Genomic DNA, 56,594 nt, shown 5'->3' with positions numbered 1-56,594 from the left:
GCGCCGCCGCTGTCGAACCGGTTTAGAGGACGTACCGACTAGCTGTGTCGGAAGCGGCTTCGGGATGCTACGCCTTCGCCGCTTCCGACACAGCTGCGGTGGCATCGTCAGTCGCAACGGCCGTCAACTCGCTCATCGCCGTCCCGCTGCCCTTCATGACCTCGCCAAGCGCAGCGGCCATGTCCTGCGCGAGCAGGGCCTGTGACTGCAAAAACTCCGCAAGCGCGGAACTATACTCGGGCCGTTCCCGGACTTCGGACAAAGTCCTAAGATTGCTCAACGCCTTCTTGGTCGACGAAGCGAAAACATCCGTCGACAGAGATACGGCTTCCAGAGCGATGCTCGAGAACTTCTCTTGGAACCCCGAGAGAGCGGCGAAGCCAGACGTGACAGCTTCGACGTCAAAGGGCACCGGCATGTTGGATGAAGCATTTCCGAATGGTGCTTGGGTCCCCATGCCGATCTCTTCTGGGGCGAACGACCGCTATCGCTCAGCAAGCCCCATTCCTGACCCATATGGACCGAGATGCCCCATTCCGCCCAGCGACCCAGCGTGCCCAGATCTTCGAGACCGGCGTCGTAGAGAACCTCGCCCGTGTAGCGATCAAGGTGGATGACCCGTTCATACGTGATGTCGTCCGGGTAGACGGAGGCCGTGAAGACCCCGCTCGGCGTGGTGGGCACGTTTATGGCATAGCCCGGCACGATACCCAGACGCTCGACCGTCGCGACCACGGCGTCGAGGCTCGGAGGCACTGTGTCACCCGATGTTTCGGAGGCCATAGCCTCCGAGTTGTGTCCTGCATGCGCGCCGCCCTCGGGTTCCTGCGAAGACGGGATCAGCTGCCGCTCCATGATCCAAGGGGCGCGGTCCACAACGTCCTCAGTGGGAACAGTGGATTGCGGCGTATTGGACCAGTAGCCATCCGGCATGCCGAGGCCGAGCGCATAGGCGGTTTCGTAGAACTTCGTCCCCCAGACCCCGGACCAGGGCAGGCCGGTCAGCGCGAGAAAGACGATGAAGGTGCCGGTGTAAATCCCGGTGACAGCGTGCAGGTCGCGCCACCAAGGGCGACCCCGCGTGGCCTTGATACTAAGCGTTCCCACGGACTTGCGGCCGCGCGGAAGCCAAAGGTAGATGCCGCTGGCTACCAAGAGTACCATCCAGCCCGCTGCAGCCTCGATCAACCGGTTACCGAACCAGCCTACGTATTCCAGAGAATGCAGCTTGCGCACGACATACATTGCCGGGCTGCCTGTCGGGCCGCCGTCCCAAAGTGCGCCCAGCACGTGGCCGTTGTAGGGATCGACGTAAATTGTATTACGCAGCCCGTCTTCTCCGACGATGTCGACCTCGGCGCTCCGGTCCGGGGCGGGTGCAGGAGTATAGGCCCGAAGCGTGCCGGGATAGGTGGCCAGGGCAGCCCCGGTGATCTGCGACGGCGGCAGCGCATCGGCCCGAACCTCGACGAAGCGCAGTGGCCGGTGTGTGGCGTTATTGATGAGAACGGCGGTGAGAAAGTCGACCACGGTAGCGGCGGGATGAGCCCGCTGCGGGCGGCGTAAAAGTCGTCCACCTTTACCCTTTCTGGCGACAGGGATGGCGGGAGGATTTTCACCGTGGATTTGTATCGGAAGGTTCGCCTGGCTTGTTCAGAAGGCATGAGCCAGCGCGAGGCTGCGCGTCAGTTTGGGGTTTCCCGCGACAGCGTTCGGAAGATGTTGACGTTCTCGGTTCCGCCTGGATACCGGCGGACTGCGCCGGTGAAGCGTAGCGCGAAGGTCAGATGACCGATGAGGCTCGCCTCGGGTTCATGGCGGGGCGTATAGAGGTGCCAGTCGTCGGCCTCGTAGACCTTGTGACGTGGGCCGATGGCGGAAAGTGTCCGGGGCAGGGGCGTTGCGAATGTCGTAGCCGATAATATGAGCTGAGAGCCGCGCTGCCTCTGTTCGATTTCAACCGTGATCGCACTTAGCCTTCGACAGTGAAAAGGTGAAAGAGTCATGGCTGGAAGCGCTGAGAAAACAAAAGCTTTGGTGCTGGTTCATCCCGGCAGTATGTGCGGGTCGGCCCGCATGCAGATCGGCCCAGATCGCGCCAACAAACTTAGGAAGGCCGTTCTCAAAGAGGTCTCAGAGCATTCAGGCCCACTGGTCGTCATCGATGGCTTTCTCTCCGATGAGCTATCCGGGCATGAGAATAATCTCATCATGGAGGCCCTTCAGAGGAATGCCGAGCAGGGACACTACGCTCGAAAATTTTGGGGCTGCGACGGGGGAGAGGCGCCCTTCGCAGACTGGAAATCCTTCGGGGCGCTCAAGGGAGAGAAAATCGAGTTCGAAGGGCAGGAGGCCGCGGCGGAGGCATTTGCACCAGATCTCGCCCGCACAGAAATCATAGTGTCCGGCGCCTGGGCGACCGATGACCTTAGTTCAGGCTGCGCGACCTCAGTCCTTCTCGTCCTGCGCGACCAACTCGGTGAGAACGTTTCCGTAAGGCACAGCCAGTACGCCTATTACGAACCGGTGGACACCCTCGAGGAAGAGGACGACCCGGAACCGGATTTCAGTCAAATTTTCAGAATGTAAGAGGACTACACCATGTCATTTCGCCGCCACCTCCTGGGCACGACCCGGAACTCAAAAAGGACCCACCTGCGGAACGTCGCGAATATCATTGGCCTCATTCCTGACGGCGCGGCGGACATCCCCAAGCGCGGTGCCTTGGACCTTCTCGAAATGACCCACTGGGCCATCATGGCGGATACGGCTGGAACTCCGGCCGCAAACACGGCTCAGGTAGAGCGCTGGGCTCAAAGGAGCCCGGAACGTCTTCTGAAAGATGCGAGAGAGTTCCTCACCAGAGAGGGGGACTTGGCCACATCCGCAGGTGACAAAGCACAGAAGGCGTTCGCCGAGATGGTTTTGGAAAAGCTTGAGATGATCTCGAGCAGGCGCGGAGATATCCACGAACACCTCATGGAGGCTTCGGAGGCCGTCCACAAAGGTATGCCCTACAACATCGGGTCGTCCGATGTCGCTTCGGCAGACGTCATCGTCATTCCTATGCGAGAGCTTCTTGGTCTCGACGGAAATCCTGATGCCCGGGGCCCGGCTGCAGGAGACACAGATGTTGCTCGCACCGTCTGTAAGTCGATCGCAGCGGCTCTGAAGCTGGAGCGCGAGCAGGCAGCCGAGCTGGAGGCCGTACCGGGCGTGGGACCGAGGTGAGCTGAGGTGCTTGCGGTTCGAGCTCCATTAATCCAGATTTAAGAGAGCTTCGCTATACGGGTGGGTGTTCGCGTCCATCGTGACGCGTGGATTGAAAATCGGGTTGAGCTTATTTGGGATCTCCCTTTGACGCCATCCAATGGACCCGTGGATTGGAAAATCACCTGTGGACCCGTGGAAGAAGGCGATCATGACGGCTGTCCGGCGGAAGCGCTCGGCAGCCGTTTACCGTTTGGGAACCCTGGTCTCCACATGCTGTGTGCGCACACCAGCGCGTGGATTGGAAATCGGGAGGGCATCGGCAGAGCTTTGCTATCGCCTGGGGGCCGCCGATCGCTGAGAAAGCGGCTCCCACCAAACCTGAGCAGGTGTGCGCGTGGATTGGAATACCTCGAAGATTTTGGCTTGGTGTATCGGGCACATGGCGGCCGCTTGGGAACAGGTTGCCGTTAACCTCCTTTTCAAGATACCTCATGTACAAGGTCTTGCAGCCTCAAGGCTGCGTGGATTGAAACCATGGCACGATAGTACCTCTGACGCCCACGGGATGCTTGCGACAAGCGATGCGCTCAAAGGCCAGCGTTTGTTACGATTGTAAGGATTGCGCTGCACGCTGGCGCAGTCCTTACAGAATATTAAGGATTGACCCCTCCTGCAGTCATAAGCTATCCAGCCGTAAGAAAGAATAGACGGCTTCCGTCATGGATAAAATTTGACTGCAATATACGCTCACACCCTTGAGGGTCGTCCGGTCTCCGAATGGGAGACCTATGAAGATCACGCCCGAAACGTGGCTCGCGGCGCCGACGCTCGCGCAGATCAGTTCGGTGCCGGTTGGATGGGCGAGGCATGCGGCCTTCTGCACGATCTGGGGAAGGCCAAGAAAGGCTTTCAGGACTACCTTTTGGGGGGTGAGCAGGTGCCCCATGCTGTGGACGGCGCCAAGAAAGCCTTCGAGGTCACGAACCCCAATATGGCCCAACTGATGGCCTACATCATCGCTGGGCACCACACGGGCCTCCCAAACGGCCGCGGTGAGGCGATTGAAGGCGCCTCGCCCACAGTCCCGCTCGAGGAACGACTTCTGGGGGCCGTTGATGTGGAGATCCCCAAGGGAACCGAGCCCAGCGCGCCCAGACCTCCAAAGCCCCTGACCGGTGGCCGACCCGACCACTTCGAAATCCAGTTTCTCACAAGAATGGTATTCTCCGCTCTGGTGGATGCTGACTATATGGAGACTGAAGCCTTCATGTGGAAGCGTCGGCGTGATGCGTCCCCCACGCTATCGCCACTCAGGAAAGCTCTCAACAAGACCATCGCATCGTTCGGTGAGCCGACAACCTTCGTCAACGAGGTGAGGGACCGTGTACAGAGGACTGCGGGAGAGCGGTCAAGCTGGGAGCCTGGGCTCTTTTCCATGACAGTGCCCACCGGCGGGGCGAAGACGCTCGCCTCTCTCAAGTTTGCTCTCGAGCATGCTGCGCACCATGGTCATCGTCGCGTCATCTACGTCGCTCCCTACAACGCCATCATCGAGCAGACCGCGATGGAGTTTCGCAAGGCGCTGGGCAATCCGGATGCGGTTCTGGAGCACCACTAAAGCTTTGATCCGTTCTCTCTGGACAACGAGCGTCACCAGCGCGGCGCCATTCAGGCTGCCCAAAACTGGGATCGCCCCGTGGTGGTCACAACGGCCGTCCAGCTGTTCGAAAGCCTGTTTGCCAACCGCACCTCCAAGTGTCGCAAGCTGCACAATATCGCCAACTCGGTCATCATCCTGGATGAAGCGCAGAGCCTGCCCATCCTCTTCATGCGGCCATGCCTCGCAGCAATTCAGGAACTTTGCCGCGCATATGGGTGCTCGATCGTCCTGTGCACGGCCACCCAGCCAGCTGTGCTGGATGAAGACGGCCTCGAGATCCCGGAGGCGCTCCCGCGTGAGAAGGTAAGAGAGCTCGCACCTGAGCCTCATCGGCTCCATCACGAGTTGAAGCGGGTCGACATCCACAATGCGGGCCGGATCAGCAATCAAGATCTGTGTAACCGGGTTCGTGGCCGCCAGGCCCTGGTCATCGTCAACAACAAGACCCATGCGCGGGACCTCTTCGAACAGCTTCGCGGGGAAGGCACCTACCATCTGACGACCAATATGACGGCCCTGCACCGGCGAGCGGTCCTGACGGAGGTCAAAGAGCGCCTCGACCGGCGTGCGGAAAACCCCGATTTGCCAATCACTCTGGTCTCGACCGCTCTTATCGAGGCCGGGGTCAACATTGACTTCCCTGAGGTCTGGCGCGCCGTAGCGGGGATCGACTCCATCGCCCAAGCGGCAGGTCGCTGCAACAGGAACGGCAAGATGGACCGCCCCGGGCAAGTGTTCATCTTCGAGCCCACCGAGTTCTACATGATCCCGCCCGAGATCGAGCAGAATGCCGCCGCGGCGCGCGCCATCATCCCGCGGTTCGATGATCTCCTGCACCCCGATACGATCCGGGCTTATTTTCAGAGACTCTACTCTGTCCGGCAGCAGGCTGGTGATCTGGATGGCGCCGAGATCATGGACAAGATCGGTGTCATCGCCCGGTCGCGCGATCTCAACTACCCGTTCGCCAACATCGCAGCTCTCTTCAAGCTCATCCAGGAGGTCACTCTGCCGCTGATTATCGGCGTGGGGGAGTATGGGCTCACTCAGGAGGCTGAGCGCACTCTGCGAACCTGCCCCACAGGTGGCGTGATCTCGCGCGAGATGCAGAACTTCACGATCTCCATCAACGCGAAGACACGGCAGGCACTTATTGACCGCCGACTGGCAGAGGTGGTCCGCCGAGATGAGTTCGGTGACAGCTTTGTCGTGCTGCGTGCGGAGGCTCTCTACGACCGCTCCGCTGGATTTTCTATTCCGGAGAACTTTTGATGAAGTCGATTAAGCTCAGGGTCTGGGGCGATTTCGCCTGTTTCACGCGCCCCGAAAACAAGGCCGAACGTCTCTCCTACGAGGCCCCCACGCCATCCGCGGCGCGGGGCTTGCTCGAGGCTATCCATTGGAAGCCCGCAATGCGCTGGGTGGTGGATCGCATCCATGTGCTCAAGCCGATCCAATTTCAGAGTCTTCGTAAGAGCGAGGTCTCCGACAAGCTGACACCGACTGCTGCGGAGCAGGGGTGGAGGCATTCTGACCCATCTCTCACTCAATACGATGTCTCGCACCGGAAGCATCGACAGCAGCGGGCCATGCAGGCTTTGAAGGACGTGGACTATGTCATCGGGGCCCACATAGAGCTTACCGGGAAATCAGAAGAAGATACGGTCGACAAACATCTGAACATGTTCCGTCGGCGAGCTCGGCGGGGAGCCTGTTTCCAGCGTCCGTTCTTGGGCCTGCGCGAGTTCGCCGCGGACTTCGAGCTGATCGATGACGAGATCCCGGTGTCTGCTCTCAAAGGCGAGAGAGAGCTCGGCCTCATGCTCTATGACCTCGACTACGAAGCAGGCGTCACGCCGATCTTCTATGAGGCTCTCATGTCCGACGGTGTCATAGATGTCGCCCGCGCCCGGCAGGAAGGCTTGCTGTCATGACGATGCTGACGGCCCTCAATGACCTCTATGGTCGGCTGCTCGAAAATGGCGAGGCTCCTGGGTTCGGCCTATCGATGGAATACGTCGGCTTCGCCCTGGAGATCGACATGGAAGGAAACTTCCTTCGGTTGACGGACATCCGGAGCCTCAAGAATGAGACCCCCCAACCGGTGCGCAAAGCTGTGCCCCGGGTGCAGAGGACCTCAGGTGTTCTGCCCCGGCTCGGCGCCGACACCTGTGCCTATGTCCTCGGTGTCGATGCAAAAGAGGTGAAAGTCGGCGGAAGGAAGTCGTTTGAAGCAAACCTGTCTCCGCGGGCGGCCGAGAAACACACCGCATTCATCGAACGGCACCGTGAGCTCTTTGACGGAACCAATGACCAGCATCTGCAAGCTGTCCTCCGGTTCTTCGAAGAATGGACGCCGGAGATGTTCGTTGAGCGCGAACTGAACCCTCAAGCGCTCCTGCAGACGCTCCAGATCGAGATCGGCGAGGGGAACGACAAAGTTGTCCTGCATCAGCACCCGTCCATTGTCACAGAGGCGCAAAAGGCCGGTGATGGAGAGCTCGTAAAGTGCCTTGTTACCGGTGAAGAAGGGCCCTTGGCACAGATCCACATGCCGATCAAAGGCGTTCGAGGTTCTCAAGCATCCGGCGGCTACATGGTCTCGTTCAACAAGTCCTCGTTCTGTTCGCATGACAAGAAGAACGGGGCGAACGCTCCCGTGTCTGAAAAGGCCGCCTTCGGCTACGTGACTGCCCTGAATACATTGCTCGCAGAGCGCGGTGAAAACCGCAGGAATGCGCTGGTGGGAGACACCACAGTTGCCTTTTGGGCGAAGGCGGCCGAAGGCGAGGCATCCGACGAGTGCGACTGGATCATGAGCGCGGTCATGGACCCGCCAACAGACGCCGATGAGGCTTCCAAAGTGCGGGACACCATGCGGAAACTGTCCCAGGGCAAACCTTCGGATTTCTCGCGGCTCGACCCCGATACCGAGGTGTTTCTGCTCGGCCTTGCCCCAAACGCAAGTCGCATCGTGGTTAGGTTCTGGAAGCCGGGAACAGTTTCAGAGTTTTCCGAGAACACTCTGAAATTTTGGGATGAGATGACCATTTCCCCTGAGGGGTGGAAGGGCATTCCGGCGGTCTGGTCGATCGTTCTGGAGACCGTCCCAGCCGGCAAGAATGGGACGCGCAGCCTCAGCGACGCCGATCCATTGCTGTCGGGGGAAATCCTGAAATCTGTCCTGACTGGACGAAACCTTCCCGTCTCCCTGATGAGCAAGACCCTCGAGCGCATTCGCAAAGACAAGGAGGTGAACGGCCGCCGCGCAGCCATCTGCCGAGCCGTCGTCAACCAGACCACCTACAAGGAGAAACTACCCGTGAGCCTAGATACGACAGTAACTGATGAAGCCTACCTTCTTGGCCGTCTCTTCGCCCTGCTGGAAGATATCCAGAGCAAGGCTCTGCCCGGCCTCAACTCGACTATTCGGGATCGGTACTTCGGCGCGGCCTCGGCGACACCGGCACGGATCTTCCCAATGCTCGAGCGCAACATCAGTCACCATCTGAAGCTCATCAGACGCAATGGGTCGGGACACCTCGCCCACTGGTTCGACAAGCAGGTCGGGGAGGTGAAGGGCGGCCTTGGATTAACCATGCCGCGCATTCTGGGCCTGGAAGGGCAGGGGCGCTTCACGACCGGCTACTACCACCAGAAGGCCGACAAATGGGTGCGCCAGGATGCCAAGCGCAAGGCCGAAGCAATCTCTGCAGAAACCGCCGAAAACCAATCAGAACAGGAAAAGGAGATCGCCTGATGAACAAGCCGGAAATCGATCCGATCCAGAACCGCTATGAGTTCGTCCTCTACTTCGATGTGAAGGACGGCAACCCCAATGGAGACCCGGATGCCGGCGCCATGCCGCGGCAAGACCCCGAGACTATGCACGGCCTCGTTTCCGACGTTGCCCTAAAGCGCAAGATCCGGAACTTCGTGAGTGAGAACTGTGGTGAAGACGACGGGTTCAGCATCTACCAGTCGCAGGGCACCGTTCTGAACGAAGCGCATGCTCGGGCCTACGAAGCGTTGGGTGAGAAACCCAAGCCCGCCAAACTTCCTGAAAAAGCTGACAAGGCGGCCGCGATCACCCGTTGGATGTGTGACACCTTCTTCGACATTCGGGCCTTCGGTGCCGTAATGACCAATGAGGTCAACGCCGGCTCGGTTCGTGGGCCTGTGCAGATCAACTTCGCCCGGTCGGTCGAGCCCGTCATGCCGATCAACATCGGGATCACGCGGGGGACGGTCACCAACGAAAAAGACCGCGAAAAGCAACGGACGATGGGCTCCAAGTTCATCATTCCCTACGGCCTCTATCGCGTGCACGGCTACATCAATGCCAACTGCGCCAAGAAGACCGGCTTCGACGATGATGACCTGCAGCTACTTTGGATCGCGATCCGGGACATGTTCGACTTCGACCGCGCGGCCACCCGTGGAGAGATGGCCGCGCGCCGTCTGATCGTCTTCAAGCACCAAAGCGCGTTGGGCAACGCTCAGGCTCATAAGTTGTTCGATCGCGTGACCACCCATCGCCGCAGTGGAGAGGACTTGATCGAGGTGGGTGATCCGCGCCTGGACAATCAGCCCCCTGCGCGTGCCTTCAAAGACTACGACATTCAGGTTGACCTCGACGACCTCTCTAAGGGCATCGAGGTTTTTGAACCCTTCTGACGTCCAGCTTCGACGCCTTTTAGGTCATTGTTTTCAGACTTTTCCGCACGGACTCTTAATTCTCAGAGGTGAGCCCTTGCCGTGCGGGCAGGTGTAGACATCGCTCTCGACACCACACTTCGCAACACACTCGGAGTGTGTTCATAGATCGACGTCGCGTCGAGTTCACAGTCAAGCTCTGCAAAATGTTTCACAGCTGCTCAACATCGAAGGTCCAGGCGCCCGGCGCCATGTCGTTGCGCACAAGCTGGACGATCCGCGGATCGAGCGCCTCCGGCGGGAAAAGGCCGCATTGCACGATTGCCTGCCGGGCATCGACGTTCTGTCCCAAGTAGTCGAGCACCACCCGCGAGGCTGCGGGTTTGCGCCCGCGCTTCAGCGGCCCGCCGGTCTGGACGCCGAGTAGGTAGTCGACCCCAGCGTTGTACGAGGGATACAGGATCATCTGGGTGATCGAGGAGGACAGCATCGCTTCGTTTTCCACCACGTTGATGCGCTCTCCGAGAAAGAACACCAGGCCCTCGTACTTAAAGACGTCCTGCGCACCGCCCTGCACCGAGACCTCGCGCTCGACGTTCTTCCACAGGAAATAGCCGTCCTTGCGTGTGATCTGCGCGTAGGAGCGCATGATGCGCCCGGGATTACTGAAGGAGTGGTAATATCGGAAGTAGCCGCCGCAGTAGCGGTCGAGCGGCTCGGAGAACTGGTTGAGCCGCTTCAGAGTAGGGCCGAGCGGTGTCGCCTCTACCTCGCCGCCCGGGCGTCGGCGCAGCGAGATCAGCTCGGTGAAACGCACCGGTTCCATCAGCAATTCCGCTTCGGTCACCCCGAAGAAATCGCAGATCTTCCGCATGTTGTGGCGCGACGGGCGGACGGTGCCCGAGAGGTACTTATTGAACTGCTGGCGGTTGATTCCGATCCGGCGGCAGACATGCGCGATGGACGGAAAGAGCGTGCAGGCGAAACCGAGGTTGGCTGACATTGGGTCAATGGACATGATCTGAAGCTACCTGACGCACTTTAGAAGTCAACCTGCGCCATGACGCGAAATTGTGACGCTGTCGTGCGCATGTCACGATCTGCGGCACTGATACGAAAGGACGCCGCCGCATGGACCAGCACAGCCCGCTTCAAGAGGTCATCGAGGAACGCCACGTCGAGATCGCGCTGCCGGACGGCTGCATCCTCGCGGCGCGCATCTGGCGCCCGGCGGACGGTGCGCCGGTGCCGGCGATCTTCGAGTATCTGCCCTACCGCAAGGGCGACGGCACGCTGGCCCGCGACGCGGTGCGTGCCCCCTATATCGCGGCGCGCGGCTATGCCTATGTGCGCGTCGACCTGCGCGGCACCGGCGAGTCCGAGGGGCTGATGGTCGACGAGTACACCGCGCAGGAACTGCAGGACGGCTGTGACGTGATCGCCTGGATCGCCGCACAGGACTGGTGCGACGGCGGCGTCGGCATGGTTGGCATTTCCTGGGGCGGCTTCAACGGCCTGCAGGTAGCCGCGCTGCAGCCGCCCGCGCTGAAAGCCGTGGTGTCGATCGCCTCGACCGATGACCGCTACGCTGACGACGTGCACTACATGGGCGGCACCATGGTGGTGGACCAGATCTCCTGGGCCTCGCACATGTTCGCCATCAACACGCTGCCGCCGGATCCCGACCTTGTCGGGGAAAAGTGGCGCGAGATGTGGATGCAGCGGCTCACCGGATCGGGCCTGTGGCTGAAGAATTGGGCCGAGCATCAGCGACGCGACGAGTTCTGGAAGCACGGCTCGGTCTGCGAGGACATCAGCCGCGTCCAGGTGCCGGTCTACGCTGTGTCGGGCTGGGCCGACGGGTACTGCCGCACGGTGTTCCGCCTCATGGAAAGCCTACAGGGACCGAAGAAGGGCCTCGTCGGCCCATGGTCGCACAAGTACCCGCACATCGGTGTGCCGGGGCCGGCGATCGACTGGAACGGCGAGGAGCTGCGCTGGTGGGACCAGTGGCTCAAGGGCGTCGAGACCGGCATCATGGACGAGCCGCAACTGCGCCTCTACATGCAGGACCACGCCGAGCCCGCCAGTTTCTATGCCCATCGTGACGGCCGCTGGATCGAGGAGCCGAGCTGGCCCTCGCCGAACGTGGCACGCACCTGGTTCGCGCTTGGCGCGGACGGCTCGCTCGGGCGGGACGACGCGCCGGCAGGCACCCGCGACATCCGCTCGCCGCTCGGCACCGGCATCGCGGGCGGCAAGTGGTGCTCCTACGCCAAGCCCGGGGACCAGCCGGTCGACCAGCGCCGCGACGACGCCGGCAGCTTGGTCTTCGAGACCGCGCCGCTGGCGGTCCCGCTGGAGATCGCCGGTGACACCAACCTGGAGCTCAGCTTCACCGTGGACCAGCCGGTCGCCCAGGTGGCGGCGCGCCTCGTCGACGTGGCGCCCGATGGCGCGGCGACGCGGGTCAGCTACGGGCTGCTAAACCTCACGCACCGCGACAGCCACGAGAGGCCCGAGGCGATGGTGCCGGGCGAGGTCTACACCGCCACCGTGCCGTTCAAGCACGTCGCCCAGACCTTCCGGGCCGGCCACCGTCTGCGGCTGGCGATCTCGACCAGCTACTTCCCGATCGCTTGGCCGTCGCCCGAGCCGGTGACGCTGCGCGTCGACACCGCGTCGAGCCGGCTGGTCCTGCCGCTGCGCGCCGCCACCGATGCCCCGGAGCCGCGCGATCTGGGTACGCCGAAGGGCGCCGCGCCGATGGAAAAGGACGTGCTGGCGGCCGGTCGTTCCGACTGGGTGGTCAGCGAGGACCTGGCCAAGGGTGAGACCGTGGTGCGGATCACCGACGACGACGGCCGCATCCGCATCGCCGACAACGGGCTGACCACCGGCGCCTGCGGCGTCGAGACCTATTCCTTCAGCGGCACCGACTGGCGCTCGTTCAAAGGGCATGTTGTCTGGGACCTCGATATGTCGCGCGGCGACTGGCGGATGTCGAGCCACACAGAGACCGAGATGACCGCCACCGCCACGCATTTCGTTATCAAGGCGAAGCTCGTCGCGAAGGAAGGCGAGACCGTCGCCCACGAGCAGGAGTGGTTCTGCGAAATTCCGCGTGACCTCGCGTGATCGCAACCCCAGCGCTGCACCACGCGCCGGGACATGAAATACTGCGCCGGAAATCCCGGCTGCTGGGCGGGGCGCTTGACTGGGCAATGTCCACGCCCGACACCACCAACGAAGGCCGAAGCGGCCAGCTCACAGGGAGTACCAGAATGACCGATCAGACCAATACCGCAAACCCGGGCATCGGCCGCCGCGCCTTCCTGCGCGGTGCCACCGCCACCGGGATCGCCGCCGCGACAATGCCGCTCGGTTCGCGCATCTGGGCGCAGTCCGGGAGGGTGCTGCGCGTCAGCTCCTATGCCGACATCGACGCGCTCGATCCAGGCTTCTACCAGAACGGCTACAACGTCGACGTGATGAACTGCATCTACTCCAAGCTGGTGCGCTACGTGCCCGGCCGTGAGTGGGACTGGGAGCTCGAGGCCGCCGAGGAAATCGAGCAGATCGACGACACCCACATCCGCTTCAAGCTCAAGCCCGGCATCATGTTCACCGGCGGCTACGGCGAGATGACCGCCGAAGACGTGAAGTTCTCCTTCGAGCGGGTGCTCGAGCACGACAGCCCGGTGAAGAGCGACTGGGGTCCGCTGGACCACGTCGAGGTGACCGGCACATACGAGGGCACCATCATCCTGAAGGAGCCTTTCCAGCCGCTGTGGAGTATCGCGCTGCCCTATGGCACCGGCCACATCGTCTCGAAGAAGGCGGTGATGGAGGCGACCGAGAGCGGCGGCAGCTTCGGCATGGAGCCGCCGGCCTTCTCCGGCCCCTACGTTTTGAAGGAATGGAAGCCGAACCAATATGTGCACCTGGTGCGCAATCCCGAGTGGACCGGCGAGGCGCCGGGCTTCGACGAGATCCGCATTCTGCCGATGGATGACACCAAGACCGCCGAGCGCGCCTACGAGGCCGGTGATCTCGACTACACCGAGATCACCCTGTCGTCGCTGGCGCAGTACCGCGGCAACGTTCCCGCCGACACGGTGATCGAGGAATATCCCTCGCTCTACTACGTGTGGCTGGGCATGAACGTCGACAACCCGGCGCTCGGCGACGAGAACCTGCGCAAGGCGATCCAGTACGCGATCAACGCAGAGCAGATAATCGACGCCGCCTACTTCGGCGAGGCCGCCCCAGCCACCGGGCTGATCGCGCCGGGCCTGCCGGGCCACCGCGAGACCCCCTCGGTGCCCGTCGCCGGTGATCTCGACAAAGCTCGCGAATACCTCGAGGCCGCCGGCGGCCCGCCGGCGGAGCCGCTGACCATCGATGCGCTCAATGCCACGGTCTGGAAGACCATGGCCGAGGTGATCCAGGCGCAGCTGGCGCAGATCGGCATCCAGACACAGATCAACGTGCAGGATTCCGGCTCGTTCTGGACTCTCGGTATGGAAAGCGAGGGCGAGCGCTGGAAGGACATGCAGCTGGTGCTCAACCGCTTCTCGATGCTGCCCGACCCCTATTACGCGACCAGCTGGTTCGTCACCGATCAGGTCGGCGTTTGGAACTGGGAACGCTTCTCGAGCGAAGAGTTCGACAAGCTGCACCAGCAGGCGCTGAGCGAGGCCGACGGCGAAAAACGCGCCGAGTTCTACCGCACCATGCAGAAGCTGATGGAAGACAGCGGCGCCTACAAGTTCATCACCCATGAAGGTACCCCGGTGATGTACCGCGAGGGGCTGGAGCCGGCATTGCGCCCGGACGGCCGCCCGCTGTTCATCGATTTCAAGGGCGAAGTGTAAGAAGGGAGACCGCGACCCGTGATATTCTACGCAACTCAAAGGTTCGTCCTTTCGGTCGTGATCGTCATGGTCGCGGTCTCCATCCTGACCCTGATGCTGCACGTGGTGCCGGGCGATCCCGCGGTGATGATCCTCGGCCCGCGCGCCACGCCCGAGCTGATCGAGCAGACCCGCGTCGCCATGGGGCTCGACCAGCCGCTGCCGGTGCAGATCGTCACCTTCTTCGGCAATATCCTGCGCGGTGATCTGGGGCAGGACGTGTTCACCGGCCGCGCGGTGTCGCAGATCGTTTTCGAGCAGTTGCCTTACACCCTGATCCTAATCACCGTCTCGATCCTCTGGGCGGCGGTGCTGGGCATCGCGCTGGGGTGCTACTCGGCGCTGCGTCGCAACACCTGGCTCGACACGCTGACCGGGGTGATCTCGGTCGGCACGATCTCGATCCCGGCCTTCGTCATGGCGCTCTACTCGGTGCTGGTTTTTGCCGTCTGGCTGCGCTGGCTGCCGGCCATCGGTGCCGGCGAGGGCTTCTGGGACGCGGTCACACACCTCATCCTGCCCTCCTTTGCCATCGGCGTGTCATGGGTCGGCTACGTGGCGCGGATCGTGCGCGCATCGATGCTCGAGGTGATGGGCCAGCCACATGTGCGCATGGCCCGCGCCTATGGGCTGCCCGACGGCTGGATCACCCGCTCGCACATCCTCAAGATCGCAGTGCAGCCGGCGGTGACGCTGATCGGCACCGGTGTGGCGCACCTCTTCTCGGCGGCGGTATTCGTCGAGGTGATCTTCGCACGACCCGGCATCGGCGCGCTGATAGTGCAGGCGGTGAACGAGCGCAACTATCCCATTGTGCTGGGCGCGGTGCTGGTGACCACAGGCATTATCGTGCTGGCCACGCTGATCTCTGACCTGGTGATCGCCTGGCTCGACCCGCGTCAGCGAGAGGAGCTCTAAGATGACCGACGCAACCCAGGGTCCGCTGCCTGAACCCGGCCTGCTGGCGCGCAGCCTGCGCGTGCTGTCTGGCAACCGCACCGGGGTGATCGGCTTCGTGCTGGTGGCACTGATCGTCGGCTCGGCGATCCTCGCGCCGTGGATCGTGCCCTATGACCCCACCGCCATCATGACCGGCCCACGCATGGCGCCGCCCTCGGCCGAGCACTGGCTCGGAACCGACAATATTGGTCGCGACATCTTCAGCCGGGTGATTACCGGCGGGCGGATCGCCATGCTGGTCGCCGCCGCCTCGCTGACCGCGGCGCTGAGCGTCGGGCTGCTGCTGGGATTGATCGCCGGGCTGGGACCGCGCTGGCTCGACAACCTGATGCTGCTGGTCTTCGACGCGCTGCGCTCGTTCCCGACCATCGTCTTCGGCCTGGCCGTCGTGACCATCATTGGTCCGAGCCTGTTCACGGTGATGCTGGTGGTCGCGATTACCTCAGTGCCGATCTACGCGCGCATCGTGCGCACCCAGACGCTGGCGCTGAAGAACGCCGAGTTCATCCTTGCCGAGCGTGCCATGGGCGTCGGCCTGCCGCGACTTCTGTTCGTGCACGTGCTGCCGAACGTGCTGGGCCCGCTGCTGATCCTCGCCTCGATGGATGTGCCGCTGGTCATCGCCACCGAGGCGGGGCTGAGCTTCCTCGGCATGGGGGTGCGCCCGCCGACGCCGTCCTGGGGGGTGATCCTCAACGATGGCTACAACTTCATCCGCAACTCGCCCTGGCCGGTGATTGGCGGCTCGATCCCAATCATCCTGGTCACCCTGGGCTTCACCTTCATGGGCGAGGCGCTGCGCGACATCTTCGACCCCAAGCTGAGAAAGGCCGGCTGATGGCACCCTCCGTTGCATCACATCCGACCGCAGAGGCTCTGCGGGCCGCCGACCCCCTGGTCTCGGTCGAGGGGCTGTCGGTGGATTTCGACACTCCGCGCGGCACCATCCACGCCCTGCGAGACATCTATCTAGAGGTGCCGAAGGGCAAGGTGCTCGGCCTTGTCGGCGAGAGCGGCTGCGGCAAGTCCACGCTGGCCTATTCGATGATCGGTCTACTGGCCGAGAACGCCAGGGTCGCCGGCGGTGCCATCCACATGGGCGGGCAGGACCTGGCGCAGCTGGGGCCGAAGGCGTGGCGCGACCTGCGCGGCCGGCGCATCTCGATGATCTTCCAGGACCCGATGACCTCGCTCAACCCGGTGACCACCATCGGCAAGCAGATGATCGATATCCAGTATCGCGAGCCCGGCAGCCGGGCCGAGAAGCGGGCCCGCGCGATCGAGTTCCTCGAGCAGGTGCAACTGCCCGACCCGGCGACCAAGCTCGACGTCTACCCGCATCAGCTTTCCGGCGGCATGCGCCAGCGGGTGTGCATCGCCATGGCGCTACTGACCCGGCCCGACCTGCTGATCGCCGACGAGCCGACCACGGCGCTCGACGCTACGCTGGAGATGCAGATTGTCACCTTGCTGCGCGAGTTGCAGGAGAAGTTCGGCTGCTCGGTGCTGTTCGTCTCGCACCACCTCGGCACCGTGGCCGAGCTCTGCGACGGGGTGGCGGTGATGTACGCCGGCGAGGTGGTCGAGCGGGGCGCCGTGCGCGAGGTGTTCCACACGCCGCGTCATCCCTATACGCAGGCGCTGTTCGACTGCGATCCGGCCCGGATCCGGCAGGCCACCCGGCAGTTGCCGACAATCCCCGGCACGCTGCCCGACCTGCGCCAGCCGCCCGCCGGCTGCGCCTTCCGGGCGCGCTGCACCAAGGCCTTCGCCCGCTGCGCCGCCGAGCAACCGCCGCTTTACGCCGCGGGGCAGGGGCAGGTGGCGCGCTGTCATCTCAACGATCCGGCGGAGGACGCGGCATGAGCCTTCTGAAAGTCACCGGCCTGCGTATCCGCTATGCCCGGCAGGGCCGGCTGAAAGCGGCGCTGCGCCGCGAGAGTCACGATTTCGAGGCGGTCTGCGGGGTCTCGTTCACGCTCGAGCCGGGCCAGACACTGGGGCTGGTGGGCGAGAGCGGCTCGGGCAAGTCGACCATCGCCCGGACGCTGATCGGGCTGAAGAAATCCTCCGGCGGCTCGATCCGCTTCGACGGGGCCGAGATCTCGGGGGCCTCAGGCCGCGACTGGGCCCGGCTGCGGCGTGAAATGTCCATGATGTGGCAGGACCCGGTGGGCTCGCTGTCGCCGCGGCTGACGGTAAAATCGCTGGTCACCGAGCCGCTGCGCATCAACGGGCTGCCGACGGGCCGCGCCGAGGCCGAGCGGCTGCTGGGGTTGGTCGGACTGCCGGCGGAGTTCGCCACGCGCTATCCGCACCAGCTCTCGGGCGGACAGGCCCGGCGCGTTGGCGTGGCGCGGGCGCTGGCGCTCGACCCCAAGCTGCTGATCGCCGATGAGCCCACCGCCGGGCTCGACATGTCGGTGCAGGGCGAGGTGCTCAACCTTCTGGCCGAGGTGCAGGCGCGCAGCGGCGTGGCGATCGTGATCATCACCCACAACCTCAACCTCGTGCGCCACGTCACCGATCAGATGGCGATCATGTACCTGGGGCGCTTCGTCGAGCAGGGACCGACGGAGCAGGTCTTCGCGCACCCGCGGCACCCCTACACCAAGGCGCTGCTGGCGGCGAACCCCGAGCCCGACCCCGAGGCGCGCCAAGAGCGCGTGGCGCTCTCAGGCGAGGTGCCGAGCCCGGTGAACCGGCCCCCGGGCTGCGATTTCCACCCGCGCTGTCCCTGGGCCCGCGAGGCTTGCGCCGCGCGCGAGCCGGACTGGACTGAAGAAGACGGTCGCGGCCACAGGTGCCTCTTTCCGCTGTGAGGTCCGGAGGTCCGGAAGGCCTCTCGATATTGACCTGCCTGATCCTTGAGGGTGAGCGGACGCGGCGCTTATGGTCAGTATGGGCTTTGATGATGGGTTGGTTAGCCCCTCCTGACGGCACTTGTGCCAGATTGATCCATGAAGGATCAGGAGGAAAAGGCTATGAAGGAAGTCTCTATCATCGGCGTTGACCTGGCGAAGCTGGGCTTTCAATTCCGTCTTGCCTACTGAAGACTGATGGTCTGCGACAGAGCAGGAAGGATCGTATCCTACGTTGAGTTTCATTTTACCCCCTGCAGCTTTGATTGCCCCGGCTTTCAAGGGGCTTCTCAATTGCTATGAGAGCAAGGACTCAATGCTCTGACATCGCTCTCGCTCAGCTAGCGGGTTTCGACCTCGACCTTGGTTTCGGAGCCTCCAATCTCCTTGCCTCGGTCGAACGCAATCTTAAGAAGGCTCTCCACAGGATTGTCGGGCTCGACGCTCGACGCCGGGATGCCAATGAGCTCGCCATTTCGTTCGATCAAGATCACCGTCCCCTGAGACCTCAGGCCCAGCGCCTCGCACACCGACCGCACCTTCGCGACATCCTTTGCGTACTTTTCAGAGTTCACGAGTTGCTCTCCTTGGCTGCATCGGCGAGATCGGCCCGCATAGCCTCGATGTATCTCCCAGCTTGCCCAAGGCCGTTAATCTGCATCTGCCCCCAATAGTCGTCAAAGTGCAGGCGCTCACCGCTCGGCGTCACCAAGACCTCGTCACACAAGGCACTCATGACCTCCCGGCTATGCGTGATGACGATGAACTGCACGTCAGGCTTCGAGGCAATGATTTCCTTGAGGCCGTGGCCCACGACAATCTGCTTTGCAACCGAAAGGCCTCGCTCGGGTTCATCGATGATCTGGATGGGCGCTGTGGCAGAGCGAGCGATCGAAATTGTTTGAGACGCGGTGGCCTGGCCCGAGGACTTGCTCATGAGCGTCAGTTGCAGGTCTAGATTGTCGAAGTCGAATTCGGGGCGCACCTGCAGGTGATCCTTCGCCAGATCAATGTAGGCCATCTTCGTGCCGCGCGGCACCTTGGGTGTGATAGCGACCGGGCTCTTGTCAAAGCTGCTGATGACTTGTGAGCGCGACCACGCTGTCTCGAAATGGGCACGGATGCAGCCCACCAGGCTGCTCTTGCCGGAGCCATTGTCCCCGGTAATGATGGTCACCCGATCGGTTAGGGTGAAGGTGTCGCCTTTCTTGAATAGGCGAAAATCTTCGGTGAATTCGATCTTGTCGATCAGCATGTGTAGTGGTGTCCTTCGAATGAGATTCAGGCTGAGGCCGAAGCGGGGAGAGACTCTGATTTCTCCATCCGCTTGAGCTGGGCGTTGACCGTGTTCCGGTACTGTGCTGGGATCGGCAAAACAGTGGCCAAGTCCCCGTATTGGAAAGCGAAGATCGCGTTACCGGTCACTCGGTAGGTGGCTCCCACACCGTGACGATGCCGTAGCCAGTCTAGGTGCCTCCGAAACTGGCCCACAAAGTCTGAAATCTTAGCGCCATCAAGGGCCCGCTCCGCTTCGCGCTGGGCAGCCTTCTTGGGTACACCGAGCCTCTTTCGGATCCTCTTGACCGCATGGTTCGACACCCAATTGCGTTCGGGAAGTTCGCTCAGGGCCACACCAGTCTCAGGGTCAAATTCAGGAAGGTCTGGCGCGAGATCAGGATTGGGCAGCATGAGCTTTCTCCCTTGCTGCTGCCTTGGCATCGATCCGGTCTTGGTATCGCGCCCTGCTGACGCATCCGCAGAGCCACATCGGTACGTAGAAGAAGGCTGCCAAAGCCGTTCCGAACGCAAACCCCTTCAAGCCGCCGGCCTGACCGCCGGCGAGCCCTGTGGCCAAGGTAAGGATGACGACGAACATCGTTCCCGGGTGAGGCCCGCAGTCGGGCAGGGTGCCAGCGCCCCGTGCAATTTCAGAGAAAATCTTCCTCATGATTTATCCTTTTGGCATATCGCTGTCAGGATATCCTGCAGGTGCCTAAAATCTGATTTATGGAGCCGCTTTGCCGATCAGCCGCGTTCTGAGAGCGACTGCTTGGCACGATCTCGCCAACGAGTGACCTTCTCGCGCAGCTCACTCTCCGGCGCTTCCAAAGCTTCTGTGAGCCTGGCTTCGAAGAATGCGATGGGGTCGCAGTCAATGCAGGGTTTGGATAGCAGTCGGTTGTGTTCGCAGATCATTTTGAGCCTTTCCATTCTTCAGTTTCCAGGAGGTCAGACAGGTAAAAGTGGTTCACGCGGGGGATCGTGTCAGCGTTGTAAGCCATAGGGGACTGCCGTTTTCCAAATAGGCGCTTGAGGGTTGTCAACAGCCTCGCGCCGAGTTTGGGCTTCTTCCGTAGCTTGCTTGAGATGGCCTTTCCGCTCGCGCTATAGTCTACCACGGAGATCGACCAAGGCGCAGTCTCGCCCGCATCCCTTTTGACGTCGTATGCCTTGGCCACGTGTCCGAAGCGCTTTTCAACATCGGCTGCGATCAGCGCTCTCACGTCGTCTTCGTCGTAGTTAAAGGTGATCTTGGCCATTAAGGATCAGTCCTCTTTCGTACAGGCGATGGGTGCTAAACCGCTCACCGAAAATCCAAATATAAGAATAGAGTGGCGGCAGACGGGTTGCGTGTCAACAATAAAGAATAAATCTGGAGGCAATTCTATTCTTGAAGATGCGCGGGGCTTAAGTTAGAAATGTTGACACAAGTAAAAGGAACGAACATGCCGGTTTTCCAACAAATTGACCGCGGCGCTAACGGCGTTAACTATGCAAAAATGCTGCTGCCGGTTCCGAGTGCTAAAAGTGGGTACTACGCGTGTGCTTGGTATCCTGACAACAAGCCGGTGGAAGAATGCCCGGAGCGGCGCGCGATGTGGGATCTGCATGACAAAGTGGGCGGCACTCTTAAAGAGTTTCACGGCAAAGAAATCGCTGAAGTCGTCAAGACGGACGAACGCTTCAAGAACCTCATGCCCGTCGGCGCCCAGTTCGTGAAAAAGTTGAGCGTCCTCGTCTTCGATCTCTGATCACGTCCACAGACTCTGAAAACTACACCCCTGTCGGTTCGAACCCGGCAGGGTTGCCTCAACACGGCCGCGCTCGGGCCATTTCTAGGAGAGTTCAATGCCGCACTACGTCAAAGGGACCATCACCCTCATCAAAGGCACCGCTGAGGTCATCGAGGCCTGCTACCCTATCTCCCAGGGGGATCAGGGGAAGATCGGTTGGGATTACGCTGCGGGCGGCGACCGTGAGCTCTACGACGATGACGCCAGGCATCTTACGCGGAAGGGGGAGAAGCTCTTCTATGACGAGCACGGGGAAAAGCACCTCGAAAGCAACATCGAATGGCGCGATGACGACATTGACGAAGAGGAAGATGAACTCTGATCGAGCTTGTCCGAACTCGCGTAAGTCACTAGAAATCTAGGCAACTGTCAGAGAGGACCAACCCGATGCCGTTCTCCAGCTCCACCGAGATCAATCGCAACGGGGCGACCTACGCGACCATGATGATGCCCGAGGAGATTGGCACCGGCCCGAAGCACTATGCTGGGACCTGGCACTCTGATCGTTCGGGCATCGAGCAAATCGAACTGCAAGCTCTACAGGCCCTGCACGCGAAAGTCGGAGGGACTCTGAAAACTTTCACCAGCAAAGAGGTCTTCGAGGCATCGGAGCGGGACGAGAAGTTCAAGAATTTGGCGCCAGTCGGAGCTCAGTTCTCAAAGAAGCTGACCCTGATGGTCTTCGACCTCTGACCCAGCAATGGTGCGTGGTGCCGGTGTTGAGGCTTGTTCCGCGGAGACCTTTCCCCATATGCTGAAGGGCGGGTGCTAAGAGGGGAGACAACCCATGGCCAAGCCTAGTAGGTGCAAGGAGACGAAGGTAGGCGAGCGCACAGCGGTGTGGCTGCGAGAGAACCATGACGCCATCGTGGCGGAGTCTGATTTCATTCAGAGATCCGGTGTTCCCGGACAAGAGCTAGCCCTCAACTACCCCGGGACCGATGCAGAGGTTGAAAGTCTCTGAATTCTGCGGGGAATCTTACCTTGTTGTTCAAGACATCCGCCTTCTTGCGATGAACTGAGTAATCTAGAATTCGTCTGTTGACGGTCAGAGAATGATGGATGGCTGCATATGGTTCTTTGGTTCCTATAGACGCTTCTTAAGGCCGCGGTTCCATAAGCTCTGTGGTCCCATTTACTGAAAATCCTTTAATCTTGGGGACGTGCCGAGCCCGAATGCTGTCCTTGTACTGGTCGTTGGAGACGATAGGAGCACCTAGGTCGAGTGCAAGATCGATGATGCTGATGTCGGCGGGCTCCGACGGCGGGCAGTATTCCATGTTCACATCGCGGGCGATCAGGTTTCGGATCTTGGCGATGGAGGCGGGCTTGCCGGTGAGTTTGAAACCCGCATTGCGGTCGAAAACGATATGCGGTGTCTGGCGCTTGGCAACCAGTAGATCAATCACCGCCTGCAGCGTCTCGATCTTGGCGCGCCCATCGTCCCAATGCATGACGTTGGAGCCATCCACGATCGCAAGGTCCGAACGCCATTGACGCGCTGGGCGGTCGACCTCCGACAATGGGGTAGCGTGGGCAGCGAGGGCTTCCCAGGTCGTCTTCCTGCGGTTTCGGTAGTAGGCATTCCCTTTCGCACCAACTCCGGCCACGTACCGCTCAGAGACCGAAGTCGACGACAGCTTCACCAGGACATTGGCCTCGGGGTGCGTGCGCGCGGCTTCGTTCCGCAAAGCATACTCTGCTGAGCTGCGCTCCACGCGTTCGCTTGCGACCCAACCGAGCGGCTGAATGTGGTATCCATCTATACGATCGGCATCGGTAGTCTCGAAGATGGAGCTCACCAGGCGGATACGCTCTAGTTGCCTACGCGCTTGCTCCACTTCGTTCTCGGCGGCATCCCCTGCGCCACCTTCAGTAGTGCCGGTTGTACGTAAGCCCCCTGTTTTGAGCGGGCTAATGATCAGCTTGAGCAGCCTGTTCAAGCGAACCCTGATGCGGCCAATGAGGTCTTTCAAAATTCAGTACTCCGTAAAATCCGGGGAGCGACTATAAGGACGCCTTTAGCTTCGGCAAGAGGTCTCAAACCGGTGCCTTGAGCGGCGTGGCTTCGCAGGCACGTGCGAGTGGTATCGAGCTCGACGCAGAGCTTTCCAAAACCGTTCATGACTTGATGTTTTATTCATTAAAAGCTATTCTTTAAAAATAAATCAGAATGGCGACACTATGATCATGACTGGTCTCATTACCAAGGTTCAGAAGGTCGAGCCCGACACGCTCGCAGCATGCCACGCACCTGATCTGGCGCCCAGCTACAGCCACTGCGTTGAGGTGTGGTGGGCAGAAGGCGACGAGGCGACGGAATCCGATAGGGAAGAGGCGCTCGCATTTGCAAAGGAGATGCGCGGTCGGACTTCTGATGTCGATGGGAAGACCATTCTGCGATCGTTCGAGAGCGGAACCAATGGAGCAGCAGTTCTGCCGCTCAAGGAATGGGAGAACATGACCCTTACCATTGTTTTCTTCAACGTTTGACGGCCGCATGCCATGGGGAAGCTCAAGGAAAAACAGCATGAGCGGCTTCACCGTTTGAGCCAAGAGGCTCGAGCTATCCGTCTATCCTTTGTGCGTGGTGAAATCACCGAAGACGAAGCCCTAAACCAGCTGCAGAGATTGCGCAGACCGGACAACTGGTGGTCACGGCTCTTCAACATGCAGCTCCCGAACTAGAACATGAGGAAATCGAGACATGGACTACAAAGCAATCGCAACGAGCGCGCAGCTGCGGCGCCCCGGGTGTGAGGCCCCATGATGGAAAACTCTGAATATTCCCGTGAGATGCCTTGGAGCGATCTGAAGGTTGCCTTCGGCGTCGACGATGAAGACGGTCTTTGGGATTGGGTCGGCCGCAGTGGCACCGCAGACGGCCAGCTCCCCAATGGATGGTCGCTAACCGAGACAGACAGTAGTGGCGCAAGGAAGGTCGCAATCTTCCGCGTTGAAGGCCCCTTGAGCGAGAACGACGGAATGAAGGTCGCCGAGCTGCTCCAGCGTTTTCAGCTGCCGGTTCCTGCCATCGGAGGAGGCCCGACATGCTGACTGACAAGCAGAAAGCAGCCAGCCGGCTTGCAGACAGCATCCGAAAGACTCCAGAAGGGACAATGGAGGCACTTTCGGCGTCCGGTTCCTGGCAGACCGTCCCGAAAGCGGCCCAAGAAGAGATCGAGCGCCTTCGGGCAGCTCCTCCGGCGGAAGAGATGGCCATGCTCGTCCGGATGCTTTGTCGTCACGTGCCCGCCGGCAAGCAGATCAAGGCTAGAGCTGTGGACTTCCTGCGTCGCTATAGCCTCGAAGGCAGCCCCTTGAGAAACACGCAATCGGAGTACTCTGAAAAATGACGATGCCGAAGCCCAGCTCCGAGGGCCCCGGTCCCAAGATAGAGGAGACCGCGGCGTGACGCCTGAGATGTCTGAGGTCTGCCCATGGTGTGGTGGCCAAGCAGTTCAGGAATTGCAGGAAGCCTGGGCCATGTAGCGCCCGAGATTGGAGGATAGGAGATGGCATCATGATCGAGAGTTTCGGCTGCTCAAGCAGCTATGCGCAGTCTGTCTCAATCTCCAAATCTTCAAGGTTATGCGATGCCGGGTCTACAAAACTCTGCAAAAAGTGGATCATTGCGGAAACGATCGCATCGGACTGCTGGCGAAACAGGGGAGCACCAGCTTGAGGATGCCAGTATCACCACGCCACGAGGCCGCCCTTCCTGCGGGTCAGACGCATAGCGGTACCGCTCTGATAAAGATGGAGTGTTCGAATGGGGCGTCTGATTCCCTCTCCGAGCGTCAATGCCTGGAGAGCATATCGCGCCCATATACCGTAGTTGCCGCGGGGCAAACACCGAGCAGCGGGCCGCCGACTTCCTCTGACACCCTTTGATAGAGACGCGCAAGCAGAGGCGTCGGGATGCGCTGCTATGGCTCCGCAGTCAAAGCTTGCGGCAGGCCGACATCCTTGAAAGCGAAATGCTTTGCATTGCGGCGATCTCGGGCTTCGAGAAAATACGGCAACGGACCTGTGCACGTGGCACGGGTGATTGCGACTTGCTCCATAGGTATCGGGAGTCGCAGTTGGCTCGAAATGGCAACATTATTTTTCATGCGGCGGAGTGGCGTACTTATAGTAGAGTGATACGAGAGATTCTCTCGCTAGGGTCTGGCCGCTTTGCATATGCCGCGGGGACGCGCTGTGGCGACATAAACTGAGGAGGAGAAATGGCACTAAGAATGACCTTCATTAAGGCGGTTGCAGTCGCACTCGCACTTGCGGCGCCGGCGTACGCGCAGGAAGCGGAAAAGCCGAATATTCTCGTCATTTGGGGCGACGATGTTGGCATGCACAATATCAGCGCCTACAATCATGGCGTGATGGGCTACGAGACGCCGAACATCGATCGGATCGCCGCAGAAGGCGCCATGTTCACGGATGCCTACGCGCAGCAGAGCTGCACGGCGGGTCGTGCGTCTTTCATCACTGGGATGCATCCTTTCCGTACAGGGCTGCTGACCATTGGTATGCCAGGATCGCCGCACGGAATTCCGGAGTGGACGCCAACCATCGCAGGCCTGCTCAAAGACCGCGGCTATGTCACCGGTCAGTTCGGCAAGAACCATCTGGGCGATCAGGACAAACACCTGCCGACGGCGCACGGCTTCGACGAGTTCTTCGGCAACTTGTATCACCTCAACGCCGAAGAAGAACCGGAAACTTACTACTATCCTGACGATCCGGAGTTCCGGGAAAGGTATGGCCCCCGCGGCGTGATCCGGGCCTTTGCAGACGGTGAGGTTCAAGATACGGGTCCGATGACGCGTCAGCGCATGGAAACGGCGGACGAAGAGTTCCTGACCGCAGCTCTCGACTTCATGGACAGGTCAGTTGAGCAGGAGCAGCCCTTTTTCGTTTGGATGAACACCACCCGCATGCATGTGTGGACCAGGCTCAAGCCCGAAGCTGTAGGCCGCACGGGCATCGGGCTCTATCCCGATGGTATGGTCGAGCATGACGACCATGTGGGCGTTCTGCTGGACAAACTTGAAGAGTTGGGGATCGAAGACAATACCATCGTGATCTATTCGACCGACAACGGCGCCGAGAAAGTGTCTTGGCCCGACGGCGGCATTACCCCGTTCCATGGCGAAAAAGGAACCACATGGGAGGGTGGCTTCCGTGTGCCGCAGGTCGTGCGTTGGCCCGGCGTGATCGAGCCTGGGAGCAAGATCAACGAGATTATCAGCCATGAGGACTGGATGCCCACCCTGCTTGCCGCGGCGGGCGACCCGGACGTGGTCGAAAACCTGAAGGAAGGCATGACGGCCAATGGTAAGGAGTTCCGCGTCCACCTAGATGGCTACAACTTCATGCCGTTTTTCTCCGGTGAGACGGAGGAAGGCCCACGCGACAACATTTTCTACTTCGGCCCGGATGGCGATCTGAACGCTGTGCGCTGGAACGACTGGAAGATCCATTTCGCGCGGCTCGAAGGCAACATCGCTGACAGCGAGCGGACGGTGACCGGTTGGCCCACGATCATCAACCTTCGTGCCGATCCCTACGAAGAGATGTGGATGGAATCGGAAATGTACCTGCGCTGGATGGCGGACAACATGTGGCTGTTCGTGCCGGTGCAGGAAGTGGTCAGCAATTTCCTCAGCACGATCCCGGACTATCCGTTCCAGGAAGGGCAGTCACTTAATGCTGCTGGCATCAACTACCAGTCGTTGAAGGCAATGGACATTCTCGAGCAAATCCGCACACGTGGAATACTTGAGCCGTCGTACCAGTGAGATTTGGCCCGGCGCGGCCTTGCGGGGTGCGCCGGGCCAAATTGGCTGACAAATCTAATCTGGTGAGCCATATTCAAACGCCTGGAAGACAATGATGAATAAACTCGCAATCAAGTTAGCTGGTACATGTGTCGTCTTTGCTTCCGCCCCGTGGTTGGCGAACGCGGCCGATGCGCACAGAGACCCACCCCGCCTCGTCCTACAGATCACCGTCGATCAATTGCGGGGCGATATGATCAGCCGTTACAGCCAGCATTTGGGCGAAGACGGCTTTCAACGTCTGCTAGATGCGGGCGTGCACTATGTCGATGCCCACCATCGCCACGCCAATACCGAAACGATCGTTGGCCATACGACGCTGGCGACAGGTACCGATCCGTCAATTCACGGCATGGTCGCTAACCTCTGGTTTGATAGGATTGGTGGCACCCAATTTTACAACGTTCAGGACCCTGACTACCCTCTTGTGGGCGCACAAGGTATAGATGCGGATGCTGAGATCGACCCGACACAGCGCGCCGCCACGACGGACGGGCGGTCGCCACGCAACATCCTAACCTCCACGATCTCGGACGAAATTGCTTTACATTTTGGCCCCGAAGCGAAGATTTTCGGCGTATCCATCAAGGACCGAGGCGCGATTTCGATGGCCGGTCATGCAGGCACCGCCTACTGGTTCTCAAAATCAGAGGGCCGCTTCGTAACCTCTAGCTTCTATCGGTCTGACTATCCCGACTGGGTCGAGGCATGGGAAGCGAAGGGCGTCGTCGGTTCGTACGCCGGGTTTGATTGGACACCGATGCACGCGCTGGAGGACTACCAGTTCGGAGACCGCGACGACCAACCATGGGAAACCGACCTCCCAGGCTTTGGACGTGTTTTCCCACATTCCTATGGGTCGCCAGACAGCGGCGGATACACCACGTTGCTTACTTTGAGCCCGGCAGGCGACGAAATCACGGTCGATTTTGCAAAAGCGCTCATTGATGCCGAGGATATCGGGCAGGACGGGGTTCCCGACTACCTCGCGGTCAGCTTGTCTTCGACGGATTACGTCGGTCATGTCTTCGGGCCATCCAGCCTTGAGGCTGAAGACAATTTCGCACGGCTCGACCGGACATTGTCGGAACTGCTGTCCTATGTGGATGCCCGTGTCGGGCTCGACGAGACGTTGGTTGTTTTATCGTCAGATCACGGCGCACCGGAGCATCCCGACTACCTGGCCATGCTCGGCATCGAGGCCGGAACATTCGATTTTACAAGGGTCGATACTGAGCCGGGATTTGTACGTCTGACCGCAGAATTTGGGGAGAGCAGAGACCTAATCCTGAACTTCTCCAACCCCTACCTCTACCTCAACAGCGCCGAGATCGAAGCGCGCGGTCTTGACCGCTCGACCGTTGAGCGCGCCGTTGCAGAAGAACTTGAGCGCCTACCGGGGATCGCCAAAGCCATCGCCAGTTCGGACCTGCGCACCGGGCGGGTGCCACGCAGCAAGATCGACGACGCGGTGCTGGCCAATTTTCATCCCGACCGATCGGGCGACATCTACATCGTCTTTGAGCCGCATTGGTTCATTGCGGATTTCGACGGGCTGCATGTGGCGTCCGCCCATGGCTCTCCATGGACTTACGACACACATGTACCAATCATCATCGCGGGGCCCGGAATCGAGCCGGGGCGCATCTCACGCCGGGTAGAAACTGTTGACGTCGCTCCAACGATCGCAGCTTATCTAGGCACCAAGCCGCCCACAGGCGCACTTGGTAGACCGCTCGTCGACGCGGTGAGGTAACTCCGTAGGTCCGCCAACAAATCCTCCGGTGGAGGACAAAGCGATCGTAGTCAGCGCCCTTGATCCCGCAATCCTCACGCTCAGGTGTCAGGTCTTCGGTTTCATCGACGGATCCATCGGTTGACAGCGGATCATGGGCATGCGCGCGGTTCGGGAGGAGGAGTGAGGCGCGCGAACGCTTGCTATCTATAAGCTCTCATCTGGACCGCAACGTGCGGCTTACGAATTTCATCATCCCGACATGAATTCCGCCGCGTAAGCGCCCATTATTGCGTAATTATTGTGCGGCGCCGGTGTGGAAAGCGCGGTTTAAGAACCGCGTGGTAGGGTGCAGTCCGTAAGACGTAGAGGCGGTGCCATGACGGGGATGCGGGGCGCAGAAGACAAATTCGAGAGCGCACGGAAGTTGAGGCGCGCGAATACGGTCGTCACGGGCGCGAGCTTGGTACTCTCGATCGTCATGGGTATCGTCGCGATCACGGCACCGGTCGGTGGCAAGATCATCTATGGCGTCTGCACCGCTTGTATGGTCGCGCTCTCGCTCAGTGGCTGCATCAGGAGACAGCGGATTAACCGGAAAATTCGACATCTGGAGAATGACGCCTTCCAGAGGACTTCAGTAGCCTCCGATCCGGCAGGTCAGCAGAAGTCGGTCCTGAAATTTGGCGGTGTAACCGTCCAAGGCGGCATGGTCTCTTCTATCAAAGCTGGGCATGCGTCTGCTGCAGAGCGGACTTGCTGAGCCGTCGGTTGTCCACGCCCGAGCAGATGGGTACCTAGGGGGCACGACGCTGAGATGCGTTTGCGAGTTTTCCGAGGGTCTTCTCCTCCTCCCTGGACCCTGGAAATTGGCGGCGACCCTTTCTCCTCCTCCCTGGGGTCGCCGCCGCTACTCTCTCACTTGGTAATAGTTGGATTTGGCCACAGACGGCATCAGGCTCCCTGGGCTCAGATTGCGCGATCCCGGCCAAAGCGTCATTTGCAGATTGGAAGGTCTCGCGGCGGACTGTCCGGTAGTGACTGGCGCCAGTTGTTGATGACCGGCTGTAGTGCCTGTTTTGGCCAGAACTTGGGAGCTCCGATTGCGCTCAAGCATGACGCGTTCCAATAAAGGCCGGCCTTCGAAACGGAAGCACCTGTGCTCACCGCGTTGGCCACGGCATCGATGTCGCGTCCTTCGGGGTAGATGTAGAGAGTGGTCGGTTCCCCATCTACGAGCTTCACGATGTCTTCAGAGACTGCTGGCGACCAAGTTGTGCATCCGTTGCTGCGGCCCCCGGTGTAGTTCACCAAATTCCCGTAGGGGACATAGCCTTCTTCGTTGGCGTTCGGACTCTCGGGTTTCTTGAGGCGGCATTGCCACTTTACAAAGACCGCGGGATGCCCGCCGATGGCGCGTTCTCTGGCGTTTTCAGTCTCCCCATCACCGTCGAACAGCAAGAACGTGCGGTAGAAAGGAACCTTAGTTCCAGAGCGCGTGATGTAGCCTTTAAAAGAGGTCCGCGTTTCAGCGGTTGTGTAGGCGCCGCCCATGGTCAACTTAGAGCCCTCGGCGTTGCTGAAGTTCTTCGCGCACTCTCGGCCATTCGAGAAATCAGCGTTTCTGAGCCTTCGTCCGTTGCCATAGCCGGACGACACCGCCCGGAATGATTTGTCGGCTTCGCAGATGACGTAGAACCGGCTTCCCGGCTCGCCAGTGGGCGCAGTGCTCGGCCGTGTTGCGTCCATAGCGAGGTAGCATGGGTTGCTCACTTTGCCGGTCTCGCGGTTCTTCAGATAGAGCGCGCGGGCCCGCTCAAGGACGACTGGAGCGATCTCGCCCTCGCCGGTCCCAATATGTTCTTGGAGCCAGACCGGGATATCCGCAGCAGGAGCTGCAGCTTGACTTGCGAGAGGTACCCACAGCGCGATCACGATCTTGCCGAGCAAGGATCGAAGCAGCGAATTCTTCAACAACGACGTAGCCTCCAGTCAGAAGAGGATTTCAGACTACAGTACAGGTGCTGCCCGCTCACCTTGCAACACTTTCTACGCCTTTTGGGGTTCAGGCTCTTCCTTAGCTTCGGGGTTTGTGTAGCCGCTGGGATCGAACTCATCGACATCATAGGCTTCGTCGCCCTCAGAGATGCCGCTTACGAAGGTCGTGCCAGTATCCTCATCGTAGACGAGGCCATAGTTTGCGCGGCCCTCAGACTTGTAACGGCGATATTCGTGGATGCCTGCATAGACAAAGCAGAGTGCGAATGGCGTTATGATAAGGGTGGCGAGAAATTGAGCGTCCACAGTTGCTCCCTTGTGGTCGAAGCGGCGCTCTAGCTTTGTGGTCGTCGGCGCCGCGAGGTCCTGCATAGGAGTCTAACACGTGCGGCTGGGGATGGTTCAAGGTTCTTGCCAGCGCGTCATCGGTTGCGGATCCGCGCGGAGCCCTTAGTTTAGCGCGAACCCGCTAGCTCCTGTCCCAGAAAGCCTCCCATGTCCGATCTTGAAAATGCCCTCATCGTGCACGTCTTCGGTGAGACCGACTACGTGTCGTTCGTGCGCAATGCAGCAAATTTCCCAGAAGCAGTGGCTGCCCAGCGGAGATGGTGTGGCGCGTATCCGTCCGGTACCAACTTAAGTGCGTTCGTCTTCCCGAATGCCCAGTAGGGTGGAGCGGACCTTCATGCCAACAACATTGGACGAACAATGAGCGGATCCTCCAGCTCTTCTCTGCAGTGCAGGATTTTGCACAAAAGGCGCTCGCGTGTTGCGCATGCCCAACCAGCTATAAATGGGTATCTGCCCCGGCAAAAGGCCTGGAAAGACGGCGTTACATGCTGGTGTGCCCGGATGTGTTGACCTGAATCATTATTGAAATGAGGATATCTTGCTTAGAGTGAATTGGATTCTCGCGGAGGAGCGCTTTCCATGAACTCAGCCATTCGCATTTCATCCTTGGCGTTGCTGGCCTCCTTGGTATCATTGCCAACACTGGCGCAAGATCAGGTCCCGATCTTGATCACCAACGTCAACGTCTTTGACGGCGTCAACGAGGCGCTGATCGAGGACGCAAATGTCGTCGTGACCGGCAACCTCATTACAGAGATCTCGACCGAGGACCTTTCCGTTGCCGGTGGCACGGTGATCGACGGCGGCGGGCGCACCATGATCCCCGGCCTGATAGATGTGCATTGGCACACATCCTATTGCTGCGCAGCGCAAAGCACCGTTGTCACCGGTGATATTCTCGAGGTTGCCATCCGCGGCGCGATCGGTTCCGAGGCGACACTGATGCGTGGCTTTACCACTGTGCGCGACGTCGGCGGCAACCCGTTTGCCACCAAGAAGATGATCGACGCAGGCGAGATTCCCGGTCCTCGCATTCTCCCATCCGGCCCACCTATCGGCCAGACTGGCGGCCATTTCGACTATCGCCCCTACCAGGCGGTACCCACCAACCCGGCGGACTCGCAATGGTACTGGTATGGCGTCGGACTGATGGCGATGGCTGACGGGGTGCCTGAGGTGACCAAGCGCACTCGGGAGGTGATGCGTATGGGCGCGTCGCAGATCAAGATCTCAGGTGGCGGCGGCGTATCCTCTGTCTATGATCCGCTCGACGTGCGGCAGTATACGCTCGACGAACTGAAGGCCTTTGTCGAGGTCGCGGACACGTACAACACCTATGTCGCCTCGCATCTTTTCACCGACGAGGCCGTTCAGCTCGCAATTGAAGCCGGTGTGAAATCGGTCGAGCATGGCTTTCTTGTCAGTCGCGAAACGATGGAAATGATGCGCGACAATGAGGTGTGGCTGTCGATACAGCCGCTGCTCGACGATGAGGACGGCTTCACGTTTGATGATCCGTTCAGTCAGGCCAAATGGGTGGCAGTCACCAACGGCACCGACAAGGCCTTTAAGACAGCCAAAGAGGTCGGCGTAAAGGTCGCGTTCGGCACCGACATCCTGTTCGATCCGGCCCTGGCCGAGCGGCAGGGCGCATTTCTCGCCAAGTTGCAGCAATGGTATCGGCCTTACGAGGTCCTGAAGATGGCAACCTCGACCAATGCTGAACTACTTGAGCTGGCCGGGCCGCGCCATCCCTACCAAGAGGGGCCCTTGGGCGTTCTGGAACCGGGTGCCTACGCCGACTTGATCCTTGTCGACGGCAACCCGCTGGAGGACATCGATCTCGTCGCTGATCCGCACGCGAATTTCGACCTGATCATGAAAGACGGCGTGATCTACAAGAACGGAATCGACGAGTGATCGCGGGGCCGGGAGAGACGCGGGCGCATCAGATGTCCTAGCCACTCGATCTGCGGATGCTCCTGCGTTTGCAATGGGTTTTTGCCGCGCTTGCTGTCGGCTTCCTGATTGCGAGTGCTGCGCGGGAAGCGATTGCGGGCGCGCCATGGTCAAAGCCGACGTCTGCGGATGGACCAGGTTGGCCGCTGGAATTGACCACCTGCGGGCTTTCAGAGGAAGAAAGCCTATGCCCAGACGCCACCGAAGCCATAGTACCGAATTCAAGCGCCAGGTCGTTGCCGGTTTCGATGATGTCGCAGTGGTGGGTGAGGCGATCCTGCAGCCATGGTGCCTGGCGACAGCCTCAAACGGCAGGTGACGGTGGCTGTCGAGGGGCTCGCGCCGATGTTCCTGCCAGCGCTTCTGGGGCCAGTCGAGCTGCCGGGGGTTGCCGCATATCCGGACGAGCCTCGCCTGTCCGAGCAAGATGATCGCGGCACGCTCAGCGGCCCCCGGGCCGAAAGCGTGACCTATCTCGCCGAGCCAGGGGGTGGGGGAGATAGGTCACGCTCGACTGGTTCAACACTGATGACGGCGTGGTGAAGAAGACGGCCTCCGCCGAGGGTCTGGAGCTGAAGATCGACGGCCGCCGCCGGGGCGCAGCGCGCCTCTCGATCCCCGCGGGGCATCGCGCTGCTGGCGCTGGCGCTTGTCCAGCACATCGCTGGAAGGCATCGCAAAGTGCCTTATAGCGCTTGCGTGGCTACTTAGGCAGAGCTGCTCAGGAAGCTGATGACGGTCACCAAGATTGCGGCTCCGATGATGAGTTCGAAGGCCTGGGCACGGATCCAGCGGCGGGATTTTTGCCGTGCGGCGCGTTCGATTTCGAGCTGGCTCATGGTGTTGTCCTCCGGGTCTTCCTGTATTTGTGAGCAGGGCCTTTGCTGTCCCGCTCTGAAGACATGGATACCGCGCTGCATTGCCGAGGAGCAGCCCCGCGCCGGGCTAGATCAGGGCGAAAAGGGAGGCACTGGATAGCGCGGACGGAGCGGGCCCGGCCCGCGGGTATCTCGAACCTATCCTTTAGGATTAGTGTTCGGAGAGGCCCCGGGCCGCAGACTGGCCGGTTTCGCGCGCTGAGGTAGGCTGGCAGGTGTCATATGACGCGCAGCTCTCTCGGCCGAGGCGCTTCCGGACGAGCGTGCGCCCGTGCTTGGCATTCAGCGCAGGGCCTCGGACAGAGCACGACGCGAGGTCGGCGTAGCCATCTGATCGTGAAGCCTCTGGAATTCGGCGCGGGCCTGTGCCTTGTGCCCCGAGTTCAGGTAAGCGTAGCCGCGCAGCAGTGCGAGATCACGGCGCACTACGCCGGTGACGCGCTCGAGTTCGTCGAAATAAGCAATGGCGCGACCGTAGTCTTGGCGGTTGTAAGCCGCGACGCCACGCTTGTCGAGAATCTGGCTTTCAATCTCTAGCCGCTGGTCCGGGGTGAAATGCGTCGCCGCCGCGACGCCCGCGGCTTCGTCCACCATGTTTAGTTGCAGCATGACCAGCGCCTGCCCATAGCGAGCATCGCGGCGGCCCTGCGCGGATGGCGCGCGGCTGGCGGCATGGGAGAAATCTGAAAGCGCCTGCATGGGCCGGTCTGCGTTGAGCGCGCACCAGCCGCGCTGCGCAACGGTCTCGGGATTGCGCGCGGTGGCGGTAGCGGCTAGGCAGCTGGCCCAATCGCCGCGTTCGGCGGCGCCGCGCGCCTGCGACAGCTCGGCAGAGGCGGGCGCGGTGCGGCTGGTTGGTGCCGGCGACTGCAGCGCTGCGGCGCGCTGCGGCCGGCCCACCGGGCGCAGGCTGACGGCCGGGGGGACCCCCGCCGCTCCGGGCGCGCGCGGCGCGATCTCGAGCGGGGTCAGGGTATCGAGCGGGCGCGCGCCGGTCTCGGCCTGCGCCTGCGCCAGCATCCCGGCGCGGAGCCTGTCCTCAACCGCGGTCAAACGGACGGCGGCGGCGGGGGCCTGTTCGCGGGTGAGATCGGCGAGCCGCTCTAGCTGCGCGAGGCTGGCGATATCCGCGGCTTTCTCCAGCGTCGCGACAAGGATGTCGGGGTCGGAGCAGCTGCGGGTGATGCCGGTGTAGACCCCCAGTGCCGAGGTGACATCCCCGATGGACTGGTATTGCTCGGCCAGCAGCCAGGCGTTGTTGACCCGCTCGCAGCGCAGCAGGGCGGCGTTGTTGCGCGAGATGCGGATGGCGACGTCGGGGTTGTTCGCGGCGACCGCGGCATCGAAACTGGCTTGCGCCTCGGAGAGCGCCAGGGTTTCCAGCAGCTCGGCTGACGGGGCCCAATTGGGGTACTCCCGGCTGAGGTCTCCGATGCTCCCGCGCGCGGCTTCGAATTCCCCGGCTTCGACCTGTCGGTAAATTCTATCGATCATGTCGCTGGGCACGTTACGCTCAAGCTGGCCAAGGTCGTCCGGCACGACCCAGTCGGGGTATTGCAGCTGCAGCCGGCGGATCTCCGAGGTGACCGCCTGCTGATTATTCTCGGACATGTAGAAGCGCAGCGCCTGAAGGTCGGCGTCGGTGGGGGTCTGCGACAGCGCCGGTGCGCCGGTTAGGCAGTAGGCAGCGACGAGCGAAAGACCTATGTGTCTGAGGCTGCTCATATAGGGATACACATCGGCGAGGCTTCGATCTGGGCGATCATGCTAAAGAGTTGCAGCGTTCCCGGATAGTAGGGCGATCCGGTGGAGAAGGGCGGGATCTGCGATCCGACGCTCTGCCGCACGGTGCATTTGGCGAGCGCCGAAATCGCCTTGTAGCCCGGATCGTCGCTGGTCGAGAGCGCGCGCCCGGTCTCGCGGTCGATGACCGTGGCGACCAGGCCCGGGGCGACCTGCTCCTGTGCCTCGGCGTAGCGGTATACGGCGGGGTGATCGCGCAGCCCGGACCAGATCAGGTAGAGCGGCAGGCGCATAGCCTCGTAGCCGGAGTCGAACGAGTAGCCCTCGGCGGCGCGGAGGCCGCTGGGTGTCACCTCGACCCAATCGGGCACAACGCCGTCCTGCGCCAGCGTCCGGGCCACCTCGACGGCCCCGCGGGCAGCCTGTGCGAGGACCGGTGCATCGAGGTCGGTGGCGAGCTCGGTCATGGCCAGCGGCATGGCGTAGCATGGGTTGTATATGAAGCCGGTGTCGGTCTCGAACCCCTGGGCGCCGGGGATCAGCAGCGGATCAAAGCCGTCGCCGCCGGGATGCGGTGCGATGCAGGATGACACGATATCGGCGACGATGAGCCGCGCTGTCTCGCGGTACTCGGGGACGTTGAACCGGCGCGCGCCGCGCAGCAGTGCCCAGGCCCGGAAGAGATCGCCGTCGCTCGCGTTGTTGAGGTCGGGCACCTTAACCGGATCATCGGGGAACCAGCGCCAGGCCATCAGGTTGTCCGATCGGATGGCGAGGTTCAGCCGCGCCCACGTCTCCATGCGGTCGAAGGAGCGCTGGTCTCCGAGGGTCGCCGCCAGCAGCATGCCATATCCTTGGCCCTCGGAGTGGCTGGAGCTACGCTGCAGCTGATCGACGACCCGGCCGGTCGCATCTAGGTTCGAGGACCGCCACGCTAGCCAGACATCTTCCAGCTTCGCCTCCAGCCCGAGGCCCTGGGCCGCAACCTCCGGGGCAGCGCCATTCAGCGCGGCCAGGGCTGCAAATCCCGAAAGCAAACTGCGCCGGTTCATCTCTTTCTCCGTCGGCTCACGATCAGCAGTCCCATTGCAGACAATGCGCAGCCGATGGCGAGCAGAAAAAGGGGGGCGATGTACCTTCCTGGCGAGAGTGTAACATAGTTGCCGACAACGGCGCGGGCATTCCGCAGGGTCAGCGGCTCCAGCAGACTGAGCGGGTGGTTGGCCGATCTCCAGACCTGCCACTTGCCGTCGAAGCCGAACAGCGAGACCTGACCCTTGGGCCCTTCCGAGCGATCATGCATGTCCACCAGCGAAGCAACTAGCCGCTCGTAATCGGTGTTGGGACGCACCACTAGCCACAGATCCTCGGGGGTCTCCATGCTCGGCTGGATCAGCATCGCCTCGGCGGAGCGGTCCAGCAGCCAGCTGTCGAGATCGGATTCGGGGCCGCGCCAGAGCGAGGCGATCTTGCCCTTCAGTTCGCGCAGCCGACCGATGGCCTCGCGGCGGTCGACGAAGACCCGCCACCAGCCTCGCTGATCGACGGTGGCCCAAGGGTCCGGGCCTTGTCCGGTGGGCGCCGGGGCCGAAAGCAGCACCTCCTCGAGCATCGAGACGTTCTTGCTGACAATATCGCCGGGAATGCTCGACAGGTCGGCGGGGATCCCAATCCGGATGCTGCCGATCCGGGGCAGATCGTTCTGCGCCGCGCCGCGCTCGTCCGGCGCGTAGACCGAGGCGATCTGCGGCAGCAGGCCGATGGGCAGGCTGCGCTGCGCCGCCTCGCTCATGGAAATCCGCGAGACGTCGAGCGAGGCGAGGGTGCGGTCGATCCGCGGCAGGGTCATGCTCGGACTTACGGGGACATCGAGCCGGGTGGTGTCGAAGACCTGGAAGATCGGCTCGGATCTGGGCACGCAGGCAGCATCGGCCGGATCGCCTGGCACGAGCGCCTCGAAACTCAGTTCGTTCACCCCGGGCTGCAACTTGCTGGCAGCGAAAGGAATTTGCAGCGGTTCAAGCCGCCGTCCGGCCTGCGCGGGATCATCCAGCGGCAGCAGGCGCACGGTCTCGCCGTTCAGTTTCACCAGCAGCAGCGAGCCCGTGGGCAGATCCTCTGCAAAGGCATAGTCCAGCCGCAGGCGCGCTTCCTGCGATGCCAAGACCAGCCAATCCCACGGTAGCCTGAAGGACACCGATTGGTTGATGTAATGCCCGCGCCCCTCGAGCGTGCCGACGCCGAGATCAGACAGGGTCTGCGGCGCACCGGGGGTCGCTTCGGGCAGGGTCTTCTCGTAGCGCAATTCACCAAGCGCGCCAGTCAGCAGCGCCTCGATCTTCTCTGCCTCACCGCTGTTGGTGAGCAGCACGATGGCGCCGTCGCCGCCGTGGCGAAACGCCGGCAGGTCGGGCACCGCGTATTGGTCGGGCAGGGCGGTCACCCGCGCCAGCGTGGTGCCGGGCGGGGCCACGGAATAGTAGTCGTCGACGGTGATCTCCGGCGGCAGCCCGCCGAATAGGCTTTCGATCCGCGCCACTGAAGGCGAGGCATTGATCACCTGTGCGTAGTTGGCGTTCGCCAGCTCGAAATTTCCGCCCTGACCGAGTTGCGCAGCGATGGCGGCCATAAAGCCCAGCGGGTCTGGGCCAAGATCTGACCGCGGCACCGTGATGCCGCTTCGGTGCGCGATGATATCCGTCCAGAGCCCAAACGAAGCATCCGGCCCGCAGAGCACACGGTGGACCTGTTCGAGGCGTAACTCCACAAGGTTGCGCCCGGCCTTCAGCACCCCGTCGGGAACCGCGAGCGGTGCCGTGCCCGCCGCCGAGAAGTTGTCGAGCCGGATGGTGCCGATCTCGGTGCCGTTGACCATGACCGTGGCATGCGAACGCTCGGGCAGCAGGTTAATCGAGCTCAGCGTCGACACCTCCAGCATCGCGCCGTCAATCTGCCGCGGCAGGAACAGCCAGAAGCCCTCCGCAGGGTATTCGCCCTGCATACGGTGGCCGGCGGTCTCGCCGTCCTGCGGGTTGCGCGGACGCAGCGGCAGTAGCACCTCGCTGGCCTGCTCGCTTTCGCCGAGGGTCGGTCCGGCGGCAGTATCGGGGGCGGGCTCGCCCGGGCTTCCGGGGTGCGGGCGCAGCGGGGTATCGCGTGAGGTCCCGTTGGGCGGGAACGCCTCGAGCTGAATTTGCTGCGCGCCGGTCCAGCAGGTCTGCAACGCGAGGGCGGGAAGGATCGCCAAGATCAGTCGTCTGGTCGCATGCATGGCGCTACTCCTCGACCCTGAGGTAGTCGTCGGGCTGCGCGGCAATCACCGGAACCGTCACCGCACCGGTTTCTGGGACAGCCGCCCTCTCGGTGGTCCTTGCGGACGCTGTGAAGGCATCCTCGAACAGAGTTTCATCGGCCTCGGGCTCGCCGCTGCGCCGCGTCAGCTCGCTCGCGAAGTCGAAGACGGTGCGCGGCAGGGCGATCGCACTCTTGGCCAGAACATATAGCAGACCGGCGACCAGCGTGCTGCTCCGCGAGTGCAACTTGCGGAAGAACTGCCACCTGCGGCTATCGCCGTAGACCACATGGGCCGTCAGCCGTGCTGCCTGTACCATCTGCTCCGGTGCGACCCTGAGTTCGATCATGGTGCCGTCGACCCCCGCGCGGACCTCGGAGACGGTCAGCGGCAGGGCGGTTTCGAGCTCGGGGGCCTTTGGCAGGCTCGGGTAGAGCGTGACCTTGGCGCCGATCTGTTCGGCGCTCCAAGCCTCATGCGCGGGGTTATTGACCTGCAGCTGGAAGCGCTCGGGGTTGGCGGAAACGATCGCCACCTGGTCCTCGCGCGGCGCTTCCGGGGCGCCATGTTCGGTGCTGAGGTTGCCGGTAGGATCGGCAGTAAGATTGGCGCTGCCGGCGGGTTCGGTCCGGGTGATCCGCCCCGAGGCGGAAACCGCTGTGCGCGGCCGCAGCAGCCGGCGCGGGCGCTCGAAGACCGCGCGCAGGGCGAAGGCCGCCAGCACAAAATTGTACAGCGCCCAGGCCCCGACGATCTGCACGACAGACCGGTCGCCAGGGAAGGCGTACCAGCGGTAGGCCCCTGCGGCGAGCCCCGCCAGCAGCAGCAGCACCAGCAGCGTGAGCGGCCGGTAGATCGGCGACAGAAACGCATGCTCGAGGCTGCCGTCCTTGGCGGTCACCTTGAAAGTCGCCGCGCGCGGGCGCAGCACGGTCTCGACCAGCGCTTTGAGCAGATAGGGGGTCTGCGCGATTTCGTAGACCTCGGAAATCTGCGGCCATCGCACCTCGGAGAACAGCGCATTTTGCACCATAAAGCCGATCAGCAGGTAGGGCAGGATGTAGACGAAAACCTCTTCTGGCTCGACGACGAAAATCTCGAGGCCGAAGAACAGGTAGAACAGCGGGCTGAGCAAAAAGACCGTACGGACCAGTGGGAACAGCCAGAAACTCATGGAATTGAGGTAGCACAGCCGCTGTGGCAGCGAGAGCCCGCTGCGGAAGATCGGGTTCTTGAGGATCAGCATCTGGATCATGCCCGTCGCCCAGCGGCCGCGCTGCTGGATGAACGAGGCGAAGGTCTCGGGTTGCAGACCCGCGATCATGGCGTGATCGAGATACATGCTCTCCCAGCCGCGGGCGTGGATGTCGAGCGCGGTTTCGGCGTCCTCGGTGATGGTCTCACCCGAGATGCCGCCGACCTCGTCGAGCACCCGGCGCCGCAACAGCGCGGCCGACCCGCAGAAGAACGCGCCGCCCAGCCGGTCGAGCCCGCGGTGAATTTCGGAATAGAACATCTCGTTCTCCGAGGGGCAGTTCTCCGGGAGGGCGAGGTTGCGCTCGATCGGGTCGCGGTTGGTGAAGAAGTGCGGGGTCTGCACGAGAAACAGCCGCGGGCGTTCGGCGAAGTATCCGACGGTCCGCGCAAGGAAATCCGGCGTCGGCACGTGGTCCGCATCGAGGATCAGCACAAGCTCTCCGCTGACCTTTTGCATGGCGGCATTGAGGTTGCCAGCCTTGGCGTGCTCGTTCTTTGCACGAGTGGTATAGACCACGCCGAGCTCGCGGCAGAGCGCCTGCAGGTTTGCCCGGCGCGCCTGCGCCTTCTCAGAAATCGCCGGATCGCTATGGGCGCAGCGCTGATCGGTGCCGCCGTCATCGCAGAGCACGACGGTCTTCTTGTCGTCGGGGTACGAGATGCGTTTGGCCGCGGCCAGCGTGACCGCCAGCAGCTCGGGGCTCTCGTCGTAGCTCGGCACAAGGATATCGACCGTCGGCACGTCGCTGAGCTTGATCGGCGCGGGCCGCGGGTGGGAGACCGGATCGGCGGTGATCAGCGCGGTGAGAAAGAACAGCCCGACGGTGAAAGTCTCCGCTCCGAACAAGATCAGCGCCGCGATCAGCGAGACCGGATCGTCCAGCGACGGCAGCGTCTCGAAGGCGCGCCAGAGCCAGTAGCGCAGCACGAACACACCGGCGATCGACATCACTATGAAGCGGATCGAGATCCGCGTGCCCACCAAGGGTTTCAGTGCGTAGATCAGCACACAGGAGATCAGCGCCAGCAGGCCCTGCGTGCTGACCGAGATCGGTACCGAGGCCAGAAACAGCAACGGCACGGTAAGAACCACCCAAACTCCGAACAGCAGGAGCGAGCTGGCAGGCTGCGCATTAGATGACTTCATGGAAGTGGCCCCGCCAGTGGGGAAAGCATTTCTGGGGCAGCGACGGGAGCAAGCGGACTTGCGGCAAATCCGACCGCTGCTGGCCCGATTGGGGCCAGCGCCTCTTCCTCGCTGCCATGGAGACAGTTGCGGAGCATCATGTCCATGGCCGGCGTGCCGCGCAGTACGGTGCGGCTAGTGGCCTCGAGGCGGCGGAACGCCAGCACGCAGTTGAGCCCGGCATTGTTGGTCCATCGCGCCCAGCTCATCATGCCGAGGGCATCCTCGGAGGTGCGGAACGTCAGTTCCTCGAAGCGCTCAAAGGGAGGCGGTGTGCCCTGCGCCGAGGCCAGCAGATCGGCCGGACGGAAGCGTCCGCCAAGCGAGAGCGGCGAGCGCTCGGACTGCAGCAGAACGAAATTTTCACCGGGCATGGCAGTCAGGTTGGGCAGCAGAATGCGCTGCTCGGTGACAGAGCGGTAGCGGCGCTCCAGCACCATCTGGGCCTCGGGCACCGAGATCCACGCACTCGAAAGCGGTTGATATTGGTAGGGCGCGCGGTCAAGCCGCGCTTGAAACTCGGTGTAGCTGAGCGGAAAGCTGGCACAGGCCGCAAGCAAAAGGCATGGAAGCCCTAGCAAGAGGAGACGAGTCACTTGGGCGACATTTGCGGCCAATTTACTGTTCTGACAGGGCATTAACGTGGAAACCAAATCTAGCATCAAGCGCTTGTAACTAGCCTGAGGGAAACCAGCATCGAGTGCCATAGGCGAAGTCTTGCCGCATGACCATGCGTTGCGGTTTTGATACGCGCAACAAAACGTGAAGCCTCTGCCTCTTCGTGTTGCTTGCCGTCGTCGCCGCTTGAGCGATGGGTCCGCAGATTCAACCGCTGGCCTAGGGCTTCGTCGCGGGCAGTTTCTCCGCGAGCGCTGCGACCGTGGGCGGCATGCCGGGCTAGGGCCAGGATGCATTGATCTCATTTGCGCTGCGTGATTCACGCCTCCGAAAACGGAGCGATTACATGAGCGATCTCTTCTGGCTGACCGACGCGCGGGTGGCACGTCTGGCTCCCTTTTTTCCCAAGTCACACGAGACGCCTCGGGTCGATGGCAAGCGAGTGCTGAGCGGGATTATCTTCATCAATCGCAATGGCTTGCGTTGGCGTGACGCTCCTGCTGCATATGGTCCTCACAAAACACTTTACAGCCGCTGGAAGCGTTGGAGCGAAAAGGGCATCTTCGCGCGGATGATGGCCGGACTGGCGGCGGAACACGGTGAGAAGACGACCGTGATGATCGACGCGACATACCTCAAGGCCCACCGAACGGCGACCAGCATGGCCGCCAAAAAGGGGGGCGTGGTCGCCTGATTGGTCGAACCAAAGGCGGTATGAACACCAAGCTGCACGCCATCTGCGACAGTCCGGGGCGACCGATCGACCTGTTCGTCACCGCTGGACAGGTCAGCGATTATATCGGCGCACGGGCGCTGCTCAGTCGCCTACCAAACGTCAAATGGCTACTAGGGGATCGTGGCTATGACGCTGACTGGTTCAGAGAAGCGTTGCAGGACAAGGGGATACGCGCCTGCATCCCAGGCCGGAAGAAACGCAAGACGCCGGTCAAATATGACAAGCGGAGATACAAGCGGCGCAACCGCATCGAGATCATGTTCGGCAGGCTCAAGGACTGGAGGCGCATCCTTTCCTAAGCCCCGATGATGAGTTCGCCGATCACGACACCTGGGACGCCTCGAACCTCAATGGCACCGAAGTGAAGACCCCCGACATGCTCGCCGGGGAATACGCCCGCGAGGCGCTGAAGCGCGGGCTTGCCATCGAGCGCGATCTTGGGGTGAACCCCTTCAAGTTTGGCATGGTCGGCGCCACGGACTCGCACACCAGCATGGCCACGGCGCAGGAGGACAACTTCTTTGGCAAGCATTCGGGCGTCGAGCCCGAGCCGCACCGCTGGGAGCATGCGGTGATCGAAGCGCCCGACCCGTCGTTGACCATCTACGGCTGGAAGCAGGCGGCGGGCGGCCTCGGCGCGGTCTGGGCCTCCGAGAACACCCGCGCGGCGATCTTCGACGCGATGATGCGCAAAGAGACCTATGCGACCACCGGCTCGCGCATGACGGTGCGCTTCTTTGGCGGCTATGACTTTTCCGAGGCCGACACGATCAGCCGCCTTCCGGCGGACGCGGGCTATGCAAAGGGGGTGCCCATGGGAGGCGATCTCGGGGCTGCTCCGGATGGCGCCGCGCCCAGCTTTCTGATGGCGGCGCTGAAGGACCCGCTGTCGGGCAATCTCGACAGCATTCAGATGGTGAAAGGCTGGATCGACGCCGAAGGCGCACCCATGAAAAGGTCTTCGACGTGGTCTGGTCGGGCGACCGGGCGCCAGATGAAAACGGCAAGCTGCCGGATGTGGGCAATACAGTCGATGTGGCCAACGCAAGCTGGACCAACACCATCGGCGCGCCCGAGTTGATCGGCGTCTGGCAGGACCCGGAGTTCGATGCCGCGCTGCCAGCCTTCTACTACGCCCGGGTGATCGAGATCCCGACGCCGCGCTGGACCGCCTATGAGGCGAAGCGCTTTGGCGTCGAGGTGCCGGAAGAAGTGCAAATGATCACCACCGAGCGCGCCTATACCTCACCGATCTGGTACAGCCCGATGTGAGTATGTCTGGGATGGTCAGTGGGGATGGGCGGCCCGAGAGTCGTTCATTCCTCTTTGTCGCGCTGCAGCGAAGATCCGGAAAGTCCGCATCGGCGGCCCTGAGGCTAGGCGCAGCGAATGGTGGGTTTAGACTCCCGGGTTTGGTGCGGCCTTGAACGACCGCTAACGTGATCTGCGCTGCGGTGCAGAACCCCGTTTGCTGCGGCTGCGAGTAATTCCTTCGTCATGCTGCAATTGCACCAGCTAATCGCCGAATGGCCGGAAAGTCCGCGATCCGGTCGGTGAAGATCGGCTGCCGCATGACAGCTCCGAGCCCACAGACGACCTCGGTCTTACGCGCAACATTCGACACGATGGCGGAAACCGGTCATTCGCCTCATACGCGAGCTACGCTGATTGCTGGCCAAAAGCTGACATCCTAGACCAACTCAAACCGATGAAAAAAATTACGTAGTCGCATGGCGCCCCCGAAACCATTCCGTGCCTATGTCGCAGTTGCGGCAGGCAACGCCAAAGAGCAGCAATCTTGACTTAACCGTCGGGCGCAAAGGCGGCGGTTCAGAACGTCGCCCTTATCCTCAGTCCGACAACCGCCACAGTTGTCTTGTTGGGGTTGGCGATCGGGTTCTTGATGACTTGAATGGACGGGGTGATCGCGAGGTTGTCCAGAAGCTGAAATCGGTAGTAGGTTTCACCAGTGATCTGCTCCTGAAGGGCGCTGTTGGATGGCTCTCCCCAGGCGATGCCCATCCCGAGAACATCGCGGGCTTTGCTAGCGGTTGTGTCAAATGCAAAGCTGACCCCGATCGCGAGGTCCTTTTTGAAGAGAGACGCGTTGCCATCTGAGATACCAGCAACAAAGAACGGCATGACCTTGTCGTCGAACATGAGCTTGCTAGCGACGATATTCGCGCCATAGCTTTCGGCAACGCCTGCTTTCACACGCGCATCTTGATGCCAGAGATGGAGCCGCACCTGATCCCAGCGGGCGCGTTCGGGCGTGGTGGTATACCAGCGAAACTCAAGCGATTTCAAAAACTCACTCTGGCCGATCGTGTCAAACGGGTTGTCGGTTGTCTTGGCATTCGCATCATGTATGCCGAACAGCCCGACGAAATTCGGCGAGAACTGGTACGCGAAACCGCCACCGATGCCACGTCCGGGAAATGCGCGGGTGTTGCTGGCTTGTAGGGCGGTGTTCTGAAACCCACGTTTTGGCGAAGACAGCGCGTGCCCGCCGTAAAATCCGACGGCGCTGATCTTGCCGACAACAAAGCGCAGGCGCCCGTCCATCAGCGACTGACGCCATGCCAGTTCCGAAAGATTGGCATTCTTGTAGTCGCTGAAACCGGTCCCGACAAGCGTTCCGCTGCCGAAACCATTCCCCAGTTTAGACGGCGGAACTGCGGTTCCGAATGTCGAACGGTCCTCAATTCGGAATGTTAGGCGACCGGCGTTTTTCGTACCTCTTCCGACCAATGTCCATGAGCCGTTCAATTCGATTCGACCGGCGGCGGCCTCGTCGGGGCCGGTGCTGTTGTTCGATTTCTGGTGCAGCGACTGGTAGCTGAAGTTCAGCTTGAGCCCGTATTTGTCGTTCCAGCGGCGCTTGGCGTCGAACCAAGGTTTCAGCGGCTTTCCGGGGATCTTGAAAAACGCGCCGGTGGCAATATCGTCTTGGTGGATATCCTCGGTAACGCTGTCGCCCCCTTCCAGAGACGGCGCCGGGCCGTAACCTGACCGCGACTGGGCAAACCCCGTCGAAACCGTCAGTGCCAGCGCTAAAAGAGCGGCGGCGGGACCAAGCGCCCTCCACGGTTTGGCCCTCATGATCTGGAGAGACGCGCCTTGCATGATCATTTCACCACTTCCAGGGAATAGTATTGATGGAAGCCGTCGCCCACCATGTGTGATGCAACATCGCCTTTCTGGTCGATCACGAGATCGTCCTCTGGGCTGCGCACCCGGAATTGCCAGCCCTCGGCAATTGGCATGACCGCCTCAAGCTTGGCCGGATCGCCATCGGGAACCTTGCTGCCATAGGCGTTCATGACATAGGCGTTGCCTTCGGCGTCGACCAGTTCATAGACGGGGCGTCCCGCCTTGTAGATCATCCTTTGCGCCTTCTTGGTGACATATGGCGCGTAAGGGTCGGCACCTTCTCCCGATCCCAGCGCGGCAAGGGGCAGCGTCGCCGCATAGCGGGCTTCGATCCCGCCGAAATTCTTGCTTTCGCCAAACCCCAGAACTTGCTCGTCCATGGCCCAATACTTGGGTCCGTTCAGTTGGGCTTTCTGGGCACCCTGATTGGCGGCAATCTGCGCCGGATCAAGCGCATCCCATTGTTCTGGCGGGCAGCCGGGCGAGGCCGAGGTGTTGTAGATTTCCACCCTGTCCTCAAAAATGAGCAGGAATTCACAGAACCGCATGCCCCGGGTGCCGGTCAGGGTGAAATTCTCGATTTTCTGGTCCGCCGCATAGGCAGCAGCAGTCAAACCACTGGACAGCCAAAACATAAGCCATTTCAGAAGTGTCTTCATGGAGTGCCTTCCTTTCACATCGAGGTTCGCATTCAGCAGTCCGAGTTGACGCAATTTGCCGCCGCGACACCGCGCCATCCAGCGACCCCCGGGCCACGCGCGCCGACGCCGACTCCATGAAATCCGGCACCAACACCGCCACCCGGACCAAATGTGTCGATGAATAACGCCGCAGCGCCGCCGGATTCGGGCATGGTGCCCTCGAGCACCCTGTACCCGTAAAGGAGATCGTCGCCTTCAATCCGGGGATCGGTCACGACAATTACAACGGCATGATTTTTCTCCATGTTCGGATCAAAGACCGACAGGGTCGCGTTCGGTGGGGTCACGGCAAAGCTGTCCTCGCCAGTGTCCCAGTGATCTACAAATGTGGCCGTGTCGATATGGCCTGCCACCCTAGCCGGACGGTCGCTGAAATAGATGGTCTGGTCTGCAACATCGGTCAGCCGCAATGCCCCAGCCGCTGTATCCGCTTGCATTGCACGTGCGCCCTGAACGAAGAGTAGATGCAAGTCTTCTTCGGCATGCGCTGCGGTGATCGAAAGTGCAGACCCGAACAGGAATGCTGCGATTGAGCTTGTCATCTGGCGTCGCGAAATGTTCATTTTGCTGGCCTTTCCTTGCTAACGGTTTCAATCGCGCTTAGGCATCGGTTGGAGAACGATGAAGCCCTTGTCCCACATGTAGTAGAACCGCCCGCCAAAGCCCGGCGACAGCAGGGTGTTGAAGTTCATCGGTTCGAAGAAATCGGACTCGGCCAGCAACCTGCCGGTCTTGGCGTCGAGCCAGATCGCCTGTTGTTTGTAGGGTGGGTTCGAGGTCTGCATAAGCTGTTGTTGCGTCACGCCGGGTTCTGCGCGGGCAGTGCCCAGAACCCGTTTGTCAGCCGGGCCATAAAGCGCCTGAAGCGCGGTTGTGGCGCCGTCCATTGTCCATGCAACGGTCATCTCCCCGCTGGATCGGTCCATGGTGACCGCGCCGATTTTCATCATGTTCTGGTCGGCCGAAAACACCGTCGAGTTCTCGGCATCCACGGCGGCCTTGGGCGGCGCCCAGCTCAGCCCGGTGGGCAGATCGGTGCCAAAGGGATAGACGCGGGTGATCCTGCTCGGGTCACTCTGGTTGATCGCGACGAGGGCGGAAGCGGCTTTCTGACTGGGTAGTCCGTTCACCTGTATCACGACCCAGTCTCCGAGGATGCCGGGGGCGTCTCCTACGGTCTGGCCTTCGGCGAGATAGTCGGCGATGACCCAGTTGTCGTCTTTTGACAGTTTGCGGTTTGCGGGATTCCAGAAGAACCGGTGAACCCGCGCAACGGTGGGCGCGTAGATCGCGATCTTGCCGTCATGTTCGGTGATCGTGTGAGGGGTGACCGCGTTTTCGGGAACGCTGATCCGGTCCAGCAGGTCGAAGGTTTCAGGATCAACCGCGAGGATCGTGGAGCCGGGCGACTTGGCCGCGCCGCCCGGGCATTGGAACGCGGCCAAGGTGCCCTGGATAGTGCAGGGGGTGGCGCGGGTCTGGTTCTTGATGATGAGCGTCCCGTCGGGGGCAATCGTCAGATGCTTGAAATTGCTGCCCTCTGGCGGGGCATCGGCGGGGAGCGCGAGGTGTTGCAGGATCCGTCCGGTGTCGCCATCCAGCTTGACCAGGTGGTTGCCGAAGGCGATGGGGATATTTCCGTCCGGCAGGATGTTGAGGTTGGCGGCCCCGACCCAGGCGCCCGAGACATTTCCGTTTTCCAGCACGGTGCGCCAGATTTCCTTGCCGGTGGTCGCGTCGACCTTGGCGACCCAAGGACCAACCGGAACGACGCCCTGCGCGGGAGGGTTGTTGCCACCCGTGAGGTACAATTCACCGGGGTGGCGGTTGTTCATAAACAAAACGCCTTGGTATTCGCCGTCGGCGCGATAGGCATAGACGTCGTTCGGCCCGTCCCAGTCGCCAAGGAAACTGGCACAGGGATAGGCCTGACTGCGGGTGCTGTCGGCGACCTCGGCCCCGTTCATGGATTTGAAATAGCCGGGCGTGTCGAGCCCTTGGACACATTCCCATTCCTTTGCGATTTGCCCCAATTCGCCAGGCATGGGGCCGTTTGCCATCGCAAAACTGTCTTGCGCCACGGCGCCTGTTGCCAGTGCCTGAGACATGATTGCTGCCAGAAACGCTTTGTTCATCCAAATCTACTCCCGCGAATGCGCCTTGAGGCTGCACAAGGCGCTTGTTTCTTTCCAAGGAGTATAGGCAGGGGGTGAGCGCGTGGATTTTACTTTGCGCGCCAAAAATTACGGGCTGCGGTTTGCGTCCAGTTCCGAGGGCGAAAGACCGGTCAGCCTGCGCACGGCGCGCGTCAGGGCGGATTGCGCCGAATAACCCAGTCGTTCGGACAAATCGGCCAATGACACGTCTTCTTCGTTCAACTGTGCCAATGCGAGATTGCGGCGAACCAGATCGAGTTGCTCGGAATAGCTCGTGCCCTCTTCGTTCAAGCGCCGCTGCAAGCTGCGCACGCTGCTGCCAAAGGCGTTTGCAATACGTTCGATGCTGGGCTCTCCGCCGTGCAACATCGCGGCGATCACCGGTCGCACGGAAGCCGCGAGCGTAGGATCGTCAACCAAGGGCGCAATCTGTGCATGCCGGGGATTTGCCATTCGGTCCCGCGCGACGGATTGGAACGGCACCTGTGCGACCGAAAGGTCGATCGTGATTGTCAGTGACGCATTTTCAGAGGGAGACAGACGATCATCGAAAGACGGTGAGATATGCGCCAGCCCAAGTTGGGGATGGGGGACCATTTCGACGCGCCGAAACAATGGTGGATGCAGTCCGCTAAAGCGCAATATCTGTTGGATCATCGATAAAAACAGCACATGCATTGCATGAAGGCTCTCGTCATCCAGCGGGAATTTGAGCGTGTGGAAAATCTGCACATGCTCTTCGTCGACGCCAATCCGAAAGGTTTCGTGACTCGAGTGCATGGGCATCGCGAAGCTAAGCCGCTGAAGCGCTTCGAGGGGCGTGCGTGCGCCGAGCGCGACCCCGCCAATGAAACCGATTTCTGCCAAGCTTGCCTGATTAACGATGCGCGTGCCAATGTCAGGACCGTGATCCCTTGCCAGCAGCCTCAGCAGGTCAATCGCGCTGCGCAGTGGGATCGGGTCCAACGGGGACAGCGCGCACCAGTAGTCAAGGTCTGCCTCTGCAAGGTAGGGGCCGGAGCGCAGGCGGTTCGCCTCGATCCACCGGACCAGCGGAAGCACGTTTGCAGCACGTATGAGGGGAATGGTTTTGGTCAATGACTGGGCGCAACGCGAGATCGATCAATGGGTACGGCAACGGTACGATTTTCCATCGGGGGGCCAACCATTGCAACGGTTTATTTCCCCGGACCGTCCCCGAAACGATCGACTACCTCTCGCAGCACTATCTAGCCAATTACAAGAAAAAGCTTTTGCCTTCCGCTTGACGCGTTCATGCCCGCGTATCTGTCTTTGGATGGCAAAGCCAAAAGTACCAGGTTGCTCTGGTCTCTCACTGTTCACAGGAGGGCGCGAACGTCTCCAACTAGCTTTGGCTGTCGTCGACCTTCGCACGCGCGGCGAATGCCCGGTTTTGCGTAGTTGTGATAGGGTTGACGGTTAGGTGATGGATGTCCGGTTTGGGGCCGGAACGACCTGTTTCCCGGATTCGGCTGAATGCCTGAAAAGTCCGCGCTGCTGACCTCGATGCCGCGCGCGGTGAACGGCAGTGCGGAGCCCAAACGCGACATTTACTTTTGGCCTATCCTCGCAACCGCGGCAGTCGCGGTCTTCCTCAACACGGACATAAACGTTGATTGGCCGGCAGTACCACTATGCATCGAGCGCAGATCATTCTTGATTGCCTCAACTCAGCAATTCCGTGAGGCAGTGAATTCCTCCACGAGCCGACCTCCCGGACCTTGAAGGCCATCACAGGAATCGCCACTTCCATCCGCGATGCGCCGGCTGGTCGGCGTCGGAGTTCAACATGGTCGAGACTTGGCTGCCGCTCATCGCGGGGTTTGTGTTGCTGGTTGCTGGCGGCGAGTTGCTGGTGCGAGGCGCGGTGCAGGCCGCTGAGCGGTTGGGTGTTTCACCTCTGGTCATCGGCCTCACGCTCGTCGGCTTCGGAACCTCGATGCCGGAGCTTGTGACCTCGGTGCAGGCCGGGCTCAGCGGCTCGCCCGGCATCGCCTATGGCAATATCGTCGGCTCCAACATTGCCAACATTCTGCTGATCGGCGGCATCTCGGCGTTGATCTGCCCGGTGATCGTCGCCGAGGCCGCGCTCCGGCGTGATGCGGCTTTGATGCTCGGGGTGGCGGCGCTCTTCGCGGCGCTGGCGATCGCGCTGCCCATGGGGCGCCTTCTCGGCGCAGGTTTTGTCGCGGGTCTGGTCGCCTACATCGTCATGGTCATCCGGCAGGAGCGTACGACAGGCGAACATGGCGCGATCCACGACAAGAGCGCGGCGCTGTTACAGGCCGATCCCGGCCTTGGCGCCGCCTCGCGGCGCCGTGGGCTGATCCTGCCGCTGCTGCTGGCCCTTGCCGGGCTTGGCCTCGTGGTGCTCGGCGGTGCGCTGCTGGTCGATGGGGCGGTCGCGCTGGCGCGTGCCTTCGGCATCGGCGAGACGGTGATCGGCCTGACTATCGTTGCGGTCGGCACGTCGATGCCGGAGCTTGTGACCTCGGTGATCGCCGCGCTGAAGCGGCAGGGGGATGTGGCCTTCGGCAATATCGTCGGCTCCAACATCTACAACATTCTCGGCATCGGGGGCACCACGGCGCTGATCGCGCCGGGCGCGGTGCCCGCCGAGATCACCGCCTTCGATGCGCCGCTGATGGTGGGCGTGAGCGCCTTGCTCGTGGTCTTCGCAGCGACTGCGCGCCGCATCGACCGCTGGGAAGGGCTGGCGTTGCTCGTAGGCTACGGCGCTTATCTCTACCTGCTCTGGCCCTGATCCCCTACGGCTGCAGCGGCCAGAACACCGGGGCCAGCAGCACCGTCACGACGCCGGCCATGATGTTCATCGGCAGGCCCAGACGCAGGAAGTCGGTGAAGCGGTAGCCGCCAGCATTGTAGACCATCGTGTTGGTCTGATAGCCGATCGGCGTCGCAAAGCTGGCGCTGGCGCCGAACATGACGACCACGGCGAAAGCCCGCGGGTCAAGCCCCAGCGCCTGTGCCACGCCGATGGCAATCGGGGTCATGATCACCGCGACAGCGTTGTTGGTCACCACCTCGGTCAGCACCGACGTCACCGCGTAGATCAGCGCGAGTGCGAGGATTGGGCTGAGCTGCGCCAGCGGCCCGGAAATCCCGTTCACGATCAGCGCCATGGCCCCGCTGCGCTCCATCGCGGTGCCCAGCACCAGCATGCTAACGATCAGCAGCAGCAGGCGGCCGTCGATGGCGCCGATGCCCTCGTCCGGCTCGACGCAGCGGGTCAGTAGGACGATGGCGGCTCCGATGATCGCCAGCGGCAGGATCGGCGCAAGCTCGAGCGTCGCGCCCAGCACGACCATGGCCAGCACCGCCAACGCAATCGGTGCCTTACTGCGCCGGAATGCGCGGGCCTGCAGCGGTGCCAGCAGGATCAGATCCTCATCCCGCGCGAGCCGCGCGATGTCCTCGGCGGGCCCATCCAGCAGCATCGTATCGCCCGGGTTCAGCTGCAGCCGGTCCTCCAGCAGATCACGCGCGCTGCCCTTGCGGTGCAGGGCGATGGGGTAGACGCCGTGGCTGCGCCGCCAGCCAAGCTCCGCGACCGCGCCTTTGCGGTCCGTCACCAGTGCTTCGACCACTTGATGACGCCGTGCGTTTGCCGGCTCGAGACCGGCAATGGCAAGACTGCGCGAGCTCTCGCCCCGGTAGCCCGCCACCTCTGTGTCGGAAGTATGCAGCACCACCCGGTCGCCGGGGTGCAGCACCTCGGCCTGAAGGCTGTGCCGCAGCGAGACATCCTCGCGTATGAGGTCCACCAGCCGGGTGGCGCTGCGCCGAAAATCGGGAATGTCACTCAGCTTCCGGCCGATCAGCGGCGAGGTCGCGGGCACGAAGAGCTCGACCCGCCATGACCGTCCGCTGCGCGGCGGCTGCATCTCGGCCAGCGCCAACCGCTCGGGCAGCAGGCGCGGCGCGGCCACGGCAAGAAAGAGGCTGCCCAGCAAAGCCAGCGCGATGCCGAGCGGGGCAATCTCGAAGAGCGAGAAAGGCGCGAGATCGAGATCGCGGGCGACCCCGTCCACAAGGATGTTCGTCGAGGTGCCGATGAGCGTGCAGGTGCCGCCCATGATCACCACGAAGCTGAGCGGCATGAGGAACCGCGAGGCGCTGGTGCCAAGCTGTCGGGCCAGTCCGAAGACCACCGGGATCAGGATCATCACCACCGGCGTGTTGTTCATGAAAGCCGAGGCAATCGCCGCCAGTGCAAAGAAGAGCAGGATCGTCCGCCGCGGATGCCGGAGCATGCCGCGCGCCAGCCCCTCGGCCACCGCCTCGAGCACCCCGGTGCGCACCAGCGCGGCGCTCAGCACGAACATCGCGCCGATGGTGGCCGGGGCGGAGTTGCTCAACGCCTTGAGCACATCGTCGGTGCTCACGAGGCCGAGCAGCAGCGCCACGGCCACACCGCCAAGGGCGGTGACCTCGGCGGCGAAGCGCTCGGTCAGGAACAGGGCAAAGACGGCAGCCACCAGAAGAAGGGCGCCCTGAGGCGCGTAGGAACCGAGATCGAAAAGCATGGGAGGCACCCGGATAAAGGCCGCGCTGAAAGGCGCCGTCGGCAAGGCGCAGGTGGCGCGGGCTCTCGGCCCGCCGCACCCTCTTTGTGACGATCGAGCATGCCACCGATTGAGGTGCGCGAGAATAGGGATATTCAAACCTCGCTCGGCCGTGACCCAAGGCAACCTTCTGCGGGAGTAGCAGAACGCCCAGAGACTAAGAAAAGCATGTATGGGCACGGGCGAGAGCTCCCTCGGGATGCCAGGACGCCCGAAAAAGTGGAAGCCTGCGCCCGACAACTCCTGCTGAGCGCTGCCCGACGATTGCGTCGTGACGATCTTCGCGCTGCCAAGCTCACTTTGAGCTTCCGGGGAGGACGCGGGCCCGATGAAGCTCGATGGAGCTGGAATGACAGCTTCACGGCGGCAAGGGACGACCACACCTTCATTCGCTCGTCGTCTAAGGGATTGCGGGAGGCCCGCCGATCGCTGCCTTACGTACCGCGCGCTGTGAGCGTCATGTTGCACGGCCTGGCCTCGGATGCTGACATCACTGGAGACCTTTTCGGCGGCGCGCTCGACGAGGAAGGCGGCGCTGCCATGCGCGAGAAGTGGGAGAAAGTAAGCGAGCTGATGGACGACCTACGCCGGCTTCACGGTGCGAAGGCCCTTTCCATAGGCGCGCAGGACGAGATTTCCGGAGGCTACGTCGGCGCCAAGATTGCCTTCGGTCGGATCCCAGATGAAGCCGACTTTAGCGAAGCTCCGACGGCAGACGAGGAGACCCAGTTCCTGTCGTTCTAGGGGGATGGCCTGAAAGCAGCTGACTCTGCCACCCGAGGAGTTGTCTAATGTCGTTGCAAACTCCTGAAGCTCAGCATGTGCCCTTCACAGGGCTTGGCATCAGATGTTTTCATCTGACTGCAGCTCTACGGTCTCCCGGAATGCGATGATCAAGTGCCTAGAGCGGGCTTACATCTTAGGATATATTGTTGTTCTAGATTTTCCTTAAGGCGAGTTTAAGATGCGTATACTGTTAGCCGACGACCATTCTCTGATGAGAGATACCTTGAGCGCCTTCATCTCTACGGTGGACGACTACGAAGTTGTCGGTGTTGGCACTTTCGGAGAAGCGATGAAGCTTGCGGATGGGGGCCAGACATTTGACCTTGTCGTGTTGGACTACGACATGCCCGGAATGCTGGGGCTCGAAGGCCTGAAGCGGATGATTGAGCATCCTGATATTGAGAAAGTAGCCCTCATCTCAGGGGTAGTCCGCAAGGATGTCGCTGAAGAGGCACTTGCCCTAGGAGCTGCAGGGTTCCTGCCCAAAACACTTACGCCCAAATCTCTCTTAAACGCTTTGCGGTTTATGGCGATGGGGGAGGTCTATGCGCCCCTGGCATTCATGACACAAGAAGATAGTGAACCCGAACATCCCGTCATTTCGAAGCTGTCATCGCGCGAACGCGAAGTCTTGAAAGGTGTTCGCGCTGGGAAATCCAACAAGCAGATAGCGCGCGACCTCGACCTCGCAGAGCCAACGATAAAATTATACCTGAAAACACTGTACCGAAAGTTGGGGGTGTCGAACCGAACTCAAGCGGCAATGTTGGCGCAGGAGGTTTCCTCACTTTGAGGTAAATCGGTACTACCGATGATACGCCCATGCCCTTGCTCGCCAAACGATCAAAAGTTCTTGGTGGAGTTCTCTGTTTGTGCTAACAAACGGCTCCCACCGGCTGCCCCGGTGGACACCCTTACATCTAGCATCTGCCAGTGGACGATATTCGTCGCCCTACTGGTGCTACCTTGTCTGGGCACAAAAAAGGAGAACTTTCACATGGGTATTTTCAGCACCGAGCAGTCCACCGTCATCGAGCAGCTCCTCCAACGCGGCATGTCCGATTTCGATATCGCCCAGCGGGTCTGCCCGGCGGGTGAAGACCCAGAGCTGCTGCTCGAGGCCGTCTCGATCCATCGCGAGAAACATGGTCAGGGCGCCATCGCCTGAAGACGACAAACATTTTGAATTTGATCCCGTCGGAGATCCGCTCCGGCGGGACTTCTGTTTGGTTGGACTTGGGTGGTTGAACGGCAGAACAGAGAAATCGCTCTAGCGTCTTGGTCTGGAGCTGGTCTCCGAGGTCAGCAGCTCTGGCCATCTACGGGTGAGGGGCGTATCCTGATTTTCGTTTATGGAGCAAGCTCTCGAGTCGTTGGTTTAAGAGTTCGGGAAGAATGGTATGCAGACGTTTGCTGAGTTTCTGAATGATCTCGAGATCGCAGCGGCTGTCCGTCCAGGTCACTTCAATGGCTCGAGGACAGTTGGCTACGCGATCTCCAAACACATGATCGACCCGGAAATCTTTGCGCGGATCCTGCAGATGCGCTTCAACCTCACCGAAGAGGATGTGGCTCGCCTCGTACGTTTTGACGATACGATGACCTTGGAAAAGATGTTTCAGACCTTGGTCGACCACTCAGCGAACCGACCTCCCGAAAGTCAGAGGACTGAAAAGCCGGGAAAGCGGTGGTACCCGCCGTACTGCCACGAGTTCATTGCGTCACTCGAGCGGCTCGCTAACAAGGAACGCAGGTCGTATAACTACCACACCCGCGTTTCAGACATCATTTCACCCAACGCAATTGCACCCCAGCCTTTCATGGAGCTCTTGAAGCGTTCTTTCCGCAAAACCGAGGACGAAATCGACAAAGCCGTTCGGGTGCTAGATCGTGAGACAACACTTCGCCAGCTCTACGTGCAGCTCCGCGGTGCTCATTTGCCTTGGTTCGCAAGTGAAAGATGACCTTAAGTCAATTAGTGCTTGCGAATCTACTTGGAGTTGCGGACCTTAGCTATGTCGAAAGCAATCTCATTTGGTTTTTGACACGACGTCGTAGCGGGTACTCCCAACATCCCCATTTGTGCCGCTACGTAGTCCCGATAGGGGCGTGCTCGTTATCCCCAAGAGCACGCCCCGACACCTTCCAAGTTTTTTCGTCGAAATTTGCCTAGGCTCAGGACTCGTTCTCCTTCAAAGCCAGAAGATTACGGTCGCAGCGAGTGCGATTGCTGAGAAGAAGGCTTGTGGGCAGCGGTC

At 61.3% G+C, this 56,594-nt stretch carries 52 protein-coding genes and 3 pseudogenes; 33 read left to right on the top strand and 22 right to left on the bottom strand.

The window, feature by feature from the left end:
• Positions 1-276 precede the first annotated feature (276 nt).
• Positions 277-1,530: a PepSY-associated TM helix domain-containing protein gene (locus tag ACXAJT_RS23210; RefSeq protein WP_475239778.1), complete on the bottom strand. Its 1,254-nt coding sequence runs from the start codon at positions 1,528-1,530 to the stop codon at positions 277-279.
• Positions 1,531-1,620: 90 nt separating this feature from the next.
• On the opposite strand from ACXAJT_RS23210, the pseudogene ACXAJT_RS23205 reads away from it, so the two are divergent.
• The 8 genes and pseudogenes from ACXAJT_RS23205 to cas7c form a co-directional block, all read left to right on the top strand.
• Positions 1,621-1,773, top strand: a pseudogene (locus tag ACXAJT_RS23205) (helix-turn-helix domain-containing protein); the annotation flags it as partial.
• A 231-nt stretch (positions 1,774-2,004) separates the two neighbouring features.
• Complete coding sequence (locus tag ACXAJT_RS23200; protein WP_475239775.1) at positions 2,005-2,589, top strand: hypothetical protein; 585 nt, start codon at positions 2,005-2,007, stop codon at positions 2,587-2,589.
• Positions 2,590-2,601: 12 nt separating this feature from the next.
• The gene (locus ACXAJT_RS23195; RefSeq protein ID WP_475239771.1) at positions 2,602-3,231 is read left to right on the top strand and encodes a hypothetical protein; all 630 of its coding nucleotides are present in this window, start codon (positions 2,602-2,604) and stop codon (positions 3,229-3,231) included.
• Positions 3,232-3,943: 712 nt separating this feature from the next.
• Positions 3,944-4,831: a CRISPR-associated endonuclease Cas3'' gene (locus ACXAJT_RS23190; protein ID WP_475239768.1), complete on the top strand. Its 888-nt coding sequence runs from the start codon at positions 3,944-3,946 to the stop codon at positions 4,829-4,831.
• 78 nt (positions 4,832-4,909) lie between these two features.
• Positions 4,910-6,145, top strand: a complete 1,236-nt coding sequence (locus ACXAJT_RS23185) for a CRISPR-associated helicase/endonuclease Cas3 (RefSeq protein ID WP_475239765.1) — start codon at positions 4,910-4,912, stop codon at positions 6,143-6,145.
• Positions 6,145-6,807: a type I-C CRISPR-associated protein Cas5c gene (cas5c, locus tag ACXAJT_RS23180; RefSeq protein WP_475239763.1), complete on the top strand. Its 663-nt coding sequence runs from the start codon at positions 6,145-6,147 to the stop codon at positions 6,805-6,807. The genes ACXAJT_RS23185 and cas5c overlap by 1 nt, the downstream gene beginning before the upstream one ends.
• Positions 6,804-8,633 (top strand): type I-C CRISPR-associated protein Cas8c/Csd1, encoded by a 1,830-nt coding sequence (gene cas8c / locus ACXAJT_RS23175; RefSeq protein WP_475239761.1) that lies wholly within the window; start codon positions 6,804-6,806, stop codon positions 8,631-8,633. The genes cas5c and cas8c overlap by 4 nt, the downstream gene beginning before the upstream one ends.
• Positions 8,633-9,550, top strand: a complete 918-nt coding sequence (gene cas7c, locus ACXAJT_RS23170) for a type I-C CRISPR-associated protein Cas7/Csd2 (protein ID WP_475239758.1) — start codon at positions 8,633-8,635, stop codon at positions 9,548-9,550. Before cas8c ends, cas7c begins: the two co-directional genes overlap by 1 nt.
• 190 nt (positions 9,551-9,740) lie before the next feature.
• Here the strand turns inward: cas7c and ACXAJT_RS23165 are convergent, their stop codons facing one another.
• Positions 9,741-10,547 (bottom strand): helix-turn-helix domain-containing protein, encoded by an 807-nt coding sequence (locus ACXAJT_RS23165; RefSeq protein ID WP_475239756.1) that lies wholly within the window; start codon positions 10,545-10,547, stop codon positions 9,741-9,743.
• Positions 10,548-10,660: 113 nt separating this feature from the next.
• Between ACXAJT_RS23165 and ACXAJT_RS23160 the strand changes: the two genes are divergently transcribed.
• The 6 genes from ACXAJT_RS23160 (at position 10,661) to ACXAJT_RS23135 (ending at position 18,227) form a co-directional block, all read left to right on the top strand.
• Complete coding sequence (locus tag ACXAJT_RS23160) at positions 10,661-12,667, top strand: CocE/NonD family hydrolase (protein ID WP_475239752.1); 2,007 nt, start codon at positions 10,661-10,663, stop codon at positions 12,665-12,667.
• 146 nt (positions 12,668-12,813) lie between these two features.
• Complete coding sequence (locus ACXAJT_RS23155) at positions 12,814-14,406, top strand: ABC transporter substrate-binding protein (protein WP_475239750.1); 1,593 nt, start codon at positions 12,814-12,816, stop codon at positions 14,404-14,406.
• An 18-nt stretch (positions 14,407-14,424) separates the two neighbouring features.
• Positions 14,425-15,363, top strand: coding sequence for an ABC transporter permease (locus ACXAJT_RS23150; protein ID WP_475239748.1), 939 nt, complete (start codon positions 14,425-14,427; stop codon positions 15,361-15,363).
• 1 nt (position 15,364) lies between these two features.
• The gene (locus ACXAJT_RS23145; protein WP_475239745.1) at positions 15,365-16,243 is read left to right on the top strand and encodes an ABC transporter permease; all 879 of its coding nucleotides are present in this window, start codon (positions 15,365-15,367) and stop codon (positions 16,241-16,243) included.
• Positions 16,243-17,271 (top strand): ABC transporter ATP-binding protein, encoded by a 1,029-nt coding sequence (locus tag ACXAJT_RS23140; protein WP_475239741.1) that lies wholly within the window; start codon positions 16,243-16,245, stop codon positions 17,269-17,271. Before ACXAJT_RS23145 ends, ACXAJT_RS23140 begins: the two co-directional genes overlap by 1 nt.
• Positions 17,268-18,227, top strand: coding sequence for an ABC transporter ATP-binding protein (locus tag ACXAJT_RS23135; protein WP_475239738.1), 960 nt, complete (start codon positions 17,268-17,270; stop codon positions 18,225-18,227). Before ACXAJT_RS23140 ends, ACXAJT_RS23135 begins: the two co-directional genes overlap by 4 nt.
• A 380-nt stretch (positions 18,228-18,607) precedes the next feature.
• On the opposite strand, the gene ACXAJT_RS23130 is transcribed toward ACXAJT_RS23135, so the two are convergent.
• From ACXAJT_RS23130 to ACXAJT_RS23110, 5 genes are all read right to left on the bottom strand, one after another.
• Positions 18,608-18,841, bottom strand: coding sequence for a hypothetical protein (locus tag ACXAJT_RS23130; protein ID WP_475239735.1), 234 nt, complete (start codon positions 18,839-18,841; stop codon positions 18,608-18,610).
• Positions 18,838-19,521 carry an AAA family ATPase gene (locus tag ACXAJT_RS23125; protein WP_475239732.1) on the bottom strand — a complete coding sequence of 228 codons (684 nt, stop codon included), beginning with the start codon at positions 19,519-19,521 and terminating at the stop codon, positions 18,838-18,840. Before ACXAJT_RS23125 ends, ACXAJT_RS23130 begins: the two co-directional genes overlap by 4 nt.
• Positions 19,522-19,547: 26 nt before the next feature.
• Positions 19,548-19,955 (bottom strand): hypothetical protein, encoded by a 408-nt coding sequence (locus ACXAJT_RS23120; RefSeq protein WP_475239730.1) that lies wholly within the window; start codon positions 19,953-19,955, stop codon positions 19,548-19,550.
• Entirely contained in the window at positions 19,939-20,214 is a 276-nt protein-coding gene (locus tag ACXAJT_RS23115) for a hypothetical protein (protein ID WP_475239725.1), read from the bottom strand. The genes ACXAJT_RS23120 and ACXAJT_RS23115 overlap by 17 nt, the downstream gene beginning before the upstream one ends.
• 244 nt (positions 20,215-20,458) lie before the next feature.
• Entirely contained in the window at positions 20,459-20,806 is a 348-nt protein-coding gene (locus ACXAJT_RS23110; protein ID WP_475239722.1) for a hypothetical protein, read from the bottom strand.
• A gap of 186 nt (positions 20,807-20,992) precedes the next feature.
• On the opposite strand from ACXAJT_RS23110, the gene ACXAJT_RS23105 reads away from it, so the two are divergent.
• The 4 genes from ACXAJT_RS23105 (at position 20,993) to ACXAJT_RS23090 (ending at position 22,304) form a co-directional block, all read left to right on the top strand.
• Complete coding sequence (locus ACXAJT_RS23105) at positions 20,993-21,298, top strand: hypothetical protein (protein WP_475239720.1); 306 nt, start codon at positions 20,993-20,995, stop codon at positions 21,296-21,298.
• Positions 21,299-21,395: 97 nt separating this feature from the next.
• Positions 21,396-21,662, top strand: a complete 267-nt coding sequence (locus tag ACXAJT_RS23100) for a hypothetical protein (RefSeq protein ID WP_475239718.1) — start codon at positions 21,396-21,398, stop codon at positions 21,660-21,662.
• Between the two features lie 65 nt (positions 21,663-21,727).
• Positions 21,728-22,033 carry a hypothetical protein gene (locus tag ACXAJT_RS23095; protein WP_475239716.1) on the top strand — a complete coding sequence of 102 codons (306 nt, stop codon included), beginning with the start codon at positions 21,728-21,730 and terminating at the stop codon, positions 22,031-22,033.
• Between the two features lie 94 nt (positions 22,034-22,127).
• Positions 22,128-22,304: a hypothetical protein gene (locus ACXAJT_RS23090; RefSeq protein WP_475239714.1), complete on the top strand. Its 177-nt coding sequence runs from the start codon at positions 22,128-22,130 to the stop codon at positions 22,302-22,304.
• Between the two features lie 136 nt (positions 22,305-22,440).
• On the opposite strand, the gene ACXAJT_RS23085 is transcribed toward ACXAJT_RS23090, so the two are convergent.
• Entirely contained in the window at positions 22,441-23,316 is an 876-nt protein-coding gene (locus tag ACXAJT_RS23085) for an NYN domain-containing protein (protein ID WP_475239710.1), read from the bottom strand.
• Between the two features lie 208 nt (positions 23,317-23,524).
• Here ACXAJT_RS23085 and ACXAJT_RS23080 point away from each other — a divergent pair, with 208 nt between their 5' ends.
• The 6 genes from ACXAJT_RS23080 (at position 23,525) to ACXAJT_RS23055 (ending at position 29,678) form a co-directional block, all read left to right on the top strand.
• On the top strand, positions 23,525-23,833 hold the full coding sequence (locus ACXAJT_RS23080; RefSeq protein ID WP_475239705.1) for a hypothetical protein: 309 nt from the start codon (positions 23,525-23,527) through the stop codon (positions 23,831-23,833).
• Between the two features lie 273 nt (positions 23,834-24,106).
• Positions 24,107-24,397, top strand: a complete 291-nt coding sequence (locus ACXAJT_RS23075; protein ID WP_475239702.1) for a hypothetical protein — start codon at positions 24,107-24,109, stop codon at positions 24,395-24,397.
• Positions 24,391-24,696, top strand: a complete 306-nt coding sequence (locus ACXAJT_RS23070) for a hypothetical protein (protein WP_475239699.1) — start codon at positions 24,391-24,393, stop codon at positions 24,694-24,696. Before ACXAJT_RS23075 ends, ACXAJT_RS23070 begins: the two co-directional genes overlap by 7 nt.
• Positions 24,697-25,581: 885 nt before the next feature.
• Positions 25,582-27,141, top strand: coding sequence for an arylsulfatase (locus ACXAJT_RS23065; RefSeq protein WP_475239696.1), 1,560 nt, complete (start codon positions 25,582-25,584; stop codon positions 27,139-27,141).
• A 94-nt stretch (positions 27,142-27,235) separates the two neighbouring features.
• Positions 27,236-28,936: an alkaline phosphatase family protein gene (locus ACXAJT_RS23060; protein WP_475239693.1), complete on the top strand. Its 1,701-nt coding sequence runs from the start codon at positions 27,236-27,238 to the stop codon at positions 28,934-28,936.
• Positions 28,937-29,294: 358 nt separating this feature from the next.
• The gene (locus ACXAJT_RS23055) at positions 29,295-29,678 is read left to right on the top strand and encodes a hypothetical protein (RefSeq protein WP_475239689.1); all 384 of its coding nucleotides are present in this window, start codon (positions 29,295-29,297) and stop codon (positions 29,676-29,678) included.
• Positions 29,679-29,911: 233 nt separating this feature from the next.
• Here the strand turns inward: ACXAJT_RS23055 and ACXAJT_RS23050 are convergent, their stop codons facing one another.
• Together ACXAJT_RS23050 and ACXAJT_RS23045 are read right to left on the bottom strand one after the other, a co-directional pair.
• Entirely contained in the window at positions 29,912-30,892 is a 981-nt protein-coding gene (locus tag ACXAJT_RS23050; RefSeq protein ID WP_475239686.1) for a murein L,D-transpeptidase catalytic domain-containing protein, read from the bottom strand.
• A gap of 72 nt (positions 30,893-30,964) precedes the next feature.
• Complete coding sequence (locus ACXAJT_RS23045) at positions 30,965-31,285, bottom strand: hypothetical protein (RefSeq protein WP_475239683.1); 321 nt, start codon at positions 31,283-31,285, stop codon at positions 30,965-30,967.
• Positions 31,286-31,408: 123 nt separating this feature from the next.
• On the opposite strand from ACXAJT_RS23045, the gene ACXAJT_RS23040 reads away from it, so the two are divergent.
• Complete coding sequence (locus ACXAJT_RS23040; RefSeq protein WP_475239680.1) at positions 31,409-31,582, top strand: hypothetical protein; 174 nt, start codon at positions 31,409-31,411, stop codon at positions 31,580-31,582.
• 261 nt (positions 31,583-31,843) lie between these two features.
• Entirely contained in the window at positions 31,844-33,184 is a 1,341-nt protein-coding gene (locus ACXAJT_RS23035) for a metal-dependent hydrolase family protein (protein ID WP_475239677.1), read from the top strand.
• A 746-nt stretch (positions 33,185-33,930) separates the two neighbouring features.
• Here the strand turns inward: ACXAJT_RS23035 and ACXAJT_RS23030 are convergent.
• The 6 genes from ACXAJT_RS23030 to ACXAJT_RS23005 all read right to left on the bottom strand — a co-directional run bounded on the left by ACXAJT_RS23030 (position 33,931) and on the right by ACXAJT_RS23005 (position 42,286).
• On the bottom strand, positions 33,931-34,062 hold the full coding sequence (locus ACXAJT_RS23030; protein ID WP_475239674.1) for a hypothetical protein: 132 nt from the start codon (positions 34,060-34,062) through the stop codon (positions 33,931-33,933).
• 321 nt (positions 34,063-34,383) lie between these two features.
• Positions 34,384-35,826, bottom strand: coding sequence for a hypothetical protein (locus tag ACXAJT_RS23025; protein WP_475239671.1), 1,443 nt, complete (start codon positions 35,824-35,826; stop codon positions 34,384-34,386).
• Positions 35,823-36,896 carry a family 8 glycosyl hydrolase gene (locus ACXAJT_RS23020; RefSeq protein ID WP_475239668.1) on the bottom strand — a complete coding sequence of 358 codons (1,074 nt, stop codon included), beginning with the start codon at positions 36,894-36,896 and terminating at the stop codon, positions 35,823-35,825. The genes ACXAJT_RS23025 and ACXAJT_RS23020 overlap by 4 nt, the downstream gene beginning before the upstream one ends.
• On the bottom strand, positions 36,893-39,115 hold the full coding sequence (locus tag ACXAJT_RS23015; RefSeq protein WP_475239665.1) for a cellulose biosynthesis cyclic di-GMP-binding regulatory protein BcsB: 2,223 nt from the start codon (positions 39,113-39,115) through the stop codon (positions 36,893-36,895). The genes ACXAJT_RS23020 and ACXAJT_RS23015 overlap by 4 nt, the downstream gene beginning before the upstream one ends.
• Positions 39,116-39,119: 4 nt before the next feature.
• A complete protein-coding gene (bcsA, locus tag ACXAJT_RS23010; RefSeq protein ID WP_475239662.1) occupies positions 39,120-41,540 on the bottom strand; it encodes a UDP-forming cellulose synthase catalytic subunit in 2,421 nt (806 codons plus the stop codon).
• Positions 41,537-42,286: a hypothetical protein gene (locus ACXAJT_RS23005; RefSeq protein ID WP_475239660.1), complete on the bottom strand. Its 750-nt coding sequence runs from the start codon at positions 42,284-42,286 to the stop codon at positions 41,537-41,539. Before ACXAJT_RS23005 ends, bcsA begins: the two co-directional genes overlap by 4 nt.
• Positions 42,287-42,543: 257 nt before the next feature.
• Here ACXAJT_RS23005 and ACXAJT_RS23000 point away from each other — a divergent pair.
• A pseudogene (locus ACXAJT_RS23000) lies at positions 42,544-43,223 on the top strand (IS5 family transposase); the annotation flags it as partial.
• Positions 43,163-44,205: pseudogene (locus ACXAJT_RS22995) on the top strand (DUF3604 domain-containing protein). The pseudogenes ACXAJT_RS23000 and ACXAJT_RS22995, both read left to right, overlap by 61 nt.
• A gap of 558 nt (positions 44,206-44,763) precedes the next feature.
• Here the strand turns inward: ACXAJT_RS22995 and ACXAJT_RS22990 are convergent.
• The 5 genes from ACXAJT_RS22990 to ACXAJT_RS22970 form a co-directional block, all read right to left on the bottom strand.
• Positions 44,764-46,065, bottom strand: coding sequence for a carbohydrate porin (locus ACXAJT_RS22990; protein WP_475239657.1), 1,302 nt, complete (start codon positions 46,063-46,065; stop codon positions 44,764-44,766).
• Positions 46,062-46,745, bottom strand: a complete 684-nt coding sequence (locus ACXAJT_RS22985) for a hypothetical protein (protein ID WP_475239654.1) — start codon at positions 46,743-46,745, stop codon at positions 46,062-46,064. The genes ACXAJT_RS22990 and ACXAJT_RS22985 overlap by 4 nt, the downstream gene beginning before the upstream one ends.
• A gap of 32 nt (positions 46,746-46,777) precedes the next feature.
• A complete protein-coding gene (locus ACXAJT_RS22980; protein WP_475239649.1) occupies positions 46,778-47,350 on the bottom strand; it encodes a hypothetical protein in 573 nt (190 codons plus the stop codon).
• Positions 47,351-47,377: 27 nt separating this feature from the next.
• The gene (locus tag ACXAJT_RS22975) at positions 47,378-48,922 is read right to left on the bottom strand and encodes a PQQ-binding-like beta-propeller repeat protein (RefSeq protein WP_475239644.1); all 1,545 of its coding nucleotides are present in this window, start codon (positions 48,920-48,922) and stop codon (positions 47,378-47,380) included.
• Positions 48,923-49,030: 108 nt separating this feature from the next.
• The gene (locus ACXAJT_RS22970; protein WP_475239641.1) at positions 49,031-50,041 is read right to left on the bottom strand and encodes a helix-turn-helix transcriptional regulator; all 1,011 of its coding nucleotides are present in this window, start codon (positions 50,039-50,041) and stop codon (positions 49,031-49,033) included.
• 712 nt (positions 50,042-50,753) lie between these two features.
• Between ACXAJT_RS22970 and ACXAJT_RS22965 the strand changes: the two genes are divergently transcribed.
• A complete protein-coding gene (locus tag ACXAJT_RS22965; protein WP_475239639.1) occupies positions 50,754-51,728 on the top strand; it encodes a calcium/sodium antiporter in 975 nt (324 codons plus the stop codon).
• 4 nt (positions 51,729-51,732) lie between these two features.
• On the opposite strand, the gene ACXAJT_RS22960 is transcribed toward ACXAJT_RS22965, so the two are convergent.
• Positions 51,733-53,511: an SLC13 family permease gene (locus tag ACXAJT_RS22960; protein WP_475239637.1), complete on the bottom strand. Its 1,779-nt coding sequence runs from the start codon at positions 53,509-53,511 to the stop codon at positions 51,733-51,735.
• A 99-nt stretch (positions 53,512-53,610) separates the two neighbouring features.
• On the opposite strand from ACXAJT_RS22960, the gene ACXAJT_RS22955 reads away from it, so the two are divergent.
• From ACXAJT_RS22955 to ACXAJT_RS22940, 4 genes are all read left to right on the top strand, one after another.
• On the top strand, positions 53,611-54,294 hold the full coding sequence (locus ACXAJT_RS22955; RefSeq protein WP_475239635.1) for a DinB/UmuC family translesion DNA polymerase: 684 nt from the start codon (positions 53,611-53,613) through the stop codon (positions 54,292-54,294).
• A 220-nt stretch (positions 54,295-54,514) separates the two neighbouring features.
• Positions 54,515-55,129, top strand: a complete 615-nt coding sequence (locus ACXAJT_RS22950) for a LuxR C-terminal-related transcriptional regulator (RefSeq protein WP_475239633.1) — start codon at positions 54,515-54,517, stop codon at positions 55,127-55,129.
• A gap of 204 nt (positions 55,130-55,333) precedes the next feature.
• A complete protein-coding gene (locus ACXAJT_RS22945; RefSeq protein ID WP_475239631.1) occupies positions 55,334-55,504 on the top strand; it encodes a hypothetical protein in 171 nt (56 codons plus the stop codon).
• A 232-nt stretch (positions 55,505-55,736) separates the two neighbouring features.
• A complete protein-coding gene (locus tag ACXAJT_RS22940; RefSeq protein ID WP_475239627.1) occupies positions 55,737-56,300 on the top strand; it encodes a hypothetical protein in 564 nt (187 codons plus the stop codon).
• The last annotated feature ends 294 nt before the right edge of the window (positions 56,301-56,594 follow it).

It is taken from the genome of Salipiger sp. ABF4_146 (assembly GCF_056161345.1).
The sequence above is the reverse complement of the archived record's forward strand: the minus strand, read 5'-3'. Positions and strand labels throughout refer to the sequence as shown.

Excerpts from the sequence above, each read along its gene's own strand:
- ACXAJT_RS23200 (WP_475239775.1), top strand. The coding sequence starts at position 2,005 with ATGGCTGGAAGCGCTGAGAAAACAAAAGCTTTGGTGCTGGTTCATCCC.
- ACXAJT_RS23195 (WP_475239771.1), top strand. The coding sequence starts at position 2,602 with ATGTCATTTCGCCGCCACCTCCTGGGCACGACCCGGAACTCAAAAAGG.
- cas5c (WP_475239763.1), top strand. The coding sequence starts at position 6,145 with ATGAAGTCGATTAAGCTCAGGGTCTGGGGCGATTTCGCCTGTTTCACG.
- cas8c (WP_475239761.1), top strand. The coding sequence starts at position 6,804 with ATGACGATGCTGACGGCCCTCAATGACCTCTATGGTCGGCTGCTCGAA.
- cas7c (WP_475239758.1), top strand. The coding sequence starts at position 8,633 with ATGAACAAGCCGGAAATCGATCCGATCCAGAACCGCTATGAGTTCGTC.
- ACXAJT_RS23165 (WP_475239756.1), bottom strand. The coding sequence starts at position 10,547 with ATGTCCATTGACCCAATGTCAGCCAACCTCGGTTTCGCCTGCACGCTC.
- ACXAJT_RS23160 (WP_475239752.1), top strand. The coding sequence starts at position 10,661 with ATGGACCAGCACAGCCCGCTTCAAGAGGTCATCGAGGAACGCCACGTC.
- ACXAJT_RS23155 (WP_475239750.1), top strand. The coding sequence starts at position 12,814 with ATGACCGATCAGACCAATACCGCAAACCCGGGCATCGGCCGCCGCGCC.
- ACXAJT_RS23145 (WP_475239745.1), top strand. The coding sequence starts at position 15,365 with ATGACCGACGCAACCCAGGGTCCGCTGCCTGAACCCGGCCTGCTGGCG.
- ACXAJT_RS23140 (WP_475239741.1), top strand. The coding sequence starts at position 16,243 with ATGGCACCCTCCGTTGCATCACATCCGACCGCAGAGGCTCTGCGGGCC.
- ACXAJT_RS23135 (WP_475239738.1), top strand. The coding sequence starts at position 17,268 with ATGAGCCTTCTGAAAGTCACCGGCCTGCGTATCCGCTATGCCCGGCAG.
- ACXAJT_RS23125 (WP_475239732.1), bottom strand. The coding sequence starts at position 19,521 with ATGCTGATCGACAAGATCGAATTCACCGAAGATTTTCGCCTATTCAAG.
- ACXAJT_RS23120 (WP_475239730.1), bottom strand. The coding sequence starts at position 19,955 with ATGCTGCCCAATCCTGATCTCGCGCCAGACCTTCCTGAATTTGACCCT.
- ACXAJT_RS23115 (WP_475239725.1), bottom strand. The coding sequence starts at position 20,214 with ATGAGGAAGATTTTCTCTGAAATTGCACGGGGCGCTGGCACCCTGCCC.
- ACXAJT_RS23110 (WP_475239722.1), bottom strand. The coding sequence starts at position 20,806 with ATGGCCAAGATCACCTTTAACTACGACGAAGACGACGTGAGAGCGCTG.
- ACXAJT_RS23105 (WP_475239720.1), top strand. The coding sequence starts at position 20,993 with ATGCCGGTTTTCCAACAAATTGACCGCGGCGCTAACGGCGTTAACTAT.
- ACXAJT_RS23100 (WP_475239718.1), top strand. The coding sequence starts at position 21,396 with ATGCCGCACTACGTCAAAGGGACCATCACCCTCATCAAAGGCACCGCT.
- ACXAJT_RS23095 (WP_475239716.1), top strand. The coding sequence starts at position 21,728 with ATGCCGTTCTCCAGCTCCACCGAGATCAATCGCAACGGGGCGACCTAC.
- ACXAJT_RS23090 (WP_475239714.1), top strand. The coding sequence starts at position 22,128 with ATGGCCAAGCCTAGTAGGTGCAAGGAGACGAAGGTAGGCGAGCGCACA.
- ACXAJT_RS23080 (WP_475239705.1), top strand. The coding sequence starts at position 23,525 with ATGATCATGACTGGTCTCATTACCAAGGTTCAGAAGGTCGAGCCCGAC.
- ACXAJT_RS23075 (WP_475239702.1), top strand. The coding sequence starts at position 24,107 with ATGATGGAAAACTCTGAATATTCCCGTGAGATGCCTTGGAGCGATCTG.
- ACXAJT_RS23070 (WP_475239699.1), top strand. The coding sequence starts at position 24,391 with ATGCTGACTGACAAGCAGAAAGCAGCCAGCCGGCTTGCAGACAGCATC.
- ACXAJT_RS23065 (WP_475239696.1), top strand. The coding sequence starts at position 25,582 with ATGACCTTCATTAAGGCGGTTGCAGTCGCACTCGCACTTGCGGCGCCG.
- ACXAJT_RS23060 (WP_475239693.1), top strand. The coding sequence starts at position 27,236 with ATGAATAAACTCGCAATCAAGTTAGCTGGTACATGTGTCGTCTTTGCT.
- ACXAJT_RS23055 (WP_475239689.1), top strand. The coding sequence starts at position 29,295 with ATGACGGGGATGCGGGGCGCAGAAGACAAATTCGAGAGCGCACGGAAG.
- ACXAJT_RS23045 (WP_475239683.1), bottom strand. The coding sequence starts at position 31,285 with ATGCAGGACCTCGCGGCGCCGACGACCACAAAGCTAGAGCGCCGCTTC.
- ACXAJT_RS23040 (WP_475239680.1), top strand. The coding sequence starts at position 31,409 with ATGTCCGATCTTGAAAATGCCCTCATCGTGCACGTCTTCGGTGAGACC.
- ACXAJT_RS23035 (WP_475239677.1), top strand. The coding sequence starts at position 31,844 with ATGAACTCAGCCATTCGCATTTCATCCTTGGCGTTGCTGGCCTCCTTG.
- ACXAJT_RS23030 (WP_475239674.1), bottom strand. The coding sequence starts at position 34,062 with ATGAGCCAGCTCGAAATCGAACGCGCCGCACGGCAAAAATCCCGCCGC.
- ACXAJT_RS23025 (WP_475239671.1), bottom strand. The coding sequence starts at position 35,826 with ATGAGCAGCCTCAGACACATAGGTCTTTCGCTCGTCGCTGCCTACTGC.
- ACXAJT_RS23020 (WP_475239668.1), bottom strand. The coding sequence starts at position 36,896 with ATGAACCGGCGCAGTTTGCTTTCGGGATTTGCAGCCCTGGCCGCGCTG.
- ACXAJT_RS23015 (WP_475239665.1), bottom strand. The coding sequence starts at position 39,115 with ATGCATGCGACCAGACGACTGATCTTGGCGATCCTTCCCGCCCTCGCG.
- bcsA (WP_475239662.1), bottom strand. The coding sequence starts at position 41,540 with ATGAAGTCATCTAATGCGCAGCCTGCCAGCTCGCTCCTGCTGTTCGGA.
- ACXAJT_RS23005 (WP_475239660.1), bottom strand. The coding sequence starts at position 42,286 with ATGGCACTCGATGCTGGTTTCCCTCAGGCTAGTTACAAGCGCTTGATG.
- ACXAJT_RS22990 (WP_475239657.1), bottom strand. The coding sequence starts at position 46,065 with ATGATCATGCAAGGCGCGTCTCTCCAGATCATGAGGGCCAAACCGTGG.
- ACXAJT_RS22985 (WP_475239654.1), bottom strand. The coding sequence starts at position 46,745 with ATGAAGACACTTCTGAAATGGCTTATGTTTTGGCTGTCCAGTGGTTTG.
- ACXAJT_RS22980 (WP_475239649.1), bottom strand. The coding sequence starts at position 47,350 with ATGAACATTTCGCGACGCCAGATGACAAGCTCAATCGCAGCATTCCTG.
- ACXAJT_RS22975 (WP_475239644.1), bottom strand. The coding sequence starts at position 48,922 with ATGAACAAAGCGTTTCTGGCAGCAATCATGTCTCAGGCACTGGCAACA.
- ACXAJT_RS22965 (WP_475239639.1), top strand. The coding sequence starts at position 50,754 with ATGGTCGAGACTTGGCTGCCGCTCATCGCGGGGTTTGTGTTGCTGGTT.
- ACXAJT_RS22960 (WP_475239637.1), bottom strand. The coding sequence starts at position 53,511 with ATGCTTTTCGATCTCGGTTCCTACGCGCCTCAGGGCGCCCTTCTTCTG.
- ACXAJT_RS22955 (WP_475239635.1), top strand. The coding sequence starts at position 53,611 with ATGCCACCGATTGAGGTGCGCGAGAATAGGGATATTCAAACCTCGCTC.
- ACXAJT_RS22950 (WP_475239633.1), top strand. The coding sequence starts at position 54,515 with ATGCGTATACTGTTAGCCGACGACCATTCTCTGATGAGAGATACCTTG.
- ACXAJT_RS22945 (WP_475239631.1), top strand. The coding sequence starts at position 55,334 with ATGGGTATTTTCAGCACCGAGCAGTCCACCGTCATCGAGCAGCTCCTC.
- ACXAJT_RS22940 (WP_475239627.1), top strand. The coding sequence starts at position 55,737 with ATGCAGACGTTTGCTGAGTTTCTGAATGATCTCGAGATCGCAGCGGCT.